A 57,671-nucleotide genomic window follows, 5' to 3' on the forward strand; every position below is an offset into this window, starting at 1 on the left:
TTCTACTGTTATCATGCTCATACCCTTTCTTATGACGACGGTCAGGATAAAAGCAGATGAAGCAAAATGCATCTACCGCACTCTCTACCTATTCCTGACCCGCCCGTAATGACGGCTAACCCCGCACTTCGCATCTATAATTCAGTGGCTCAGACCCATGCACTCACTCTGGCGAGCCGTTTAACAGAGTAGGGGTATCTGGACTTCGCAGTGTTAGCGATATTCAATCCCGGGATGATGCCTGCGGGGTTAAGACGCTCATCATTTACAAAATCTAAGGAAGCCTCATGATCTTTTCTCTTAAAAATCAGGTTGCGCTGGTTACCGGTGCCAGCTCGGGTCTTGGCTATGCCTGCGCAGAAGCACTCGCTAAAGAAGGAGCCAGTGTGGTGGTCAACTACCACAGCCAGGCGGAACCCGCCGAAGAACTGGTTGAAAAAATCTGTGCAGACGGTGGCCGTGCCATCGCAGTGAAAGGAGATGTATCAAAAGAGACTGACGTAGAAAATCTTTTCGCCCGGGCCCTGGCTGAATTTGGCAGACTGGATATCCTGGTAGCGAACTCAGGGCTTCAGAAAGATGCCGCCTCCATCGATATGACGCTGGAGGACTGGAATACCGTTATTAACGTGAATCTGACCGGACAATTCCTCTGCGCGCGTGCTGCGTTGCGTCAGTTCCGCAGTCAGGAGCATCGACCGGAACTCAGCAGAGCCGTGGGTAAGATTATTCATATGAGCTCGGTTCATCAGCTCATCCCGTGGGCCGGACACGTCAACTATGCGGCGTCAAAAGGCGGCGTCGATTTGCTGATGAAAAGTCTGGCTCAGGAGGTGGGTGAAGATCGGATCCGTGTTAATGCTGTGGCACCTGGCGCTATTGCAACTGCCATCAATAAGGAAAGCACCTCGGGCGAGGCAGGCAAAGAGCTGTTAAGGCTCATCCCTTACGGGCGCATCGGTGCGGCTGAAGACGTGGCGAATGCCGTCGTCTGGCTTGCCAGCGATCTCTCTGACTACGTTCATGGCACCACCCTGTTTATTGATGGCGGAATGAGCCTTTACCCAGGGTTTCGTGATAACGGTTGAGTAGGCTTCACTGAAACAGGCTGGTGGCTGATTGATTGATAACTTTTTGGTGGCAACTTTACCCGGAACGGGACGTCCGGATTGCGCATTACCGCAGCGATTAATCAAACGCCAGCAGACCGGACGTTTCAGTCTTTGCCACACAGGCCTGTTTCCGTTGAACGGCAGGAGCCCCCATTCAATCTTTACTGGAGTCCGGACTGAGCAAACGCGCACGGGAGACATCAAGAATTTCGTCTGCCAGTCCGGAGCTTTCCGGACAAGCGCGCGAAAGCATGAGTGCACCAACAAGCTGCGCTATAGTCGTTAAAAGCTCTTCACGCGTGACATTTTCGGATTCGAGGACGGCAATTTGTCGCTCAATCCCGGCCGCAAATGTTTCCCGGATGGATTCAGACTGCCGGGCAGCATCGGTGCCCAGAGCCGACATCACGCAACCCTTTCCCATGTCATCGCGATGCTGCCGGGAAAGGTAATACGCAATAAACGCGTCACGACTCACCCCTTCGGTTTTTTCTGCCGACTGCATAAAACCGCAGGTCATCGCTTCAGCCAGCAAATCCTCTTTCGACCCAAAATGTTTGTAAAACCCGCCATGTGTTAACCCAGCGGCTGACATCAGCTCAGCGACGCCTACGCCATCGTAACCACGCTGACGAAAAAGCGCTGACGCCGTTTCCACGACCCGCACCCGGTTTTCGCGTACCTGCTCTTTAGACACTTTCATTTTATTTCTCCTGCAACAGATCCTGATTATACATTGATGATGATCATAATCAAACCGGTTGACTTTAATGATTATGATCATCATCATTAAAAAGTTGCTTTTATCCGCTCATCCGCTGAGGAATAACCATGACCAATCACTCTTTATTTCAACCTTATGAACTGGGGGCTGTCACGCTTGCGAATCGTATTGTGATGGCACCGCTGACGCGCAACCGCGCCGGAGCAGGCCTTGTCCCCGGTGAACTGGCTGCGACCTATTACGCGCAGCGAGCCACTGCAGGGTTGCTGATTACCGAGGCCACGCAGATCTCAGAACAGGCGCAGGGATATCAGGATACGCCGGGGATCTACACGCAGGATCAGATCGCGGGCTGGCGGAAAGTCACTGACGCGGTGCATGACAGAGGTGGACGCATATTTGTACAACTGTGGCACGTGGGACGAATTTCGCATGTCGATTTACAGCCAGGAGGCGCTGCCCCGGTCGCACCGTCTGCTATCCGTGCCGAGACTAAAACCTTTGTGAACAACGGCTTTGCTGACGTCTCTGAGCCACGTGCGCTCGAACATAATGAAATAAAAGGGATTGTCGACGATTTCAGAAAGGCATCGGCCAATGCCATTGCCGCCGGATTTGATGGTGTTGAGATCCACGGCGCGAATGGGTATCTGCTGGAACAGTTTCTGAAAGATGGCGCAAACCAGCGTACCGATGAATATGGCGGTTCTGTTGAAAATCGTGCTCGTCTGCTGCTGGACGTCGTGGAGGCCGTTAAAGATGAGATTGGGGCAGAACGCACGGGCGTGCGCATTTCACCCGTCTCGCCTGCTAATGCCATTTCATGCAGCGATCCACAGCCACAATATGACTACCTTGCAGACCAGCTTAACGCTTCAGGTATCACCTATCTGCATGTCGTTGAAGGCACGACGGGCGGCCCACGTGATGCATCACCGTTCGATTACGCTTCTCTGCGTCGGCGCTTTAAAAATACGTACATCGGTAACAATGGTTATGACCTGGCGCTGGCGTCAGACCATCTTTCACAGGACAAAGCCGATTTATTTGCCTTCGGTCGCCCCTTCATTTCTAACCCCGATTTAGTCGAAAGACTTAAGACGGGAGCGCCACTGGCCCCGCTTAACCCTGAAACGCTGTATGGCGGGGGTGCGCAGGGTTACACCGATTATCCAGCGCTTAGCGAAAACCCCTGACAACGCCAGGAGCATCGCAGTTGTGCGTGCATCGCTGACGGCAATTTCAATCAATTAAATGAAGAAGATAAAATTATGACTAAAGCTTCGGTTCTCATCACGGGCGCATCAGCAGGCATTGGTGCGGTGTACGCTGAACGTTTTGCGCGTCGTGGACATGATCTTATTCTGGTTGCTCGCGACCAGAACAGATTAGAAGAGCTGGCGGCCCGGCTGCGACAGGAAAACCCTGTTTCCGTCGATGTTCTGCCTGCCGACCTCACCGTAAAGAGTGATTTAGCCGCCGTTGAAGCGCGCCTGCGGGAAGACACGCGGATAGGCATTCTTATCAATAACGCCGGTATCGCCCAGACCGGCGGTTTTACCGGGCAGACGCCTGATTCCATCGAACGCCTCATCGCACTTAACGTCACAGCACTGACGAGGCTGGCCAGTGCTGTGGCTCCCCGTTTTGCAGAGGCCGGAGGTGGCTCAATCGTCAATATCAGTTCCATCGTCGGACTTGCCCCGGAATTTGCTATGACGGTTTACGGCGCAACCAAAGCGTTTGTTCTTTTCCTGTCGCAGGGAATGCACGTTGAGCTGTCATCAAAGGGTATCTATGTTCAGGCGGTGCTCCCGGCGGGGACTTACACCGAAATCTGGGAACGTGCCGGCATCGACATCACTCATGCTTCTAAAATGATGGACGTGGGCGAACTGGTTGACGCCGCTATGACGGGTTTTGACCGCCGCGAGCTCGTGACCATTCCGCCATTACACCAGGCTGAGCGCTGGGATGTTCTTGATGCCTCCCGTCAGGGTCTGCTGTCGGACATCAGACAGGAAGAGGCCGCAGAGCGATACAAAACGCTGTAGTTAATTCTGCTCAGCGGAGCCCTTTTACAGGGTTCTGCTGAGAGATAAACCACGACCCAGGGTGCGCTATACGGCGGGAACGCTGGCTACAACACTGAATTTTGTCCCCCGGTTAGCGCCCGCCTTTATCCTGGATAAGGTCGTGCGGAATAGCCCTCAGCTTGATGCGAGAAATTAATAATGAAAAATCGGACAATGAAAGCTTTTACGTTTAAGCGCTACGGAAAATCCCCTGATCTGGGATTTGAAAATGTGGATTACCCCTCTCCTGCTGAAGATGAAATCCTGGTTAAAGTTTATGCTGTGGGTCTGAACCCCATAGACAACATGATTCCTGGGGGGATGTTCAAACCGGTTTTGCATTTTAAGCTTCCCGCTACCCTCGGCAGTGATTTATCAGGCGTGGTAATTGCGGCAGGGAGTCGTGTAACGCGATTCCGTCCAGGTGATGAAATCTTCGCCAGCATTTTCGACACAGGCACAGGGTCACTGGCCGAGTTTGCACTTGTCCCTGAAAGTCTTGCGGCCCTGAAACCTAAAAACTTAGATTTCGTGCAGGCGGCCTCTCTTCCTATGGTTAGTCTTACTTCATGGCAGGCGTTCACAGAAAGAGCCCATTTACAGCCTGGGCAAAAAGTGTTTATTCCGGCGGGTTCCGGCGGAATAGGCAGTTTTGCGATTCAGCTGGCGAAACATCTGGGCGCAGAGGTTGCAACGACAACCAGTTCAGCCAATGCAGGATGGGTGCGTCAACTGGGTGCAGATGAGGTGGTGGATTATAAAAAGCAGGCATTTGAACACGTGCTGAGTGGCTACGATATCGTCATCGGTACTCTCCGGGGAGATTTGATTGAGAAATCCCTGAATATTCTGAAACCCGGTGGAAAGATAATCTCTCTCATTGGGCCATTAGATGTTGCCTTCGCACGAACCCGACAGCTGAATATCATACTACGGATAATATTTGGCCTGATGAGCCGCAAAATTTTACGGCTTTCAAAAAAGCGCGGACTGGATTATTCCTTTCTCTTTGTTCGCCCTGATGGCGATCAGCTTACCCAAATTGGCAAATTGCTCGAAGCTGAGAAAATCAAACCGGTAATCGACAAGGTTTTTCCCTTTGCAGAAACTCAGGAGGCGCTTGGCTGGCTGCAACGCGGGCATGCGAAGGGAAAAATTGTGGTGAAAATTCATCAGGAATAACCACCCGGGTTCACGTCAGAAGTGGAAAATAATCAATAACGCTGGCGGTAAGGTCCGAAGCAGGGATACGGGTCCTGCCAGGAGCACCGGCTTCGCCTGATCCCCTCCGGTGTCCGCGCTGTGCTAATGTTGACACTAAACAGGTTCCGCTCTGAGGATTACAACATGTCACCCTTTTATCAACTCACTGCCTCCAGCCTGAATGGTCAGCTTGTCCCGATGGCCGACTACGCAGGGAAGGTCGTGCTGGTGGTTAACACCGCCAGTCATTGTGGGTTTACGCCTCAATACGCCGGTCTTGAAACACTTTACAAAAAGTATGCCGATCAGGGACTGGTCGTACTGGGCTTCCCCTGCAATCAGTTCGGGAAGCAGGAACCCGGCGACGCCGACGAGATCGCGCAGACATGCCACATCAATTACGGAGTGAGTTTCCCGATGTTTGGGAAAGTGAACGTCAATGGCTCTTCAACGCACCCGATTTTTCACTACCTGAAAGGTGAATTACCTGGCGTACTGGGTGGTCGTATTAAGTGGAACTTCACGAAGTTTCTGATCGGCCGCGACGGCAAACCGATCAAACGATTTGCCCCGACCACCACGCCGGAAAAAATGGAAGCCGCCATTCTTGCTGCCTTTTGAGGGCATGACAGTGGCTGATAACCATCAACGATGAGGATGAATTAACGATGTTCAGGAGCCAGCATTTATTATTCCTGGTACCCTTCTCGCTCGGGATAGGTTGCCTGCCGGTATCAGCGAATACTCAGTCTGTTCACACTCCGCAACTCGCTGCCTGCGAAGGCCAGAATGGCCGGGATGGGCAAAGTGGTTCCCCTGATGGTCAGAATGGCAGGAATGGCGTAGCCGGCACCGATTGCCTGAATGGCGGAAATGGCGGGAATGGCGCATCAAATGGCGGTAACGGCGGGAATGGTGGGAATGGCGCAGGGGCTACCCCCGGCACTCAACACCATCGTCACAAACATGCTGGCAATACCAACATGGATGCCAACGGAGGCAGTGGCGGGAGAGGTGGCAACGGCAGTAATGGCAGCAGCGCAGGCGCTGGCGGTCTGGGAGGTCGTGGTGGCAGTCATGGAGGCCAGGACGGAATTCCGGGGATGAGCGGTGCTTAGACGTCAGAGTCACTAAGATCTATCCGCTTTGCGCTCAAAGCGGATCATTATCTCTACTTTCAGCGTAACCCGTCAGGCAACTCACGAGCTACACCTTCATACAGGCAGCCTGAGTTTAGCTTCCAGACGCTGCAGCACGAAATTTGCAGCACCTTCAAACGCGTCATTCTGTGCCACCACCTGCAGGCCTTCCAGGATTAGCGTTATCTCTTTCGCCAGCGTCTGTGGATCGGTAATGCCCGCTGCGCCGCAGAGTGAAACCAGCCTGTTAAACTGCTTCTTCTTATGGGCAAAGATCAGCTCCCTGATTTCAGGAAATTGACCTGTGGTTTCTGCCAGGGTGTTTGTGAAAGGACATCCTCGTTGTAGTGTTCCCGCAAGGTTGTCCTTCAGATAACGGGCAAAACCCATAATCTGCGCATCCGGTTGCTGTCCGTATCGTTCCGCCAGCGCCTCCCATACCCGGTTGTAATCCTCAACCAGTAAGGTGATCCAGGCCTGTACCAGAGCCTCTTTGGACGCGAAATGCCGATAAAGGGTCATTTTTGTCGACTCCGCTTTCGCTGCGATTGCATCCACGGTGACCCGGGTAATTCCTTCCTGATAAAACAGACTTTCCGCCGCCTGCAGGATGCGTTCGCGAGGAGGCAGCCGGGGTTGTGATGTTCTGTGCATAGGTTTTCCCCTGTTGTAACGATACCAATTAGTATCGTACGATACCGATCAGTATCAATAGATACTATCCAGTATACTTAAGCGTGCCTTTAAAGCACAAGCAACCCTAAGCGGAAACCATGAAACTGACAGAATATACCTCGTTCGACGGCACCGGCCTGGCTGAACTCATCTCCCAGGGCGAAGTAACAGCGCAGGAAGTCAGAGATGCTGCCATCAACGCCATCGAAGAAGTGAACGATAAAGTGAACGCCGTCATTGAGGTCTGGGATGATGAGCGTGGCCTGCGCTCAGGCGTGCTTCAGGGCGTACCCATGCTGGTTAAGGACCTGGGCATATCGGTAAAAAACCGTCGGAATGAACTGGGGAGCCGGCTGGCAGCCGGTTACGTTTCACCGCAGGATTCCAATCTGACCCGTAAAATTCGAGAAGCAGGACTTGTGCTTCTGGGACGTACGACAACCCCCGAACTGGCTGCAAGCACGACCACGGAGCCACGCTTTAACGGCGGCACGCGCAATCCGTGGAATACAGATCACAGTGCCGGAGGTTCCAGTGGAGGTTCAGCTGCCGCTGTAGCGTCAGGCATGGTGCCAGCTGCGCATGCTACCGATGGTGGCGGGTCAATTCGGGTGCCCGCTTCCGCGAATGGTTTGTTCGGGCTGAAGCCAGGCCGCGGACGAATCAGCATGGGACCTGATGTCGATGAAGTCTGGTCTGGCCTTGCCGTGCATGGATTCGTCAGCCGAACCGTTCGTGACACCGCTGCGCTACTGAACGCCGTTCAGGGTAATCAGGCAGGTGATCCTTTTATCATCGCCGCATCCCATTCAAATCTGAATGACTGCGTATCTCAGAATCCAGGATCATTGAAAATCGGTGTAATGACGCATCCGCTGAACGGTCAGCGCAGCCAGCCAGAAGTCGTCGAAGCGCTCAGTAAAACGATCGGACTGCTTATCACGCTGGGTCATCAGGTGGAGGAGGCGACACCCCAAATCGGCAGTTGGGACAATTTTGTTGAACTGAATACCCGCTTCTGGTCTGCCAATACCGCAGCCTGGATCGATGCGCTAGCGTCAGCAACCAATAATCCCGTTAATGAAGAGATGCTGGAACCGGCAAGCCTCGCACTCTGGAAACTTGGCCACTCTCTTACGGCTACTGACCTGGTCGGTGCAATGCATATGCGAAACGCCGTCACACAAGCAATGGGGCAATTTTATCAGGCTTACGACATTCTGCTGACACCCACTCTCCCCGCCCTGCCCGGTCTGCTCGGTGAGTACAATCAACATCAGCATGACGTGGATGGGCGCGGCTGGATGCATCACGTTTTCAATCAGTCACCGTTTACTGCGCTGGCGAACGTTTGCGGAACGCCCGCTATGTCCGTTCCTATGGGCTTTCATTCTTCCCTGAATCTGCCGATTGGCATGCAGTTCTGTGCAGGCTTTAATCAGGAGAATTTATTGCTGGCGCTGGCGGGGCAGCTTGAAAACGCCTGTCCTTGGCAGACAAGAAAACCGGCGGTATGGGCTGGGCACTAAAGTCCGTTCAGAAGCATCGTCTGATGTTTTTGCCAGAAGGTGAAAGCATCAACGTCCTCCCTGCTATTTTTTGTCTTTAAAATAGCGGGGAAAAGCGACAACCCTATAAAGGCGCCTGGATACCAGCAGCTCACTGCTCAGGGTTGACGTGACACGCCTTTACAGGCATACCCCTTAGCCAGTTTTGCTGTTAGCGACCAGGTAAACAACCGGGAACTTCGGCTATTAAAAGGTCTGAGGTCGTGAGCATGCGCGCACTGGTCGTTATAAGCGGAAAAACATCGATTTCGGTGATTTTAGGCGCTGAAGTCATCACCCAGGGCTGAAAAAGAAGGAGATTAATATGATGCAGTCAGTACACCTCATGGGTGAGGGATATGAACCTCATGTGACACAAGAGGAGGGGAAACTGACCTACTCCTTGCCTGTTGATTCTGGTTTTATCAGCTATAACTTTGCGTTTGAGATCAGCCGGGACGATCTGGATATTCTGCTTTCTGATGATTACAGACGTGCTGTTCTCGAAATTATTGCGCATACCGTCCTTCAGCGTTCGACGCTAAAAGGCTATGACCGTTTTATTCAGAAAGACTTCGATAACCTGGTTGTGAAAACACTTCACTCAACACCTGCTTTCCTGCGGTTATTTATTGCGGAAATAAGCCATGAACATCACATAGTTATCGAGCATTACGTTAAAGAGATCATGGACCGACGTTCCGCCGCACAATGAATACAGCTGGACCAGAACAAATCTAAGGCAGGCAAACATCAGTCTTAGACATGTTCTTAGCGGGGACGGTATGGTGAGAGCGTCTTAATGTGTCAAAACCCTCCCCGCCATACCCCCGCGCTATCCCGCATCGTTCGCCGCTGACGCCTTTAGGCCGTCATACCGCCATCAATCACCAGTTCGGTGCCGCTGACGTAACTGCTTTCATCGGACGCCAGAAAGAGTGCTGCAGCCGCCACTTCATCAGGATTACCCAGCCGGTTTGCCGGTATCCGTGCGCTCAGCGTCTGCCTGATCTCATCGCTGGCCTGGCTAAACATCGGTGTATCGGTGGGGCCAGGGCTGAGTGTGTTAACTCTGATGCCACGTGGCGTCAGTTCGCTGTTCCAGGTGCGGGCAAAGGATCGCACTGCGGCCTTGCTGGCTGAATAGGCAGCATAGCCGGGATTCGCGATGCTTCCCGCAATCGAACCCACCAGCACAATGCTGCTGCCCTCACTCATGAGTCGCACCGCGTGCTGCACCGTCAACACCATGGCACGCACATTCAGATTAAAGATGCGATCAAGGTGCTCTTCGGTGGTCTCTTCCAGGCTCGCAGGTTCAGACAGGCCAGACGAGTTGACCAGGATGTCTAGCCGGCCTGCCCGCGCCTTGAGGGTGTCAAACAGACGCTCAAGGTCGCTTGTGCGGGTAATGTCACCTGCAATCGCCTCGATGTCACCGCCAATCAGCGCCACAGCCTCAGCCAGCTGAGCTTCACGTCGGCCCGTTATAAAAACCCGTGCGCCTTCCTGGACAAAACGACGCGCAACCGCGAGGCCAATACCGCTGCTACCGCCCGTGACCAGGGCAATCTTTCCACGTAATTTCATCATTTCAACTCCGGATAGAGGGTAGACACCCGATAGTATATTTCTTATATTTGGTGTCAATTACGCACCTGATACACACCAGATATCCTCAAGGAAACCTCATGACCACTGATATCACCGCAGTACTGGCCGAGATCAACAGTACGCGCCCTATCCTGGAACAGGTGGCAAACAAGTGGTCAGTTTTGATTCTGACCGTTTTGTGTTCTCAGCCGTCACGCTTTAACGCCATCAAGCGCAGACTCGATCCCATCACCCATAAGTCTCTGACAGAAGCATTACGCCGACTGGAACGCAACGGACTGGTGAGCCGTCGCGTGATTGCCTCCTCCCCTGTGGCGGTCGAGTATGCGATCACGCCGCTGGGCAGGACATTGCAGGATCCTTTTATCGCGCTGGTGAGCTGGGCGAAGCAACATGGGGGAGCGATGGAACTGGCACAGGGGACTTATGATGGGCGGGATAGCGAAGAATCTGCATGAACTTAGCCCGGACGGCCTTCCTGCTTGTCGATAGCGTCGGGTCGATGTGCGAATAAGTTCAGGATAAGCAGGTCCGAAAGCGGAAACCTAACATCTTCTATGGCAACTACTCCTCTACCGACGCGCAAAACTGATATGAACCATCACGGCGTGCTTTGGCCTGATACATCGCCCTGTCTGCGTTTTCGAAAAGCATTTTGGCCGATGCCGTCCCGAAGCGGGCCAGGCTGATGCCAATCGCCGCGCCGATACGCACATCCATATTATTAATGGCGAACGGCTCATGCAGACTGTCAATAATCTGCTGAGCGATGGCGGATGCCGTTTCACGGTTGCTGCACTTCGCTGCCACCACGAACTCATCTCCGCCCAGTCGCGCCACTGAATCGCCCGGACGCATGCAGCGTTGTAGCCGTTCGCTAACCTGTTGCAATAACGCATCGCCCGTTGCATGGCCCATCAGATCATTCACCGCCTTGAAACCGTTCAGGTCGATAAACATCACGGTGGTAAAGACCAGGTCGTCCGCCTGCGACAGCATGCAGCCCACCTTCTCAATGATCCAGGCACGATTATGCAGGCCGGTCAGCGTATCCAGCGTTGCCAGCTTCTCAAGGTCACGCATCCGCTCTTTGTCTCGCGTGATGTCGCGTGAGACCAGCACGGCACCGATGTTTTTTCCTGTACTGGGGTTGATGACGCCACACGCTTTGGTGCCCAGCGTGATGTAATGCCCGTCACGATGCAGTTTGCGAACCTCAACCACATCCGGCAACACGCCCCCGCTAAAAAGGCATTCCAGTGCTTCAGTTGCTAACGCCTTATCGTCGGGATGCAGGAAATCTACCACCAGCTGGCCTATGACCTCTTCGGCGGTAAAGCCCATTATTTCGCCATAGGAAGGCGAAATTGAAACATACCGGCCCTGTGCGTCGCAGTGGGCAATCAGATCGGTACTGTTTTCAATTAACAGACGATATTCTGCCGCGGTGCGCAGTGCATCCTCAAGCGCTTTACGCTGTCCGGTCACGTCAAGAATGAAGCCTTTATATTGCAGAGGAGATGCACCAGGCTGACAATCCGGCAGGCCAGCAAGAAGAACCCGTCGTGTCTTGCCGTCCAGACAGAGGATTGGCACTTCAATATGAAAAGGGGTCAGCAATTCCAGTGCTGCGGTCAATTGCAGCGCGATTTTCGCATCGTCGTCAGCCTGTGCCAGTCTTAGCCATGAACTCAGCGTCACGCCCCTGAGTTCGGGCATAAGACCCGCAGGGCTTTCCTGACTGGCGACGCAGATACCCTGGGCGTCTGTAGACCAGACAGCGGTAAAAGAGGGTTTGATCATTGTGTACATGGCGACCGACTCCGACGTTGCCGACGATATTAATGACGCTCAATACGCGTCATTACTAACCTGATTATAACTATAAATGCCCGCCTGAAGCTGAAGTGGGCTCCGGGGACGGGGCTATTATTGCAGGAATACCCGTCCTGAACGGTAGCTGACGTGGCAGGTTGTCTGGCGTGTTTTCGAAACGTTGCTCACTGCAGAGAGGTAGGTAAAACGTCAATTGCAGGAGGCAGCTTCAGCCGTATGAGCTTATGTTTATCGGTTAATCAGGGTTAAATCTTTAATCACGTCGTGTTTACTCATCAGCGGGCGCTTTAAACGGTCCGATCCTGTCTGACTGGGTAAATGCCTACCCATTGGCAACCTTGACGATATTTATGCTGTTCAGGCAATCAGAATTAGTGGCTCAATGAGGCAGCATAAATGTCAGGCGTTCATGTGCAGGCAATACAGGCCCCCTCATTATTCTTTAATTTTGCTACTCATAAGCATTGCGCTGTCAGCGATATACTTTTCAGTGCGCCTGATAATCCCTGAGCGCATCTGAGAGATGCCTTTCTGCTTACCCGCATAAAAATCCTTTTACCACAAAGTGATAAAACTAAAAGCCCCGAAAGAAATCTTCCGGCATGCATGCCTTATCCCCCTTTGTTTAGCTTTTGCAGAGCAGATCAAAAAAACGTCATCGCATTCCTTCCGCTTAATGTTTCCTTAAGAATATTCTTATAGCCTCACTGTTGTATTAGCCCATGTTGGGCTGTTCCGGAGTCTCACCCATGCAAAATAACAACACAGCTTCTTATTCTCTGAGTAAAGTACCGGCCGTTACCGCGGCTTTCTGGTTAACCAAAATTGCTGCTACTACCCTGGGTGAAACCGGCGGTGATGCGGTGACCATGTCGATGAATCTGGGTTACCTGACCGGAACGCTGATTTTCGCCATCATTTTTCTGATCGCGGTGGTGGTGCAGATTAATCGCCACAGCTTTAATAAATGGATTTACTGGTTCACTGTGGTAGCGACAACCACGGTCGGCACAACGATGGCAGATTTTGCCGATCGCTCCCTCAACATTGGTTATCTGGGCGGTACCCTGCTGCTGAGTACGCTGCTGATCCTCTCGCTCCTCCTGTGGAAAATCACCTGTGGCACGGTCGCGGTGAGCTCCGTCAACAACGCGGTCACAGAGAGTTTTTACTGGGTCACCATTATGTTTTCGCAGACGCTGGGCACGGCATTAGGTGACTGGACGGCAGACACTGAAGGTCTGGGCTACGATGGCGGGATACTGTTGTTTGTTGGCGCGCTGGCGATCATCTGGGCGGCCAGTCGCTTTACGTCACTTTCACGCACGGCACTCTTCTGGGCGGCCTTTATCCTGACCCGTCCGCTGGGTGCCGTCGTCGGCGATTTCCTGGATAAACCCCTTGCTGCAGGTGGACTGGCGCTGAGTCGATACGGTGCCTCACTGACGCTGGCACTGATCATTATCGCCTGCCTGGTCGTTCTGCCACAGCGTCCGGCAATGAAAACCGTCGCTGCAAATTAAAAAGCGTCACCGGCAGATTTACCGGCAACGCTCACATCAAAATGCATCAGGGCCGCCAGCAATGGCGGCTTTTTTATTTTCTGATGCATTACGTCCACAGGCAGTGAAATCAGACTGAGCGTTCAAGAGAGATGTTATGACCATCGGATGCGGCGGAGAGCACTGGCAGACTCTCTGCAGGCCCCTGCATCTTCACCCGAAAGGCTGTATTACTGGCATCAAGAAAAACGGTTCTCAGATGACGATTACAGATAAACCATATTTCATCGCGGTCATTTGAAAGGATGTAGTAAGCATCTGAAGTTTCAGACGGGTTAAAACAGCCCAGCGCGCGATAAGCCGTCTGGGGCGTAAAACCACTTGAAAGCGGCAGCGGCCTGGGGCCATGCGCTAACTCCTCAATCCGAAGGTAAAGTCCCTGCTCAAGCCACAGCATAATGTCACTCCCTGAAGCCAATAAAATCGGGCTGAATGTATCGGGGGCCTACCGCGAATCAGAATGCACGTCACGACAGCATCAGATAGTCGGGTAATTTGTCCGACATTCAGAATAATTATCCTGATCTGAGCATAGCAGCGGTGCGTTCTTATGCTTTTTTATCTTCAGGAATTGGCATACTACTCAAGCCGGCTGGCGATCAGTCGCAGCTGTTCGGCAATCTGCTTTAAATCCCGCTGCTGCTGCCCGGCGCTACCAGTTGAACTGCGCACCACCAGTTTTGCGGGCAGAATCGATGAAGAACGCTGCTCATCCTGCTCACTGGCTAACAACAGTCGTGCAACCGCCTCTTTGCCCTGCAAATCCAGATCCAGTGAGACCGTCGTGAGCGCCGGATAGAAGAAGGCGCTTTCATAAGTGTCGTCGTAGCCAATCACTGAGATTTGCCCCGGCACCGCCACGCCGCGCTGATGCAGCGCGCTCAGCACACCCAGTGCCATCTGGTCATTGCCCACCAGTAGCGCGCTGAATTCCGGCGCTTCCCGCAGCAGTTGCAGCACGCCGTTATAACCACTCTGCGCATCCCAGTTACCGTGGCTGACGCTGACCGGCTTCAGACGATAACTCTCCAGCGTATCCAGCCAGCTCTTTAACCGCAGATTCGCGGAGACCGACTGCTCTGGCCCGGCCAGCAGCGCGAATTCACGGTGCCCCTGCTCATAGAGATATTTAACGCTGGCGCGGGTCCCGTCAGCCGGGTTAAACGAAACGTTAAACACTGAACTGTATGGATCGACATCCAGGAACAGGCAAAGAATGTCTTCATTCTCCTGCACGATCTTCTCGGCATCGATGCTCTCCAGCGGGACGTTAATAATCATCTTATCCACCCGCTGCGACTTCAGCTCATTGATACAATTCTGCAGACTTTGATTGACGTTCTCATCAATCATGGCGATTAGCACCTGATAGTCCGCTGCATTGGCATAACGTTTAACTGCTGCAGCGACCTGTGATGGCGCATGCAAAGCCAGTGAAGTGGTCACCAGGCCCAGCGTCGTACTCTGCTTACCCACCAGCTGTTGCGCCAGTCGGTTAGGCACGTAACGCAGTGTCTCAATTGACTGCTCCACCTTGCGCCGCGTTGATTCCGAGACGTTTGCCGACTTATTCAAAACCCGCGAAACCGTCTGATACGACACGCCAGCATGACGGGCGACATCCTCTAAGGTGGCATTTTTTGATTTCATAATTCGCATCCCTGATAACCGATAACGGAATGGTATCACAGCCGCTGTGCCAGCCAGACTGCCGCAGTCACATTGCGTGATAAAAAAGTAAAAGTAACACCTTCACATAGTAATATTTGGTGATCTGATTCACTAATCCTTACAAATGCCGCCATTTTATTAGCACTGCATCACACATTATCGCGATTTTGTTTGTCACCAACCTGACATAAAGCGTTTACTGCCGCTGTCATGTGAACGTATTACAAATAAAAATTGAGGATAACATGGAAACAAGGTTACGTACTGCTGCTGTGGCGCTTGCTGCGGCCCTGACTTCCCCGACGCTCTATGCGGCTATCGACAACATTGATTTCCATGGCTATCTGCGTGGTGGCGTGGGTGTATCGCAGGATGGCGGTATCGAAGAGTTTCAGAAGAACAAAGTAGGTCGTCTCGGCAACGAAGCTGATACGTATGGCGAGGTTGAGCTGGGCAGCGAGGTCTACAAAAAGGATGATGTCAGTTTCTACGTCGATACCATGGTCAGCATGTTCTCCGACGGCTCTAACGATAACGAAACCACCCTCGGCGACGATGCGCAGTTTGGTTTACGTCAGTTGAACCTGCAGATAAAAGGGCTGGTGCCGGGTGACAAGGATGCCGTGATCTGGGGCGGTAAACGCTATTACCAGCGTCACGATCTGCATATCATTGATACTAAATACTGGAATATCTCCGGCTCGGGTGCCGGTATCGAAAACTATACGCTGGGTCCGGGCGCTATCTCGTTTGCGTGGATTCGTGGCGATGCCAATGACGTAGATTACCGCGTCGATGGCGATAACGACGTGAACATCAATTACCTCGATCTGCGCTATGCCGGCTGGAAACCCTGGAGCGGTGCCTGGACTGAGTTTGGTATTGATTACGCGATGCCGAACACCACCAAAAAACAGAAAGAATATGGTGGCCTGTATGACGCAGATAACGGCGTAATGGTCACCAGTGAAATCAGTCAGGACGTGTGGGGTGGCTATCAGAAACTGGTGTTCCAGTATGCCAATAAAGGTCTGGCGCAGAATATGATTTCGCAGGGCGGTGGCTGGTATGACATGTGGAACGATACTCAAAACTCCACCGGCTACCGCGTCATCAACACCGGCCTGCTGCCGATTACCGACAAGTTCTCACTGAATCAGGTCTTTACCTGGGGTTCAGCGGATGATGTGACCGCGCAGACCAGCAAAAGTACCCTGCTGTCGCTGGTGGGTCGTGGACAGTATCAGTTCACCCAGTATGTCCGTGGCATCGGGGAAGTCGGCAGCTTCTGGCAGAAAGATGAGAACAAAGTGGGCAGCGACTACAAACAGGCGGGTCAGAAATATACGCTGGCGCTGGGCCTGGCAGCCGGTCCCGAATTTATGTCACGTCCGGAACTGCGTCTGTTTGCTTCTTACCTGAATGACTCAGAAGACGGGCACAGCTTTAAAGACAACACCAGTAACAACACCTGGAACTTCGGCGTACAGGTCGAAGCCTGGTGGTAACCGCGCAGTCTCCTCATTGTGATCATTGTTAAGCTCTTATGCAGGGGCTTATTTGGATAACCGGCGACGGTTATCCATTTTTTTTACTTCGTATTTTTTACAGTAGCTTTTTATTCTGGCTGAAAGAAACGGGCTTCCAGCAGCTGACGCAACTGGTCGGATTGCTTACCAAAGATCGCATGAACCTCATGCCCCAGAATCACCACGCCAATCGCCCCCGCCTTCTGCAATCCTGCCGTATCGACAGCCTTCAGCGACGACACCTTCACACGTAGCCGCGTCAGACAGGCGTCCACCTGCTGAATATTTTCACGTCCGCCAAAGCAGTTCACCAGACGCTCCAGCAGCTCGCTGTCTACTTCAAGCTCTTCCACTGTCAGCGGCTGCCGACTGAAATATTGCTTAAATGATTTCAGACTCACCATGTTGTTCTCCTTCAGATAATAAAAAGGCGGGCTGCTGCCCGCCACTCACGACTGATAAACGAAAACGAGGGGATCATGCCCGGGACCGCTTACAGAATATACACGCTTCCTGCCTCTATCCTGCAATTGGCCTCTAAAAACCTGCTCCCAGTCAACAAGGCCGGACCGATCTTTCTACAGACAATGCTCATGCGTAAAAGCGATGGGGCAGATGCACCCTCGACCTGAATAGTCCTACTCTACTGGCCCACTCAGCACCCGACATCCCCACGGCCCCAGCGCGAGCGATTCCCCCACATCTTTGCCATCGATTAAATCCCTCAGCCCGGCAGGCAACGACACCTGCTGCCCCTGCGCCGTAAAGTTCTGAACAAACAGAAACGCCTGCTCACCATCAGTACGGCGCTGAACCACCACGCCAGGCGGCATATCACTTGCCAGCGCACGCGGTAATCCAAGCTGCTTAATCAGCGCACCATAAAAATCCCGATGGAAAGACAGATCATTACGCGACGCGATATACCAGGCCTTTCCCTGACCAACCCGATTCACTGTCACCGCCGGGGTACCGGCATAAAAATCACTCTCGTAACTGGCCAGCGCCGTCGCGCCCTCCAGATGAATATGCTCACAAAGCTCCCGCGCCTGATATGGCCCGCTCAGCCCCAGCTCATTGCCGCGAACCCCACGCACGCCGTTCAACTCCTCGTCAGTCAGACTATCGATCTCTTCTGACCAGATGCCGAGCAGCGGCCGCAATGGACCCGGGAAGCCACCGAGGTAACAAAGATCGCTCTCATTTACGATGCCGCTCCAGTAGCTGGCCACGAAATGCCCGCCCCGCTCAACATGCTCTTCTGCACGCGCCGCGAAACCGTCGCGCACCATATACAGCATTGGCGCAATCACCAGATCGTAACCACTGAAATCGCTGTCGCCATTAATCACATCTACCGCAACGCCCTGCTCCCAGAACGCCCGATAATGCTCGTTCACCGTGCGCTCATAATGCAGACCGAGATTGCGCGGACCCTGCGCGTTATCCATCGCCCAGCGACTCTCCCAGTCGAAAATAATCGCCACACGCGCCTCAACCCGACTGCCCATCACCGGCGTCATCGCGGCCAGCATCCGGCCCAGCTCACTGACTTCGCGACCGGTGCGCGTATCCAGATGGCCGACATGATCGACGACTGCACCGTGAAACTTCTCGACTGAACCCCGGCTCTTGCGCCACTGGAAATACTGCACCGCGTCCGCACCATGCGCCACCGCCTGTAACGACGACAGAATATGCATTCCCGGCTTCTTTAACTTACTGGTCGGCTGCCAGTTCGTCGCGCCTGGCGTCGACTCCATCAGCACAAACGGCTTGCCCTGCTTCAGGGTGCGCATCAAATCGTGGTACATCGCCGTATAACAGGCGAGCGTGCTCTCATCCTTCTCGTTGTGCCACATCGGATAGCTATCCCACGAGATAAAATCGAGCGCCGGTGCCAGCTTCCAGTAATCGTAGTCGTAGAAATACTCCATAAAATTGGTGGTAGCAGGCAGATCGGGATTGGCCTGCTTCAGCGGTTTAATCTCCTCACGACAGAAGTCAGTCACCTGATCGGTCATAAACCGCCGCCAGTCCAGATTCAGGCCATGAATCGACATCTCACCCTGTGGCGCTGGTGATACAATCTGTGACCAGTCGCTGTAAGTGTGACTCCAGAAATCGCTCCACCAGGCGTGATTCAGCTTCTCAAGCGTCTCATAGCGGCGTTGCAACCAGCCACGAAACGCCTGCTGACAACGATCGCAGTGACACTCGCCGCCATACTCATTGGAAATATGCCAGCCAATTACCGCCGGATGATGCGCATAACGCGCCGCCAGCCTGCTGTTCATCGCCTGTACTTTCTGGCGATAGATCGGCGAGGTCATGCAGTGGTTATGACGGCCGCCGTGCAGAGCCGGCACGCGATCGCGTCCCACCCGCAACACCTCCGGATACGCCTGCGACATCCAGGCCGGACGTGCCCCGCTTGGGGTAGCCAGAAACACAGAAATCCCCTGAAGCCACAGCGTGTCGATCACCTCATCCAGCCAGCCAAACTCATAGCGCCCCTCTTCCGGCTCCAGCTTTGCCCAGCTGAAAATACCCACCGACATAACGTTACAGTTCGCCTGCTTCATCATTGCCACGTCATCTTCAATAATGCCCGACTGGTGCGCCCACTGTTCCGGATTGTAGTCAGCACCATGCAGCAGCCGGTTAACCCGGGCGCTGAGCGGGGGAAATTTATTCATACCTGTTCCTCAGAGGAAGACATCAGCGTTAGCGCTAATAGTTAATGAAAAACCTGCAGCGAAGGCAGTGCCTTGCCGTGACAGTCAAACAGCGCCTGGTTTTCACGGGCATTGCCCTGTTTCCATTCGTCGTGGATATATTTCATGCCTGCGGGTGTGGCCCAGGTATTACCGGGCGCGGTTATCCACGCTGGTTCCCAGTAGACTACGCCCTTGCCGCGATGGTCCGGCACCGCCAGCACGGCCTTAATCAGATCATGCAGATAAGCCGCCTGGCCCGCGACCGTGCCAGGATAGCCGCCCGCTTTCTCCTCTTTGGCCTGGAAACTGTTCCCGGCGCTGTCGCAGTTTTCCAGCGTGTAGCCGTAAGCGGCTTCCACCACCATCACGTCTTTGTTATAGCGCCGGGAGATATCCTCCATGTTGGTTTTCAGGGCACTGATGGGGCCGTTCCAGTAGGTGTACATCGACAGGCCAATCACATCGAACGGCACATCGCGCTTCACGATTTCGTCGAACCACCAGCGGAACGTGTCATTTTTCGTGCCCTCGGCCAGATGCAGCATGATCTTCACCTGATGGGGATCGCTGAGATTCTCGCGTAAACCGCTGATGCCCGCCTTCAGCAGACCGGCCAGCCGATCAAACTCGCCGCCATTCTGGCCCCAGCTCTTGCCTTCCGGCCAGAGCATGCCGCCATTAAGTTCGTTGCCAATCTGTACGATATCCGGCATCACTCCTTCTGCTTTAAAACGGGCGATGGCGTCACGCGTATAATCATGCACCTGCGTTTCCAGCTGCGGAAAGGTCAGCGACTGCCAGGCTTTAGGCTTGAACTGCTTGCCGGGATCGGTCCAGAAATCGCTGTAATGAATATCCAGCAGCAACTTGAGTCCCGCCGCTTTTACACGCTTCGCCAGCGCCAGTGTGGTCGCCAGATCGTTACCGCCGCCGCCGTAGGTGTGACCACTGCCGTCGGTGGGATCGACCCACAGCCGTAGCCGGATGGTGTTGATACCACTGGCTTTCAGGATGGCGATGGCATCCTGCTGCTGGTTGTCTGCGTTATAGAATTTCGCACCCTGCTTCTCCAGTTCAGCCAGCGAAGAGATATCTGCGCCCTTGATAAAATCAGCTGGCCATGGCCCGGCGGAAGCGATGACAGGCTGATCGGCGGCGAGCAGCGGTGTCGCCCAGGCCAGCGCCAGGGCGAGAATCAATGTTTTTGGCGTCATGATTTATCCTTTAGTACTGCCTGAGGCCAGGCCGGAAACGAAGTATTTCTGCAGGGCCAGATAGAACACCGCCACCGGCACGGCGATCAGCACGGCACCGGCTGCATAGGTGGTGTAACTGGCACCCATTTTTTGCGACACCAGGTTATAGAGGCCAATCGGCAGCGTGAACTGCTCCGGCGTGCGCAGAATGGTGCTGGAAAGAATGAAATCGCCCAGCGGCCCGGTGAAAGAGAACAACGCCACGACCGCCAGAATCGGTTTCGACAGCGGCATGATGATCTCAACAAAAATGCGGAAGTTGCCTGCACCATCCATGCGCGCCGACTCATCCAGATCTTTGGGAATCGAGTCGAGATAGCCCTTCATCAGGTACGTGTTCATCGGGATCATTCCGCCAACGTAGATCAGCACCAGCGCCAGATGGCTGTTAATCAGCCCCAGCAGTTGCGACAGCACGAAAATCGCAATCAGCGCCGAAAACTGCGGGATCATCTGCAACAGCAGAAACAGCATCAGGCCGTTCTGACGTCCCTTAAACCGAAAACGGGAAAAGGCGTAGGCGGTACAGCTGACGCTGATCAGCGTCAGCACCATGGTCAGGAAACTGATTTTCATCGAGTTCCAGTACCACGTCATATACGGCACCGTGCCGTTGAACAGGTCGCGGTAGTGCTGCAGCGACGCATTCTCCGGAATGATCGAGCTGCTGAGCAGACTGTTGCCTGCATTCAGTGATGCCCCAACCGTCCAGACCAGCGGATAGATAATGATGGTTGAGACAACCAGCACTACCAGCCAGGTCAGCGACAGGCGTATCCACCTTTCGCGTTTAATACTGCCGGACTTCGCCATAACTGTTCCCTTACGCCATCTCATCTTGTTTAAACGACCGGGTCGCGCGGAACTGCCACAGCGCCAGACCTACCACGAAAATCGATAGCAGAATGGTGATGGTGGCGGCGATAGCATATTGCGACGACGACATGGTGAGCTTGTAAATCCACGACACCAGGATATCGGTTCCTCCGGCATTCGATCCCGCCACGGCCGGACCGCCGTTGTTAAACAGATAGATGATGTTGAAATTATTAAAGTTGAAGGTGTATTGCGTGATGATGATCGGCGCAATGGCGTAGAGCACCAGCGGCAGCGTAATGGTTTTCAGCCGTGTCCAGGCGCTGGCACCATCCATAATGGCCGCCTCATAGAGGTCGTCCGGAATCGCCTGCAGCACACCGGTTGTCATCGCAAAGACAAACGGGAAGCCCAGCCAGGTCTGCATCATGATCAGCGCCGTTTTGGTCCAGAACGGATCGGTCATCCAGGCTTTAGGGGCGATGCCAAAGAAGTCGAGAATGGCGTTGTTGATCACCCCAAAGCTGTCGTTGAACATCCCTGCGAAAACCAGAATGGTGACAAAGCCCGGCACCGCCCACGGCAGGATAAAGATGGTGCGGATCAGCGGCTTAAAGCGCAGGTCTTTCTGATTCACCAGAATCGCCAGCATCACGCCCACGGTGCACTGCAGCGTCGTCGCCAGCAATGTCCAGACCACCGTCCATTGCAGCACGTCAAAGAACGTGGAGCGCCAGATCGACAGCGTAAAAATGTTGATGAAGTTTTTGAACCCCACCCAGTCCACCAGCTTCGCCGGGGGCGTGTGATAGAGGTTGTAGTTAGTGAAGGCGATGGCAAAACCAAACAGAATCGGAAACACCACCACGAACACCAGCAGAATAAAGCCCGGCGAAATCATCAGGTAGGGGAAGCCGTCGCGCAGCAGTAACTGATACTGCTGACGCACACTATTAAGCTGCTGGCCCTTGTCGCGCTTAGCGCCATTGACCCACGCGTCGCGCACCGACATACCCCAGACCGCCACGCCGAAGGCGGCAATCAGCACGCTGATAATCCCCTCCGCCAGCAGGAAAATGGAGTTATCGCGCGGCACCGATTCCCCCAGCGTATACAGCCCCCAGAATCCTTCACGCAGAAAATCGTGAAAGACGCCGGTAAAGCTGCTGAGCAGAAGCAAAAAGCACAACCCTTTCGCCCACTGACGGTGGTAAAACTGGCCAAAGCCAGGCAACAGTGCCAGCAGCGCACCGGTCGTCGCATGACGACGTGGTCGCTGAGCCGTCACCAGATGTTCATCGGAAGATATCGCCACACCCTGATCCTTATCCTGTACGGTTATCCCGCGAACCGGCATTACTGGTTGCTGGCCTGCATTGCTTCAATTTGCATGGTGATCTGCTTCACTGCGTTATCCAGCGCCGCTTTTGGCTCCTGCTTGCCGGAAACGCTCAGCTCCAGCGCCGCATTGGCCGGTCCCCACACTTCCTGCATCTCTGGTACCCCTGGCATGGCTAACGCACGTGCCGCCTGCACCGCGACCGCATTGGCCTTCTCATCATCTTTGATAATCGGATCGTTCATCAGCGCAGTCACCGGCGGGATTTCCTGGGTTTTCTGATAACGCTCTTTCACATACTGCGGCTGGTTGATAAAGGTGAGGAACTTCTGCGCCAGCGCCTGATCTTTGCTCCAGGTCGAAACCACATAGCCTTTTACACCCAGGAAGGAGCTCATCGGCTTGCCGTTTGGCAGCAATGGCAGGGGTGCCACGCCGTAGTTGATCCCGGCGGCCTGATAGGGCTGGAACGCCCATGGCCCGTTGATCACCGCCGCCGCTTTCTTCTCGGTAAACAGCGAGTCGATGGCGTTCAGGCCGTTGTCGCCCATGATGCCGCCCGGCAGCAATCCTTCGCTGAAGAAACGCTTAAGATAAGTCACCGCCTCCACGCTGCCCGGCGTGTTAAGCCCGATATCTTTGGTGTTAATCGCGCCTTTGGCGTCTTTGCCAAAGATGTAAGACCCCATCGGTGCCATCACGCCCCAGCTGTAGTAAATCTGGTCAAACTTGGCGAGCAGGCCATACTGTTTCGCCTCACGCTGCTTCTGAGAGAAAGCGCGATACTCATCCAGGGTTTTCAGCGGCGCGGGTAGCAGATCTTTGTTGTAAATCAGCACCAGCGTTTCAACCGCCTTGGGGACGCCGTAGACCACGTCGTTCTGTTTAAAAGCCGCCATCGCCGACGGGGTGTAGGCGTTCTGTTGTGCCGCGTCGATTTTCAGTGGTGCCAGCAAGCCCTGCACGACTGCACTGCCAAGCTGGTCATTGGGGATCACCAGCACATCCGGGCCAATTCCCGCCGGACCATCCAGGCGCAGCTTTTCGATCTGCTGTGCAAACGGCATCTCCTGTACTTTCACTTCAACGCCGAACTGTTTCTGAAAATCGGCGATCGCCGTTTTGATGCCGTCTGATTTTTTAATGTCTTCCCAGACGGTAAGTTGCTGAGCGGCCCAGACGGATTGATTAAGCATCAATGCTGACAGGAGTAGCGTAACGCTGATTTTAATTTTCATTGCTGGCCTCGTGTGAAGGTATGACATTTTTAGCTGTCATTTGCTGTTGTTCTTTTTTCAGATGCACACTGAATATGTATTCATCAGGCATGTGAAGAGTGAATAACGTATCGCATTTGAGCCATACGCTACGCGGAACAGGTGCTGCGCTCCAGCCCGTTTGCACCAATGTGTGATCGGTATTACAGAAATCAAAAACAGCGATAGGGCACGCTCTGACTGAACGTTATAGTCAACGCAGGCACCATCAGGGCTGACGTGAAAAAAGATGAACTGTTATACGTCATACATTTTAGCCGCCAAATTTCCTGCCGTGAGGATTAGCATGTCCAGTATCAGATTGAGAAACGTCACCAAACGCTTTGGTAAAACAGAAACACTTAAAAATATTGCGCTCGATATTGAGGCCGGTGAATTCGCGGTTTTCGTTGGTCCGTCAGGCTGCGGTAAATCCACGCTGCTGCGGCTGATTGCCGGTCTGGAAGAGATCAGTGAAGGCGAGATTTTGATTGGTGATGAGGTGATGAATGATGTCGCGCCATCGCACCGTGGCGTGGCGATGGTATTCCAGAGTTATGCGCTTTATCCTCATATGACAGTGGCGGAGAATATCGGCTATGGCCTGAAGGTGAACGGTCTGCCAAAGGCGCAGATTCAGCATCAGGTGGAGATGGTGGCGAAGACACTACAGCTGGGGCAACTGCTGGATCGTAAACCTAAACAGCTTTCCGGTGGGCAGCGTCAGCGTGTTGCGATTGGCCGCGCGATTGTCCGTAATCCTCGGGTGTTTATGTTTGATGAGCCGCTGTCGAACCTGGATGCAGAGCTGCGTGTCGATATGCGGCTGCACATTGCTAAGCTGCATCAGGAGCTGAAAACCACCATGGTTTATGTCACGCACGATCAGACGGAAGCGATGACGCTGGCCGATAAGATTGTGGTGATGAACTATGGCAAGGTGGAACAGGTCGGCTCTCCGATGGAACTCTACTACAATCCGATCAACCGCTTTGTCGCGGGTTTTATCGGCTCACCTAAGATGAACTTCCTGCCCGCACGCGTGGAGCAGTCTGGTCCAGCGGGTCTGATCGCCGTGATTAACGATGGCGAACACCGGCTGCACCTCCCCTCACCCATCCGCCCGTTGCAGCCAGGAGATGAGATCACCCTGGGCATCCGGCCGGAGCAGTTGCAGATAAATGGCGATGCACTACTGAATATCGACTTCCACTGTGAGGTGGTTGAGCGACTCGGCAACAATACGTATCTGTTTGGTCAGAGCCACGGCCACGACGGCTTCAAGATGCTGCTGCCTGGCGATGTGCATTTCCGTCCTTATCAGACGCTGCGCCCCACCTTCCATCCACACCATTGCATGGTGTTTGATGCCGACGGCGCACGTATCAGCGCGGATATCAAGATGCCGCAGGTGCGCGCGGCATGAAGTGAGTGTCTGGGGGGAGGTATCGAGAGGCCGGAAACGGCCTTTTATGTTTCCAGGCCTTGAAAAAGATTGGGTGCAGAGAAGGCATTACCGGCTGAGCAAACACATGGACACACCCGCAATCCCTTCTCTCACTGACCCGCTATCCCGGCTTATTTACCCAGAATGTTGTTAACCGCTTTCAGGTGGCCAGCTTTATCTTTGTGATTTGAAACCACCTGAATAACGGTGAATTTCTTGTTGGCAGCCGCCAGCAGCGTCGCCTGTTGCACATCATTGCCACCCATTTTGTCGGTGGCTTCAATATGATAGACCGGCAGACCATTGGCATTCTCAGTTTTCTCACTGATCACCGTATAAGTAGGTGAAGCCTGCTTCTGCTTGTCTTTAATAGACTTCCCGCCTTCAAGGAAATCGGCGTCACTGCCACCGCGTGCAATCACCGGGATCTCTTCCTCGCCAATGATCAATACGCGTTTTTCCTGCTTGTTCACATACATGGTGCCTGGTCCGCCGCCCGGAACAGGCTGCTTTTCATAGCCCTGCAGTTTGAACGTCTGTTTGCCATCCAGCAAAGAGATGGTCTGAGTCTGTGTGTTTGCAGCCTGTGCTGTTTTCGCTTCGGCTGCTGATGCGATCATCGGGGTGCTGCCAAGGGCAGCCGTCAGGCAGAGCGCACCCATAATGTTTAATGATTGACGTAATTTCACCGTGAACTCCTTCGTGTAGTGGCTATTTCCATTTCACTGACACCGAATCGGGTGTCGGCGAGGCAGAGGCATTATCGGGTCAGGTCGTAAATACAGATCCCTGAACCGAGCAGTAACAAAATTATCGGCCAGTAAAGAACGGGGATAAAAAAGAAGTTGTGGGTCTTTTCGGGTGCCATCATCGGCTCACTTTTGGTCGCCGTTGCGATGGAGTCCAGCCATTTTTCCTGCCGGAGCGCCCAGACGAAGACCGCACAAAAGAGGGCGGCAACGATAAGCGTTGCGCCTGTCGCCCATAAATGCGCGACAAAAAAACCATCGTAGTAATAAAAATCCAGCACCCATTTACACAGCAGATAAGCAGCACAAATTAATAGCGCGACAAAAAACCCGACTCCGCTCCAGGCGATCATTTTTATATCCTTTACAGGGGTGAAGACCGAGAAATTATTTTCTGAAAATTAACATATTTTTATCATTGTGGCGATATTTTCTTTGGTGCTAATATTCTCTCTGCCCCGCTCAGGGCGTTTCGGCCTGATTCATTATAAAAGGCCTGATGCCGCCAGGGTTATTTTCTGAGGTTGTTGCTCATCCCGAATCCAGTGTGCCGTTAATAGTGCACGCCGGGTGCGGCAGCGCTATTCGTTGCATTGCGATATTATTTTAGTGTGAATGAATCACGGCTGTGATATCGCTTTTTTTGACATTCACATTGGCTGTTTTGGTGGAAGAAATTTATGCCGTTTTCATCCAGATGAAACAGTAAGGTGATCGGCATATTATGTGTAAAGCATGGAGGTTCACATGGAACAACTCACTGAAAATAATGGCAAAGAGAACAGAACTAAAGAATATAGTGCGAAGTGGCAAGCCCGCTTTGATTTTTTTGACCGTTATGGTGCTCCCAGTACACCCGGCTTCAGACAGGCGTTGAAGCACCTGCCTTTCAGGCAAAAACTGAGAGTGAACATGAATTTAATTGCCTTCCTTTTCGGTCCGATTTATCTGTTTGTACTCGGCCTGTGGAAGAAGAATATCATGCTGATTTTAATTATGATGGCTGTTTATACTATTTTGATCATCGCCTTAGCGATAGCAGGCATGGAGTTCCCACGGTATCTTCAGGTCGGCCTGGGCTATGGCTTTAATGCACTGTACGGCATGAGTACGAATTACAATTATTACCTGAAAGAGAAAAAAGGCGATAACGGCTGGAATCCCTTTAAAGGTATGCGCTGGTAATTTTTTCAGCGCAACTGGAAAAATATAAAATCTGGTATACCGTCAGTAGTCAGGCAGCTTTTAAACCTCATGTCGGAGGCTGATCAAAATAAATAATGTATATTAACTCAAATTATTGCTGTCGCGCGCAACAAGAGGGACCGGTCAGGAGAATAACCTGCTGGCAACCTGATAAGCCCATTAACTCTTTCTCTGTGCTTTTTAAGAACAGGCGCTGACTGGCTCATAGCAGTTTGCATCAATTATCATATCGCTGAAGCTCGCAAACACCCCCGGGAAATATAATCGGGTCAAGGTCATTCTTTTAGGAATTTCCTGAAAAGCAGCTTCCCCTTTCACTGACATACAGGATGTTATTATTTTGAAATCATTAACGGAATTGAAAAAGGGTTATCTGAAGGTATTTCTCTGGCTGCTGTTCACACTGTTTCTCGTTCCCGTTATTACTCTGGTTTTTGCTGAATACGGCAATGCGCAACTCGACCAGCAGTACACCCAGTTCTTCATGAACGATGCGCAGGAGCAACATCAGGATACCGGCAAACTGCAGACATTTTTGCAGCAGAACCCGCCGTCCAGCGTCTGCGGTCCGGTCGATGAAAATCTGCAGGATTACAAAAATGCCGTCTGCGCACCGCAATCCGAGCTGTGGCAGTTCTACATGATGGATAAGGTGGCAATCTGGACGCTGATCGGCAGCGGCGTTGTCCTGCTGATGGTATTGCTGTTCAGCGCCCTCGCCTTTAAAAGCCGCCGGGGACAGGTCATCAGCCTGGCTTTGGCGCGCAAATTCCTGATGCTGGCCTGTTCACTGGAAGTCATGGTGCAGGGCGGCATGCTGGTCTGGCTCTCATTCTGGGGTACCGCGTTCTTTACGCAAACCTACTATCCAAAGCTGGTGATGGCAGTAGGCCTGCTGGTGCTGGCCGGCATGTATTACATGATCAAAGGCATCTTCAAAAAGCTTCCGCCGGAAGAGAGCATCGAAGGTGAAGTGGTGACACGTGAAGCCGCTCCGGCACTCTGGTCACAGATTGATATGCTGGCCGCCAGAGTAGGCACCACGCCACCCGATCATATCGTTGCGGGCATCGATACCAACTTTTACGTGACGGAAGCCCCGCTGAGCGTAAATGGGCACCCGCTCACCGGTCGTAAACTCTATGTCAGTATTCCGCTGCTGCGTCAGCTCACCGTTGCGCAGGCTGATGGGGTGATGGTCCATGAGCTGACACATCTTCATGAAGGCGACACCGCTTCCGGCGCACTGCTGGGGCCGAAGCTGCATCGCTTTGACCTCTACATGCAGCTGATGGGTCAGAATCTGGCAACACTGATCGTCTATTATCCACTCTATCTCTATCGCATGTTGTTTGAGCTGGCGTGGCAGCGCAACAGCCGTGAACGTGAGTTTGTGGCGGATCGCAATGCGTCAACGCTGGTCTCCCCCGCCGCGATTATCGAATCGCTGATCAAAGTATCGGCCTATGCCAGTTACCGCAGTGAAGTTGAGCGAAACTTCTTTAATAACCGGACGCTGCATGAAAATGAACTGGGGATCAGTAAAGCAATTGCTGCCGGTCTGCCTGAGCATGTCGCCTCTCCGGACTTTATCAGTATTGTCCGCGAACAGAATGTGCCGCATCCGTTTGATTCACACCCGCCGTTGACCGAAAGGATGCGCAACGTCGGATACAACATCGACGAAGCCGACTATGCATCGGTCGCCGCCGATTCCCCGGCCCAGAGCTGGGTTGATCTGATGCCGGTTGCCAACGAGATCGAACAGCAGTTGTGGCAGAAGTATGAGCACGACTTCTCTTCCGTGCATGAGGAGAGCCTGGCCTGGCGTTATCAGCCTGAAGGTGAAATGGAAACCGCGCTGGTACTGAAGCATTTCCCCAATGCGCCTTACACGCTGAAAGATGGCTCGCAGATCGTCATCACCTGGCAGGGGATCGTGTCACCGAAAACCGGCGAACTGCTGGATTGGGATAACGTTAAAAACATCAACGTCATTCGTAATTTCGGCCGGGATAAGCTCTACGTGCAGCATGAGCAGCCGAACGCTAAAGGTAAAAAGCGCAGTGAGATCCCCTTACCGGGCCTGAAGAAAGAGATTGACGCTTTTAAAAATACCCTTGGCCTTTACTGGCATCGCCATCAAACAGTCAGGGCGTTACTGAAAGAAGAATCGGCCGAAGCGTCGCAAAGCGCATAAGCCGTTTATCATCGGCTCCCTTATCGCCGCTGATAAGGGAGTCAATGCGAACATCCCTTTCCAGTCTGTCTTTCTGACCACCTAAATAAAGGAACGATTGTGTTTAAAAGAGCAAGCAGGGCTGTATTACCCGGGATGCTGGTGACCGCGCTCGTACTGCCTCTGGCCGCATGCGATAACAGTGACAAAGCGGATGCAAAACCGGCTCCGCAAAGCCAGCCTCAGGCCGTTGCACAGGACAGTACCGCGCAACTCACCACAAAATTAAATGCCTACGTGGGATGCTTTAACACCGCCGATGGATCGGTTCGCGACAGTGCCCTGCGCTATGTGAGCTGGATTGCGAATGTTGAAAAGGGACCCACCGGCAAAGAGCGCAGCGTGAACGTGCTGGGGGATGTCACACCTTACGAACTGGAAAAATGTACTAAAGCTATCAATGAGTCATCAAAGGCCAGCCCCAGCATGCCGGCGCTGGACGCGGCAGCCACCCAGTATCTGGCGGATTTAACGACGCTGCAGCCACTGGTTTCTGAGGCTCACCTTTACTACAGTCAGGAAGATTATAAAGATGATGGCTTCGCGAAAGGCAAACAGATGCATCAGCCGCTCATGAAGGCGTTTGACCGCTTCATGAAAGACAGCGACCAGTTTGGTGCCGAAGTTGAAAAAGAGAACAATGCGCTCACTTCCGCGCAGCTGGTTGAGATTGAAAAGTCGGAGGGCCGCCATAGCCGCTACTACCGTCTCGCGTTAGTTACCCAGGCTAAACAGCTGGCGACAGAGCTTACCGTACCCGCGCCCGATGTGGCTGAGGTGACAAAAGCGATAGAGGCTTACAGTGCGCTTCTGGCTGACGCAGGAAAAGCAACAGCCAGTGAAGCGGGCAAGCCATTAACCTGGTCCATCTTCCAGGAAAATGCCGGAACCTTCCTGAAAGACTGCAAAGATCGCATGCGTCGGGTCCGCGATAAAACACCTTACAGCACGGGAGATCAGATGCTGCTGAAAGGAAGTGGCAGTTCGGGTTGGATGGTATCGGGCTCTCCGATGCGCGTTTTAAAATCTTATAACGAACTGGTCGAGGCCAGTAACCGCATGTAAGCCGACAGCCCGCCCCACAGGTTCCGGGGCGGGCGGGTGAAGCCCGAAAAGCGCTCATCGTGTTTTTTGACCGTCAATTTTATCCTGAGAGGAGTGAGCGTGCAGGCAAACGTCGGCGATATCTACAGCGTGTTTTCACCGCAGTTGCAGCAGTACGTCGCCTGCCAGGTCACACACCTCCGGCAGCCCACGAATTCTAAAGACAAACTTCTGGCAGCCATACTCCAGCTCGACTGGGCGGGTGATCATCTGCCTGACAGAGCGGAAGCCAGCCGTATGCAGCCTTTGCGTTGCAGCTACTATTTTCTCAAAGAGCGTCTCGATCAGGGTTATGTTCCCGCCTGCGTGCCACCGGGGCATGTGTTGATTGCTAACCTGCCCCCACTGGAAGAGAACGAAGTCAGCACCTATAAATTCGGCTGGGACGTGGGAGACAGCCTGGTTCGTCAGCGCAGCTGGGAGAAGATCGACCCGGTCAGACGTGCACAGTTTAAAGCCGCCTCTGGCGCGCGCAACGTCATAGTTGGCGGTCAGACACTGCGCGAGAATACCACCCGTATTAATGACAGCGTCCTGCAAAGCCTGACTGACCTCTCAGAGCTGGATCGGCTGCCTTGCCTGATGACCCTAGAAACCTCGCAGGGCACGCCCGAGCTGATGGCCTATATCCAGCAACATCCCTTTATTAACGAACTGCACTGGCAGTCCGCTGTGGTCAGCGAGATCGATGTTGAAGCCACCCGCCTGTCGCGCTTTATTCTCCATCCAGAAGGCGTGAGTCGTGTGCGGCTGAATCCTGATCTCTCCCTGCTGTCACTCACCGCAATGCCCTCGTCAGGGTTTCAGGTTGATGCGCATCAGGAAGGACGTAATCTCTGCCTGCAATGCTCACAGTGTTTGCCGATACTCCAGGGTCTCGATCGGCTCGGGGCGTTGTCACTGACGGGCGTTAAAGAGATCGATCTGGCCCCTGTGGTTGAGCGTTTTCCTTGTCTGACTGAGCTGCGCATCTGGGGAAATCCTGGCCTGGTCACTCATGTGCAGCGTATTGCCGCTCTGCCACAGTTGCAGATGCTGACCTTCTCTGACATTTTTGGTTTTACCGCGAGCGATTTCCCTTCACCAGAACAGTTGCCGAACCTCTCCAGCCTGTGGATGACCAGCGTTCCGTTCGATGTCGTCAGTTCCCTCAGAACCGCCTATAAGCGGGCGACAACACGGGGGTTGGATCTCTCATTGAGTAAAGCCCGCAAGCCGGAGTGGCTGGCTGAGAACCTGCATAATCCGTTCCGGGACTGGGATGGTCGTGAGCATATTTCAGGCACGTATGCCCGGAAAGCGGCGCTGGCTTACAAAAATCTGCGGGCTGCGACGCATAATATTGATAGCAGCATGGATGTGGCAGCCCTGTTGACCGTCGCCGTAACCGCCTACACCGAAGCCTTTAACCTCATCGACCGGCGTTCAAAGGCGATTGAGACGGTGGAGCGTGAAGAGATCTACAGTGTGCTGTTCAATGACCTGAATTCGCTGGAACAGACGCTGGGTAAGCAAGGCGCTTCACTTGTGAATCAGCCGCGTCTTTACCAGCTTTTCGACCAGTTACGCGAGTTCTGAGCAATAACGATAGTGCCGCCAGATCAGAATGCCGCTTACTGACCCTGCCCTTTTCGCACGCCTTTCAGCAGTGCCTGCGTCACGTCAGAAGCCTTCCCGGAGGCCGAACAGACCAGCCCGAACTCACGGTGTATCGCAGGAGTTACCGGCACCACAGACAGTCCGGGAGAAGAGATATCCCGTTTTGTCACGGGTTATCAGGCCAGGCAATGATTCACCCTGATTAAACCGAACCCTCTTTTTCAATCACCAGCACGCGGGCGATACCGTGTGGACGGGCAATGTGCTCTGTCCCTTCACTGGCGTAAAAGATATCACCCGCTTTGAGTACCCGACTTTTAACTTCGCCCTGTTCCTTATATTGCATTTCAACGCATCCATCCATCACAGCAAAAACTTCCTGTCCGTCGTTGATGTGCCACTTATAAGGCTGATCGGTCCAGTGAAGTTTCACGCTGACATTGTCGAAGCTGGCAATATGCTGTGAGTCCCAGGCTCTTGAGCCGGTAAATTCTTTACTGCTATAAAAATCCATCTTTTCAACCTCAATAGACGTGCTTTAGCGTCATCAATATCAAAGAGTGGGGATGGATTCTATACGTCCGCCTTCTGTTGTCCTGATCTGTCCCCGCGTTGTCCGTTTAAGGGCAGATGGTCACTTAAGGATTAATCGAATAGCGTAAAATACCGGCCAGAAATAAGATGGAATAAGCCTGTATTCATACCCATTCCTAAAGGTCTGTCATGTCATCGATGAGTCTGCAAAACCTCTATCGCTCAACAAACGAAAACACTGCCTCCATCTGGGCGGAAAATGCAGGAATCGGGGATATTAAACAGGGAAGTTATTACGATCCTGTCAGACTTGCTCTTGCGTCGGGTATACAGCCCTCTATTTCCCTTGAAGTCTCGCGTCTTATTGGTGGATTACAGCAGCTCACGAAAGATGACCCCCTTGCCGATGTTCTTCCCATCGAGGGTTTCCATTTTACCTTCCTGCCCCTGACTCTGCCGTTCATAAACGAAAACGAGCCACTACCAGAAAAAGTGGCAGAATTAACGAAGATCTGGACCGAATTTGATGCAAAGAGAATCGTTATACGAGATCTTCGGCTGGTTGCGTTGCCCAGCCAGTTGTTGCTTGCGGGAACTCCTGACAGTACTGCAATTGCCATGCGCCAGTCATTTTGCGAACAGGTTCTGAATTCGCGCTGGAAAGATGAGTTGCGGATGCGTCACACCGGCAGCCCGTTACCGGCACCCTTCTGGCACAGCACTGTTCTGCGCTATAGCGCTGATTTTTTACCCGCGCCTCTGCGTCAGTATATTTCTGAACACCAGGCCGTTAATTTTGGCGAGGTTGCAGGACAATTAAAACTGGCGAGGGTCAACTATAACTGGACGATGTGCTACCCGCTGACGATTTAACGGAGGCGATTTCTCGCGTCCACCAGCCTGATGACGTTCAGCCAATGCCGTCTTATTTACATCATGTCACTTTTACTTGAGGAAAATTTCAGGGAAATTTAAAAATCTGTCGAGAGCTGCCGATAACCTCAGGTATCGAAACTCTGTACGCAGGAAACAACATCCATGTCACCATCCGACATTCATAGTAATCATCAGGAAATTGGCGAAATTACGGCGCGTGCTGGCTACATCCTGCGGCAGCTTCGCGACAGTCTGCAACAGCTGGGGCTTGATAAAACCATTGCCGATGTGGCGGGAAGCATCCCAAACGCCCGTGAAAGACTGGGTTATGTCATCACAATGACCCGCGAAGCAGCAGAAGGCGTAATCAACAGCGTGGAAATCACGCAGCCTCTGCAAAGCGAGCTGGCCGAAAAAGCAGAAAAACTCACGCAACGCTGGGATGCCACTTCCGGGATACCATTAGACAAACATCAAACTCAGGCATTAGCGGCAGATACTGCAGCTTTGCTGGAAGAAGTTCCCCGTATTACGGGTATGACACAACAGCAGTTGCACGCAATTATGATGTCGCAGGGGTTCCAGGATCTTACAGGACAGATTGTGCAGGCTATGATGGCCGTGCTGAATCAGGCGGAGCAGCAGCTGATACAGGTCATTCGTGATAACACAGGCTCACATAGCAGCGCCGAGCGCAATGCGCCGTCTAAACCCGCTTCCGCATCAGAAACGCCTGCCAGTCAGGATGATGTGGATGATCTGCTGGCCAGTCTGGGCATGTAAGTCGACAGAAAGCGACCTGGCGAACACTCACGATTAACAAGAAGAGGGTTTGCACCAGGGCAACCCGTCGGTCTTAATATGAGCAGGTATATCAGGAATGAAAGCCTGCTTTGTGCCAGAAGCGAACATTAACTACTGGCTTAGATATTTAAACTTTAAACCGCGCAGGTGTGGTGCCAAACACCCTGCGAAACAACGCAATAAAGGCACTTACATTGTCATACCCAAGCTCCAGTGCAACTGTCGTCACTTGCTTACCCGTAGCCAGAAGTTCAAGAGCCTTGAGTAACCGTATGCGCTGTCGCCATTCATTAAAGCTAAAACCGGTTTCAGCACTGAATCGACGTGTAAGTGTGCGTGATGACACTCCCGCCCAGTATGCCCATTCCTCCAGTCTCCGACCGTCGTCTGGGTTATCTGACAGCGCCTGTGCAACTCTGAGGAGCCGAATATCCTGCGGCATTGGCAGCCCAAGATTAACCTTAGGAAGAGTTCCTATTTCATCGAGGATAACGCCAGATAAGCGTTTTTGAGGCGCATTAAGCTCTGCATTCTTCCATGAGGCTGCTCGTGTTATCGCCTCACGCAGCAGATTTGTGACTGAGAGGACAGCAGGCTTATCAGGTAATTCGCCACAGGCCGCGGCAGATATATAAACACTCCATCCTGAATAGGGGCCGTGCGAGAGAAGACCATGCGGAACATTTGGAGGTATCCATACGGCATGCGTTGCCGGTACGACCCAGCGATAATTTTCGGCATCGATCGTAAGCAGCCCATGTTCAGCGCCGAGTAACTGTCCGCGAATGTGGTGGTGCCTTGATGTTTCCCTAATTGCATCAGACTTGCGAGCCGCGACAATCAAAGTGGGTCCATCTGAAGAAAGAGCCTGGGCTAATGGAATCAATGAATCAGTCATATTGGCATATTTGAGGTATTTGTTGTCTTTTATACCGTACCGAAGCCATTGAGTCGATTGTAGAGTACTCATAACTTTTACTGAGGACTGACCATGACAATGATTTCTATTACTACCGTATTGGATGAGATTATCAACAAACAGGAGATGGCACTGGAGGTGATACTCAATCGCCATTTTAGTCCCGGTTATCGGCAGCGCACTGATAACAAGTGGGAGGGCTTAGATAGCTTTGCCCGCCATGCACGTAAACTTCGGGAAATTCTGGCTTCCGGTAAAATTGAGGTGCACGACGAACTACGTAATGGGAATCTCTATGCAACCCGCCATCGTGTTCTGTTAAATAAGCGCAATGGTGAAAAAGTAGATATGGAGGTTTACATGTTTGCTGAAACAGATGATTCAGGGCGATTTATTCGTATCGAAGAAGCGACACTTATGCTTAAAGGTCTGGAAAGTGACCGTGACTTAGGTAGCGCCAGGTAATCAAGTAATAAAGATTTTAATGTCCGCTTTTCGCTCATAGCAGACTACGCATTTGCAGACCTGCTTTATGCCAGTCGCGTGATTACCTGTATTCGGTTAGCGCAATAAGGCACCCGCTTTGACAACCAGGATTTCTCACGGTCAGCGTAAAGAGAGGGTGTGCGCGTTTAAACATCACTCCGCGCTTCAGCAACCGTAAACACACTGCGACTGAGCAGTGCCAGCGTTATTGGCGTGCCGCAGACCTTTTGCCCTCATCGCTGTGGGGGACCCGTGTGGCGCAGCCGGCTGACGATGATTTCCTAACACGAGGCATACATTGAGACGCATGAATGAAGACCCGTCATGCGTAACTTGCTGAGTCTGGCAGCCTTAAACGCTTCAAAGATTAGTTGGCTTCGACGTTCAGCCGGTGACGATAATGTTTCAGGACAACGAGTGTCACGATCTGACTGTAAATAAATCCGCCCACCCCACCTGATATTACGGCGCCGACTATGCCGCCAACGTACGCTCCCACGCCAGCGAGGACTCCGCCGAGAACGAGACTACCCCAGGTCTGCCAGTGCCGGAAAGCCGATTTATACGCGCTACGCCAACGCCTTCCACGCTCCCGCCTGGATAAGTCTTTCAGTTCGGGGATACTTTTGTAGGTCCAGTAGATTTTCATGGCGGAGTTCTCGTTCAGATGGTTAAGCGAAGGAAAACATAAAACGACGGCACAGGAAAGGTGCAGTCAACATCTGCTTTTCGCTCATAGCGGACTTTAGCCTGCCGAACGTCCGCTTTGTGCCAGAAGCGTACATTACAAATAATGAGGTAGGTTGATACATAATGCTGGCCTGAAGTTATGACAAGCGATAGCGGTTGTTCTGTGTTGTCAGCAGCATTAAGGGAGGTCAGAGCCAGCTCCTCGTGTCGTTGCCATAAACGCTTGAGTAGACGTCGTGTCTTACCTGGCTTGAGGCTTTGACCCTGATTACCACAAGAAAATCATCAGTTAATTAGCCACGCCCTTGCTATAGACGCTATCCTTCACCGCTAAATTTCACCCTTCAGGAAACCCCTATGTCAGAAACAGCAATTTTGAGACGTTCCCCCTCGGTATTTTGGGGAGCGACCATCATTTGCGGCACGGTGGTTGGCGCTGGCATGTTCATCCTGCCAGTTGTGATGGCGGGAGCATGGTTTGGCTGGTCGTTACTGATACTGGCTTTCAGCTGGATCTGTATGTTGATTAGTGGCCTGATGTTTCACCGCGTGAGCCAGCATTTCCCTCTGGAAACCGGTTACGACAAAATCGTACGTGATTTATTAGGCCGCAGCTGGGCTGAAGTGAATGGCCTGAGCCTTATTTTTGTACTGGGCATTTTGACGTATGCTTATATATCAGCGATCGGACCCGTTTATGACCACTCTCTGAGCAAGCTGACCGGCAAAACGGTGTCATCTTCCGAAGCCAAAGTTATTTTAAGCGTGACGGTGGCCGCGATCGTCTGGTCAGGTACCAGCAGCATCGGCCGGATAATGTCTGTTCTGCTTGTCACAAAAATTATTTTGTTGCTGACTTTGTTTGGTGGATTATTAACCACCGTGAATGTGGACTACCTGTCAGACAGTCAAAATTCTTCGGGATCGTACTGGCCCTATATGCTCGGCATCGTGCCATTCTGCCTCGCGTCATTCGGCTATCATGGAAACATTTCCGGGCTGATTAGCTATTACAGTGGCAATCACCAGCGTGTCAAAAGATGCCTGTGCACAGGCACAGCTATGGCGCTTGTTATCTACCTCTTCTGGATAATATGCACCATGGGTAACCTTCCCCGCTCAGCCTTTCCGGAGATTGCCAGTCAGGGTGGCGACATTGCCGCGCTGATGCACGCGTTTAGTCTGCGTGGTTATACGCCCGGGATGTCACTGCTGTTCTCGACGTTCTCACATTTTGCCGTTATCTGTTCATTTGTGGGTGTCACGGCGGGCCTTGTGGACTACATCAGCGACCGCTTCGGTATTGCCACGACCCGAACAGGACGCCTCAAAGCCATAGCGATCACCTTCCTGCCGCCCTTGAGTTTATCTTTGCTTTTTCCCGCTGGGTTTGTCGCGGCAATTGGGTATGCCGGGTTACTCGCAACAATATGGGCAGTCATTGTGCCGGGGCTGCTACATCTGAAAATGAAATCCCGCCTTTCTTCCGGCTATCAAAGCAGCCAATGGGATGGGCTACAGTTGGGCATGATAATGACATTCGCAGCCCTGAATACCCTGTCATGGACACTTAGTGAATTTGATTTACTGCCTGTGTTTTGACGTCATCAGAATGCATTACTGGCATCATCAATTCGCATATAGAGTAGCCGGGGATGCTGTTTAATATGAACCCTCTGAACAGCCGGTCAGGTCGCGTGTAGTCCTCACCTGCTGCTCCTGGTATAATGATATTTTTGGCGAGGTTTACTGTATGTCTTTATCTGCCCTCATGGCGTTTGCCCTGATAATGTCTGCCGGTATCGTAACTCCCGGCCCTACCGTACTGCTGGCTCTCAATAATGCGGCTCGTTTTGGCATCAGGCGGGCCTGCTGGGGCATTATTGGCGCTGCAGCAGCGGATATCCTTCTGGTTGCGCTGGTCGGACTGGGGCTTGGTGTTGTTTTAGCGGCTTCGGAAACGCTTTTTGTCACTCTGAAGTGGGTCGGTGCTGCATGGCTTGCTTATATCGGCCTGCGGATGTTGCTTTCTTCGGAAACGGCTTTGCCAGACGGTTCGGAAGCCACGGCTCCGACGCGAAGACTGCTTTTTTTTAAAAGCTTTTTTGTCGCTATGAGCAACCCTAAATATTACATCTTCATGACTGCACTGCTTCCTCAGTTCGTCAGTACGGCACAGCCAGCGTTGCCGCAGTATGCAAGCCTGGCGGCAGTGATCGTTTCAATTGATGTGGCAGTAATGTTGGGTTATGCCATGCTGGGTAAGAAATCCCTTCATCTTCTGAAAGCCCGTGGCATCAGATGGATGAACCGCATTAGCGGGTCGTTTCTGTTAGTCCTCGCCGGGTCTGTTGCTTTGTATCGTAAAAGCGGCACCTAAGCTTCTGTCGAGATAAAAGCCGCCATCAGGCGGCTTTTTCGCCCTGTGTCGGCTTACCACTTTTAGCGCAGATAACCCTGCGTGTCTGTCAGCGGTTTGCCAGAAGCTGATGTGGTAAACGCGGTCAGATCTGATGCGAGCTTTGCACATCAACAATTCGGTTTCTGTTTAATTAAAGAGCACACTTCCGGGACCAGACCAGTCAATGTGCTATTAAACCGACTAGCGCAATAATGATCGTTAAAGGCGCGAGGAGGCATCCAGCCGGACCTGCAGACGGCTTATGTTTTCAGTTATCTCAGCGGTTCTGTCCGCCAGTTCGCGAATTTCACTGGCAATGACGGAAAAGCCCCGCCCCTGTACCCCTGCTCTTGCGGCTTCAATGCTGGCGTTCAATGAGATGAGTTTGATTTGAGCAGCGATATTTGCATTTTCGGAGACCAAATCAGCAATTTCACTGACAGAGGCCGCAGCCTCATGCCTTCGCTGACGTTCATGCTCAGCCTGGGCTTCCCGGTCTTTCAGTGTCTGGATATCAATCAGGGCCCCGACCGCCCGCAAAGGTACGCCGTCTTTGTCGCGTCGGGTCTGACCGCGGGCCCGGAACCATCGATAATTGCCGTTTTTGAGTTTAACGCGGTAGTCAACGTCATAACCTGTTGCGCCTGAATGATCGTTAAGGTGTTTTATAAAGGCATCCAGCGTGTGATGGCTGTCGTCCGGGTGTAGACGCGAAGCCCAGCTGTCTATCACATCAGGAAACTCTTCAACAGTTTCGAATCCGAGCAGTTTCCTGAACTGTGGAGACCACCAGAACACATTTTTCGGATGTAAGGGGTCACCATTAATAATCTGAAGATCCCAGAGGCCGTCATTCAGCATTTCACGTGACAGGTTGAAACGGGTCATGGCAATGTCGTATTCACTTTCGTGCGCAACATCATCGTTAATGTTCAGCAACATTCCTGTCAGTCTTTGACTCTGGCTGTCCGGGTTGCGCTCACGTTTTACAGCCACCTGAAACCACTCATAACTTCCGCCCGCTGTCTTAAAACGGCATTTTTGCTTTACGTCGCGAGAAACAGGGGCCTGCGTGTTTCGTAAAAGATGCCTGAAATGGCTTTTATCTTCTTCATGAACAAGGGAACAGAGCGCTGAGAGCGTCGTGGTATTACTGCTTCCACGTGACAAACCTAACGACGCTGCCGATGAAATCCATAGCGGCGTGCTCTCGTTAATGTCTTTACCCTCACATATCCATAACACTTCTGGCAGCAGGGCCAAAAAGCTGTCCAGACGTTCGGGTAGCTGACTACGTGGCTGGAACTCTTCAATTAACACTTCAGGCACTGTGGATGAAATGACCTCTGCGGCGGAGGGTGATTTTTTGAATAATTTACCTAACATGACGGCTCCCGGTGAGAAAAAATAAATAACAGTCATGTTATCGGCCATATCACAGCTTATATAAGCGAGATAAATCGTTAAATTTTCTATTGTTTGTTTTAGCGGCATGGGCTGCAGATGATTTAATGCAAGGCCCGGCGCTGCACGCGGTTATGGGAAGCCGGTCTCTTTTAAAACAGAGAACAGAAGCATTCCAGGGCTACACGATGTGATGTGATGATAAAAAAACAGAACGGAATGCCTGTTTAATAAGTGGCTTACGAGAGTCAGAGCGGCTGATTGCTGCAGAAAAATATAATGACGGGATACGCAATGGTATCCCGTCGGCACTTCAGCATTTCTGTGGTTTTTGCTTACCGGCCAACTTATGTTATGGCTTCAGGATAACCTTCGTCCATCCTTCATCGCGGTCGTCAAAATGCTTATATCCCGCAGGCGCTTCTGCAAGCGAAAGACGGTGTGAGATTATGTCTCCCGGGCTGGCTTTACCTTGATGAATCAGACGTGACAACTGACGATTATAGGCTTTGACATTAGCCTGACCGGTGCGGATTGCCTGTCCTTTAAACCAGAAACTCCCGAAATCAAAGGGCATCTTACCTTCTTTGGCAAGGTCCGAAGAAGCTCCCGGATCCTGAGGGACAAATACGCCAACGACACCAATTCCCCCGGTTGCTTTCGTTGACGTAACGAGACTGTTCATGGTGACTGAATTGTCTTCATGGCCATGTTTGTTACAGCACTGATAACCTACACATTCACAGCCACAGTCGGTGCCACGCCCGTCCGTCAGGTCGAGAATTTTTTGTACGGCTTCATCACCAACGGCATTGATGGCCGTTGCCCCCAGTTTCTCTGCCAGCGCTAAACGGTCTTTATGTGTATCCACAACAAATACCTGTGAAGCCCCTTTTATGATGGCTGAGTGTGCAGCCATCAAACCCACCGGCCCCGCGCCATAAATGGCAACGCTTTCGCCAGGCTTTAATCCGGCAAGTTCTGTTGCATGCCAGCCGGTAGGGAAAATGTCCGAGAGCATCACATAGTCATCTTCTTTTTCTGCTGCGTCAGGCGGTAGCACGAGGCAGTTAAAGTCTGCAAAAGGAACCCGAAGCAGTTCCGCCTGGCCGCCTTCCCAGGAGCCCATTTCAGCAAACCCATAGGCCGCTCCCGCGGTACCTGGATTGGCGGTAAGGCAATATCCCGTCAGACCTTTTTCACAATTCTCGCAAAAACCGCATCCGATATTGAACGGCAGACAGACATAGTCACCGACCTTAATACGCTCAACACCCGAGCCAATTTCAACCACCTCACCCATGTTTTCGTGCCCCAGAATACGTCCCTGCTCAAAGCTGGTCCGGCCCTCATACATGTGCAGGTCAGACCCACAGATGTTAGTGGTGGTAATGCGGACAAGGACATCTGTAGGACGAACAATTTTCGCATCAGGTACGTCTTTAACTTTTACGTCATAGGGACCGTTGTAGATTACTGCTTTCATGATCTTCTCCTGCTTGCGTCCGGAAGTGGACTCTCTTCCGGCCGGGTGATTGTCAACTAAGCTTAGCTGCCATGGCTGATAACGCGATCGGCAGCACAGTAATCGGGATATTTCCTGGCTGGCTGTGTTGAAGCATGCTGATGCAGGGATGACGGACAAAGGCAGTCTGAGAAAGATGACGCTTCTGAATCCTGGTGGAGTCGGTGATTACCGGGAGTCCGAACAGTGTGAGTGCAGGTAAAAAAAAAGGTGAAATGAAAGTATTCAGTTCACCTTTTCCTGATGATTTCATTTCTAGTCAAATCTTATAAGCGCTGACCACCCTTTTACTGCGAATGGGAACACCAGTTTCTTAACGGATTAATACCGCCATCAGGTGATGTAAATCCAGAGCAACCTAAAATGCTGTCAAATAGCTTTTCATGAAATACCGGTGTTTTATTGTCCTGCAGTTGTCTTAATTTTTCAAAAGAGGCGTTATTATCTTTATCCTCTAGGAATTTGTCAGAGGCCCAGACCATCACAGGAATAGTGCGCTGGGCTAAGGGTGCGTGATCGCGCGGTGTACCATGAAAATGCATATTCTCAGAAATCGACTCACCGTGGTCTGATGCGTAGAAAACGATAGCATTTTTATCTCTCAGGGTATCGAGTGTCTGTTTAATAAAGTAGTCCATATATAGCAGACTATTATCATAGGAATTCACCATCTCCTGTGTACTGCAGGCATCATCGATCCCCTGACATTCAGGTTTAAAACGTGCAAATTCGCGCGGATAACGCTCTGTATACATGTAGTGTGAGCCTTTCGTATGCAGGATGACGATATGTTTTCCTTTAGGATGCTGCTGTATTGAATCCTTTAATTCACTCACCAGAGCCATATCATCCACCGGCTGACCGGTGTGACGTTTCTCGGCCTGAATAGATTCCCTGAGCGAGTAACTGTCCGCCATAACCTTGTTATAAAACCATGCCTCACTTTGCATAGAGTATAAGTCTTCAGTGAAACCTTGCTTTTTCATTACCGTAAATACGTTCATCTCTTTTAAGGTGCGCTGTGGTGCTTCGGATGCGCCTCCCATTCTGACAAACATGCAGCGGAGCGAGAGCTTGGTCGAGGTATCACATGAGTAACCCTGCAGGTGAACCAGATTTTTTTCACGATCGAGATAAGGCGTATTATCGCGGGCATAACCGTATAACCCCATATGATCACGCCGTGCGCTCTCACCAATAATGAACACAATATATAAGTCATCTGATTTTTTGGGTGCAACATATCGGAAATGTTCGGAAGGATCGAAAAGATTATGATTATCTTCAGCCTGACTGATCGAGCTGTATGCCAGCAATCCGATGCCTGACAACCAGTTAGAGGGAGAATAAGTACCTGCAACAATGCCGCCATAACTCGCCATCATTCGATTAGTTTTTTTATCCTGTTCGTTCTGAAGTTTTCCCATGACATTTAAGGGCAGCCAGAAGCATAAAGCGGCGATGAAAAATACAGCACTTCTGCAATACCAGTTGCGCTTTTTTGTATTTTTTGAAGCAGAAAGCGTACGCGATCCGCGCCAGACTGCCCACAGGGGCGGGATGCTAACTAAGATTAACCAGATAATAAAATGCCATCCAACAGACTCTTTTGAAAGATCTAAGGAGTCAGTTGCTAAAACGGCAGCAATAATGCCATAACCAATATCAACGTTATAAAATATCATGTAGTAACTGGCAGCACTTGAAAAAATAACAAGTAACGTCAGGAGTACGCGTGTCAGAATTTTTCCTGTCAGGGAAATCAGCAGCGTTAATGACATAACAAAAAAGAAGGCGGCTATAACTTCGAAAGTTAACGCAAGTTTATTATCAAAATGCAGTTGATTATAACGGCGGATAAAAACAGGCGTGTTTAATAAGACACCAATATAAAAAGAAATGAATGCTGGCATGTAAAATTGCTTTAGCCACTGCCTTTGAAACATTATGATGCACCTCGTCCTTAAATTCTTAAAATCAGTCAGTTACCCACTGGTCCTGAGACGACAGATTAAAGAAAGGGTTCAAATATGCGACATTTTTAGTTACGTTATAATGTAACAATAAATAATAGCCATCAAGATCACAGTTCAACTCAATGAAAAATAACGTTATTTCCAGAATGGCAATTGCAGGCATTACCCTTTTGAAAATTTCTGAACGAACGCCGTTTTCAAAATTTTTCATCTTCATACGCTGATAAGCGGGGGGATAAATAACGAAGGAAGCATCATTAACAGGAGAAATTGAGATGACTAAATGCACGATCAGCAAACGACCACTTTTCTGATGCCATCAGGTTCACGGATGGCCGTAGTGCGATCGCAATTGCAACTTACTCTGTTTCGGCCAGCGCACAGGATTCGCCCGTGAAGATTAACGCCGCAAAGCATCAGAGAAACGTTTGAAGGGTAAAAGGAGTAGCGGACTGCCACACCTTTGACAAAACGGCCGGGAAATATCTGTCGGTGTTAAAATCGGGCTGCTGCATCCGGCTCTTTAACAGAAGATGATGCAATTAAGGGACACAGCCCGGGTTAGGAAGATCGTTTATTTAAGCGGTTCCGCCAGTGTTATTATCCACAACTCGCTGTCCACCTCAGGTTTATTCAGCGGCTTCAGGCCAATAGTCGTTGGGACTGGCTTATCATCTATCGTCAGTGTTCCGTGATCCGTCACCCGATAATCCTTGCGCTTCTTACCTTCAACCGGATTTTGAATGACTGCTTTCACACCAAAGTCGTTATCATTGGTGACCGCCAGCATTTTATTGTCGATCAATGCCAGTCCTTCGGCCTTTTCCTGCTGCCAGCCGAGTTGACGTAAATCGACCACCAGCGATTTCGCTGCGAGCTTAATACCGCGCTTCGCCAGCGTTTTCTCGTCGTCAAACTCCGGATACTCGCCAGGCTTATCAAATGCGGAAAGCTCGGTAGCCTCGCTCAGATTCACCTTATAGATAAGGTTGCGCATCGCGTCGTTTTTGTCGGTGCCCTGCTCTATCAGCAGGAGGTGATGATTGTCGAGCGCCACGATATCGCCAATTTTTGCGTCACTGTTTTTACTGTAAGCCTCGCTGTCGACAGGATAGCCATACATCGCGGTTTTTCCGGTCGCTGGATTGAAGCTAACCAGCCGTGTAAAACGCGCCTGCTTTTTACTTTTACCGTCGATATCCAGTGTGCTCTGCACCGCAGCGATGATACGCCCATCCGGCATGCGGGTGATCCCCTCAAAGCCACGATTAGGCTGACGCCATTTAAGTATGTTCGGCAGACCGCCCGCGATAGATTTTTCACCGTCGGCTGCCTGAGGCCCATGCATCGCCAGAATTTTACCGTGCTCATCAACGTTAATCAGGAACGGGCCATACTCATCGCACAGCCAGTATCCGCCCTTCCCATCCGGCGCAATGCCTTCTGTATCCAGACCGCGGTTATCACCCTGCAGGACTTTCAGCGTATCGCTTAATGCGATTTCATTGGTTGCTCCGATGACGCCATCCTGCAACGGCAATCCGTTAATGTTGCCCTTATCGTCATGCAACGGTCGGGCATCCGTAGCCTCGGCTTTGCCGTTCTGCACCCGAATATTCATCAACAGTGGCGCGAAATCTGGCGTGACGAAGGTTTTTGACTCCTGTTTACCAACGCCAGGCGAGTCGGCATTCGGTCCGCGATCGGTGATGGTCCCGAAGGTCAGCGCATCTCCCTGCCTGCCGGTAAACAGCAAACCCGAGCCAATCCCCACTGGCAAACCCTGGGGAAACGCGCTGGCGAAGGCACCGTTGTAGCTTACGTGCGTTCCTTCTGGAAAACTGACGATATAGTGTTCGACCTTTGGCTGTGCCGCTAATGCTGATGAAGAGAGCGCGCAACCAATAACCAGAGAAATAGTTTTTATTTTCATATTTTTATATCCATAAAGAGAAGCTACGAGCGTAAAGAATAAAAATGACAGAAAAATGAAATCTTTGGGAAACATGGGCTGCTATGAGATGGATTAATTCGCCATGACTGAAGCAGGGTGAAACAGTCTGTTCAGACACAACGGTCCGGATTCTTACATCGGTAAACGCAGATGTTTCTGGTCAGCGATACTCATGATCATAAGCATGCAATGGATCTCGCAGAGTTCCCCCTCTCCTTTGATTTACGCTGTTATATCCCGGAAAAGATGGTTACATTTGTGCAGCAAACTTATCTGCTGCTCAGCAGAGCAACTCATGGATTGATCACAGGGAAAAGCAGTGGTTAACGTCATCATCAAAGTCACACCGCAAACAGAGGCAGGGAAAGTATGAGGGAGATTGCACCCGATGGCATAACCGGAATGCCGTCACGGACGGCAGCGTATCTTTGCCGACAGATCGCTGACCTGGTGAAAGCAGGAAGCCTTACGCCGGAGACCTGCCAGCGTATCTATACTTTCTGTGGTATCAGGCCGTCAGATAATCAGTGGCGTCAGTTTCTTATCCCGGTGCTTTGCTTTCTGGGCTTACTGTCACTGGTTGCTGGCGCGGTGTTCTTTATTGCCTGGAACTGGATCTGGCTGCCGAAGATGGCGAAATTTGCCCTGGCCGAACTGCTGATCGTCGCGCTCTCGGTGTTGGTCTGGTGGCGATGGTATAGCACGCTGGCTCGCAGCGCATTGCTGGCGGCAGGTTTAGGGTTCGGCGCCCTGTTTGCACTCTACGGGCAGATTTACCAGACCGGAGCTGACAGCTGGGAGCTCTTCAGGGCCTGGTTATGCGTTCTTTTGCCGCTGGCGCTGATTGCCCGGCAAAACAGCCTGTGGTTTTGCAGCTGGCTGGTCGCTAACCTGGGGTTTCAGCTCTATTACACCACGTTACCCACGTCACTGCTGGATCTCGCTGTCTTTGACAACGTTATCCGGATCCCGACGGCTGTGCTTCACAGCTATCTGGCGCTGCTGGCAGCCTGCCTGATTGTCCGGGAAGCGCTGGCCTGGCGGGCGATTACGCATCATCCTGAGAGCTGGCTGGCAAGCCGCTGGTTCTCACGCGTCATGGCAGGATTTTTACTGTTGCTGATGACCACCATCGTGGCCGGAAATCTTTCTGACTGGGAAGGGGCTAACCACGTTACGTCTGTTACAGTCAGTTGGATGATCACCCTGCTGGCAGGCTATTACCTGTACCGTTATCGCTACGTGGACCTTTGCATGCTGACGCTGGGTGTTGCCAGTCTGACCGTTGTGGGCTGCGCGCTGATCATGCAGCTATTCCTGCTGGCCTATGACACGGGTGACCTGTTTCTGACCGGTGCACTGATGATTTTCTGGGTACTGGTAAATGGTTCTATCCTGCTGAACTGGCAACGCAAACTGGCTGAAAAGGGGCCAATTGATCTGGTTCCTGCCAGGCTGACCTTACTGACAAGCACCTTGCGTCAGCAGGGTTTGCTGAGCGCCTCGCAGATTGAGGAAATTAAGCAACGCGGTCACGCATCGGATCTGCCCTGGTATCTGAGGCTTGCGCTGAGTGTCGGAGGCTGGATCGCAGCCATCATCATTCTGTTGCTGATGGCGCTGGTGCTTTATGCCGCTGACTTACTCGACGATCCGAATTCTGCCACCCTTATTCTTCCTTCACTGCTGCTCGCCGTCATTGCGCGAGGCCTGTTACGCAATGAGCGTGATGGTAAACATCACCTCGGGCTGGCGTGGGCTATTGCAGCAACGTGCGGGCTGATCTTCGGCGTTCTGCTGCAAATCCAGAGCAGTGACTTCAGCTTTATGATGCTTGGTTCACTGTGTGCCTTGCCGATTCTTGCCGTGATGGCCGTGTCGATGCCGGACCGCACCTACCGTTTTATGGCCATCACGGCCATGACCTTTTTTCTGGTTCTGGCGGGCTATTCACTGGCCCGGCTGACCCTGTCGCCGACGGCGGGTCACTTTGCTGTTTCCATACTGGTGGCGGCGGTCATATTTTTGTGGCTAGGGATTGTCAGCCATCAACTGAGGTTACAGGCTGGGCAATATGCTGACGCGGTACATCCCCTGCTGTATGGCATTCCGGCTGGTCTGATGATGCTGAGTTTCCTGGGAATAAACGCGGCGTTTATCACGGATTTGTTCTGGTCCGCTGCGCAGTTTGCTACGCTTCAGTCTGCTATGGGCACAGGGATCGCGGCAGGTTTAATGCTGAGTGTGCTCAGTCAGAGAAGGAACGGCCAGCCGCTGTTTTCGATAATCACACTGCCCGCGGCCCTGATCTGCGGTGCTGCTGCTCTTTTCGCACCGGGTATCGGGCTGGGCTTGTGGCTGATTCTGATGGCGCGTTATCAGGGAAGTCCGGGATTGCTGGTGGTCAGTAGCGGTTTCATGGTGCTGTACGTCATTGGCTGGTATTACTTCCTGGAAGTGACGCTGTTGCAGAAATCCCTGCTGCTGCTGGCGGGCGGTCTGGTTTTACTGGGCCTGGCATGGGGAGTCAAAAAAGTGTTGCCTGCACAGATTGGAGGTGCCCGTGAGAATGCCTGAACAGAGCCGATGGCTGGCAGCCGCGGTAATAGTGCTGGCGCTGATAGCCGTCAATGTCAGCATCTGGCAAAAAGAGCAGTTGCTGAAACAGGGCGCGGTCATGATTTTACCTCTTGCCCCGGTTGACCCACGATCCCTGATGCAGGGCGACTACATGGCACTGAATTATGCCCTTACCCGCCCTCTGGAGTTGACGTTGTATCAACAGGCTGAGGCCTGCGGTGCGACACTGTCAGCGCCATGCCTGCCCACCAGCGGAACCCTGATTGTTGATCTCGATGCACAGCGTCATGCGACTCAGGCCCGATTTGATCAGGGTGAGCCTCTGCAACCAAATCAGCTGCGGGTAAAATATCATCAACATTATGGTTCCCTGACCGTCGGCACTAACGCGTATTTCTTTCAGGAAGGTCATGGCGAGCGTTTTGCGCAGGCCCGTTTCGGAGCATTCCGGGTGGGGAGCGATGGCACGGCACTCCTGACGGATCTGCTTGATGAGCAGGGTAAGGTGATTCAGCCTTAAGGGTACGGGATGCTTACGGGTCTGACTGAATATTAGCTCTGTTTCGCGCGCGGTATTTAAAACCCTGTACGTCGCTGGCAATTCATTAACCAGAAGTCCAGACCCCCGACTCTCTTCGCTGCGAACTGAATACCGGAATGACTGGCGTGCCATCCGGTTTTTCCCAAAGCTGAATTGATATATTCTCACCCGCCTTCAGTTCGATTTTACCCTCACCCACTTCCCGTCCGGAAGTACAAGGGAGGTAAAGCGATGACGCCAAAAGTACCCGGTAAAATTCAGGTCGTTCTGCTGGATGATCAGCCGCCAGTTTTAAAGCGGTCTCCAGTTTGGTTTACTTTTCGTCAGACATCAAAGCCACCTTTCACAGGATTAATAGAAGCAATCTAAAGAGGCGCTATGAGCATAATCGAGACGCGTATTGCTCACCAGACTCCTGCGTGTGCTGGAGGTTTCCTTTAACACCGCGTTACTTCAAATGAAGGCGTGGATTTGAATAGATAAACCAGAGACAGACACTTGCGGGATTTTTTCCGTTTTATTGACGCTTCCCTTAAACTACACCGTACTGATCTCAATCCATGCGCTTACACGGCCTCAGCGAACGACGTAAGCTCAGCTTTATCAGGTAAAAACATGCTTTTGGCAAGTACCCGCTATATAAACTCCCCGACTCCCGTGTCATCGGGATCATGAGTCGTCAGCTTTTTGTGACTCTGGATGGGCCCAAGGGAACCGGTAAAACCACCCTGCTGGAGTCCATTACGCAAGTGCTAAGAGCAGATAACAGGAAGGTGGTCCGGCTTAGCGAGCAAAAAAGCGATCCCTTCAGGGCGGAATCCATGGCGCTGGTCAACCGACTTGCCAGAGATCCCTCCGTCGATCTGGAACGGGAGATTTGTGAACGCTTTGCTTTAAGCCGTGCCTGGATTTCACAGAACGTACTCACTAAGCAGCCCGAGAACTGCATTATTCTGATGGATCGCTGGTATCCGTCGGATGCCGCATTTCGACGAATGGTGCCTTTCGCGGAGATAGTGCAGCTAAATATAGAGCACAACGTGCGAGCACCAGACCTGCATGTCGGGGTGGTCACGGCACCAGAGGTTTCATGGGAAAGAGCCGCAGTACGTTCGCGGGGGCTGGGAAGTACGGTGATCCACCGCCTGGAAGAACATGTCGCCTGTACCCGTGCTTTTGAGCAGGAAGTTGTCAGCCATGGCTGGTTTTTATGTCGCAATGAAGGAAGTATCGAAGAAGCAACAATGCAGATAGTCGCTGAAATCAACAGAATGCTTTGACGCCCTGCAAAGATCTTTACGCGTCCACCCCTCTTTACCTGTTGAGTAATAATTCTCCACCAGAATTATACTTGTCTGAAATCAACAATGGTCAGATTAGCGCTGGTACAGCCATCCTGCTTTCATTTATAAAATGGCTTTATTTTTCAGATAAGGCACAGGGAATTGCGCTACGCATCATTACCATTCAATCAAAATCAACTGGGCTGGCCTGCGGGTGAGCGGTGTTTTCCGCCGCAGCCCATGTTGCGGGGGGATATCACTGCCGACTGGGTCATTGTCGGTGCGGGATTTGCCGGTGTCGCCTTTGCCCGCCGCCTGGCTGAAATTAATCCCACCCTGAAAATCATCATTGTTGAGGCGCACTGCACGCGGGAAAGCGCATCGGCACGGAATTCTGGTTTCGTTATCGGCCTGCCTCATAACATTGGCAGCTCTACCGCTGAATTAAAAAAGGCTAACGCCTACCGGAATTTGCTACAGGAAGGCATTCGTCAGCTGGAGCAGATTATTTCACAGCATGATCTTCAGTGCGACTGGGAACAGGTCGGTAAATATCACTGTCAGGCCGCGAATAGCAACGATCGTGTTTTGAAAGCGTACGCCAGCCATCTCGATTTAATGAATGAGTCGTGGCAGATGTTAAGCAGCGAAGAGCTGTATCCTAAACTCGGCACGCGCTTTTACAGCAAAGGAATATTCACGCCAGGTTGCGTGTTGATTAATCCGGCGCAGCTGATTGCCGGCCTGAACCATTATTTACCTGAAAATGTTCAACGTTACGATAATACGCCAGTACTGGGTATTCGTTATGGCAGCGTGGCTGAAGTGCTGACGCCATTTGGCGTGATCAAAACACCAAAAGTGATGCTGGCTACCAATGCACTCTCGCCAGAGCTGCGTCCGGGACTCTCGCGTCAGGCCGCTATGGCCACGTTTGCCAGCATTACCGATCCACTGACAGATGAACAACTCGCGACCCTTCCTCCTATGCAGAGTTGGGGGCTGACGCCCGTCAATGCCATTGCCGGAGCAACCTTCCGTTTCACAACAGATCGCCGCTTCCTGATTCGTCAGCATGTAATACCCGCGCTTAAAGGTCAGGTGAGTACCGCCGAGACTTACCAGGCGACTCAACTGCATCAGCGTTTATTTAATAAAGTCTATCCGACCCTGAGCAGTGTCAAGCTATCTCACACGTGGTCCGGTACCATCAGCGTTACGCGGAACGGCGCGCCTGAATGGGGCATGCTGAACAAATTTGTTTGCACAGCGGGTGGCTGTAACGGTGCTGGCGTTTCTAAACAGACCGTAGCGGGCAGTCTGCTGGCAGATTTCATTATGAAGCAGGATAACCCGCATATTGCAGATATGCTGTCGCTGGGAAAAGCCAGTTTTATGCCACCCTCACCGGCGCTGGATATCGGCATTGCGTTTTCTCTGATGAAAGAGCGTTTTTCTGGACGAAAAGAGGTGTAACTGTTCCTGGTAAAAACGGACGGGGAAACCCGTTCGCTTTCTATCCGGATTGAGCCTTTTCTGATGAAGCCGATTGCGTATGACGCAGGGCTGATATTACAGAGGATAGACTGAACGGGCGCTGACTCTTTTTATTTTATAAATTCCTGTCAGATACCAGACGTTCAGCGTCTCTCAAATTGTTGTGCAATCCCACAGCCACACTAATCAATCTCAGGACCTCAGTTTAATTAATGAGATACAGATCACAAAAACCCAACATATACCGCACAAACTGTAGCAATAAGTTCATTTTAGCTTCACATTAGCTAATGTGAATACGCAAACTTTCAGGCACCCGCCATGCTCAAATTTTCATTAAGCGAATGTTTTTCTTTGGCTATTTCAGTATTTACTGTGCTGAGCTTCATCTATCTGTGGTATACGGCACATAGTTTTTATTAATTTTTACTAATCAATTTTAAAAACAATCTTTTTGGATTCGCTTCTTCAAGGTTACGGAATACCTTTATGGCACGCTTCAGAATGAGTCAGCCTGTATTGCCCCGCATTACATTCATCCTGTTATTCTCACTCTATATTTCTGTTTTTCTCAATTTCGCCTTTTACCGCCAGGCTTACTCGCTTATAGAGATGAACGGGCTTAGCAAATATCTTTTTTTCCTCTCCATGCCAATCGTCGCTTTCTGCGTCATTAATATTGTGCTGACGCTTGCCTCATTTTTGTGGCTGGACAGGATAACCATTGCACTGTTTGTCATTGTCTCCGCTGCGGCTCAGTACTTTATTCAGCACTATGGCATCGTCCTTGATCGCTCAATGATCACCAATATGGTGGATACCACGCCAGCAGAAAGTATGGCGCTGCTGACACCAAAGATGATTGCGGTGATATTTTTTACCGGTATTTTTATGGCTGCTCTGGCCTTCTGGCCTGCGTTTAAAAAGTCGGTTCCGGTATGGAAAAGCGTGATTCAGCGCGCGGTGAATCTGGTGATTTCTGTTGCACTGATAGCCATCATAGCCATGTTGTTTTATAAGGATTACGCCTCACTGTTTCGTAACAATCACGAGCTGGTGAAATCCCTGAGTCCGTCGAATTTCATTGCCGCCTCGCTCTCTTACTACAATCACCGCGAGCGGGCCAATCTTCCGCTGGTGAAAATAGGCGAAGATGCCCATCAACTTCCGATCATGCTTAATGGCCCCAAAAAGAATCTGACCATTCTGGTGGTGGGTGAAACATCTCGTGCCGCCAATTTTTCTCTGGGCGGTTATCCACGACCGACCAACCCCTTACTGGCAGAAGAAGACGTTGTCTATTTTCATGACGTCTCCTCCTGTGGTACCTCTACGGCTGTCTCTGTTCCCTGCATGTTCTCAAACATGCCGCGCAGACATTATGATGATGCGCTGGCCAGCCATCAGGAAGGATTGCTGGATGTGATTCAGCGGGCAGGTCTGAGCGTTTTGTGGCATGAAAATGATGCGGGATGCAAAGGGGCCTGTGATCGGGTACCTAATCAGGATATGACTGCCCTGAATCTTCCGGGAATGTGCATTAAGGGCGAGTGCTATGACGAAGTGCTTTTCCATGGCCTGGAGGCGTATATCAACCAGCTTCAGGGCAATGGCGTTATCGTGCTGCACACAATTGGCAGTCACGGCCCGACCTACAATCATCGGTATCCGCCGACATTCGGCAAATATACGCCCACCTGTGAAACCAATCAGATTCAGGAGTGTTCGCAGGACCAGCTGATTAATACCTATGACAATACTATCCTGTATGCGGATTACATCGTCGATAAAGCGATTGAGTTACTCAAAGCCCATCAGGAGAGGTTTACCACCAGCCTGGTTTACCTTTCGGATCATGGTGAGTCACTTGGCGAGAAAGGTATTTATCTGCATGGCCTGCCCTATACTATCGCACCAGAATTCCAGACCCGTGTGCCGCTGCTGATCTGGCTGTCGCCCGACTACCAACAGCGTTATGCGGTGGACTATGGATGTCTGAACCAGCAAGCAACCACGCAAAAATATTCTCAGGACAATCTGTTTTCAACCCTGCTGGGTATCACCGGCGTTCAGACCCGGGAATATGTTGCGTCGGACGATATACTGGCGACATGCAGGAATAAGCCTGGTCAAAAATAAGCGTGATAAAACCCACAGTGGCTAAATACCGGCAACGCCTGTCAGAGTCTGAACGTTAAGCACAGACATTGCGCTAAGCGATCCACGATCTGTTGCCGTTTAATTTGCCTTAACGCTATAAAAGAATCGATCAGTGTATCAGGCAGACCATCACAATCGAGCCTGAAAGCCACACCAGTCAGGTGAAATAGTGTGTTGAGGCAGGCAGAACAAAAGGGGTCCGGTCAGCAGGGTTGGGTGTTAACCGGACAACCTCTTCATTTAACAACTGGCGAACCGCCTTACATCGCCATATGTTCGGCAGACTTAAGGTGCTGCTCTACAACAGGGGTGTGCGCTTCAGCCAGCGCCCTGACATCCGGATCTTTGATTTTCATTGCGTCACTCTTCAAAGTCGATAGCACCATTTTATGGTCCATGACGCCGGCGTTTTCCATATACATCCGGTCAAAAGCGCCGCCGCTCTGTTTTTCAAGTTTAGTGGCCATGGCTTTGTGTTTGGTGTCCGGCTCGGTAGGGAGCGTCACGCCTTTTTGCTTAGCGACTGCCTTAACTTTGGTCAAAGCGTCACCATGGTCTCCGGCCATTTTTTGTGCAAACGTTTTGACTTCAGCGCTCTGAGCCTTATTTAACGCAATTTTAGCGGCAGCAATTTCATTGATATTAGCCTGAGCCATATCTTTCAGCGCTTTTTCGTCGCCCGCGCTGAGCTTATTATTCGCTATGGTCTGCTCTGCGTTACCGCCCTGTGGGGCGCTTGTCTGGGTCTGGGTCTGGGCCTGTACGCTGAAAGTGCTAAATACAGTGACAACGGCTGACAGAGCCAGCAGCCCTTTCAAGGTTTTATTCATTTGCATTTTGTACTCCTGAATGTCATGGAAAAGGCGCATATCAGAGAAAACCTGACCGGCCTCAGATAGAACTCAGAAACGAAATAATCTATTTGATCACTCAACGTATTGAACCAGCCACTCAGATTGCAATACCAAAAAAGGTGGCAGGGATTGGGGTAACAAAGAAATGAAAATTGCAGGCGCCACATATTGGGCAGCGCAATTTTCAATTAAACATGATGCCGTTCATGAATAACGGGTTTCACACATACCCTTCGTGCACTTTGCCTCCGCTACGGCCTGATACGCTTTTAGGACCGGCTTAAACCTGTCTTTCTGGATTATTTGTGAAATTCACGCTTCTGCACTTCCCTCCTTTACTTCACGCTACTTTCCGCTTGCGCAGCACGTCATGGGTTTTCCGCAAAATTACCCGTTCCGCCTTGATGACGGGTCATGTTTTAAAGCTTGTTTAACGCATCCTTACATTACAGATAAGCGTCGTAGCAATGTCAGATAATCGCAAATATAAACAATAAACTGCAGCTGCACACCAATAATGACCCAAACCTTTCGGCTCGTTTAATGAGCAATTTTTTTCTTTGATAAGCAAAGAGTTGAGGGCGAAATTTATGCAGAATATGAAAATATCGTACAGCTTGCCTTTGCACCCTTTTAAGATTATTCTTAATAAGGTTGTGTTTTTCGACCGCTAAATTTTTTGTAATGCGTTTATCTACAGTAAACTCATACAACAAAGTTCAGCCCAGGTTTTTCTTCGCAGTTGGATGAACACGACTGGAATCCGCTACAGCGTGCGTGCAGTAGCGCTTCAGAGCTTTCATTAACGTTCTGTGGACCGCGATATCGCTAAAGTGGCTTACTGTATCAAAGTTATTCAAATGAATGATTATGTCTATGAAGAAATGAGAATTTAATCAATGCAATGCTGCTTAACTCCGCGTTCATTCCGTGGCAACAAAAGTATAAGATTACACTTCCCTACTGCTACAGAAACAGTAGAGTGGAAGCACAGTTAACATAGTGACGATCTTTTTATCTAAAAAAGACAAAACTGTTAATATCGCCGCCTCGTTTTTTATTTCATACACGCACTGAAAAAAACTAAGGAAAGAGATCATGCTTAAACCTCTTGTTTTAAAATCAGCAATCGCGTTGGTTATAGCTTTTACAATTTTTGCTGAGCCAGTTTATGCAACCCCTGGAAACGGCAACGGTAATGGCGGCCAGGGCAATGGCAATGGCAATGGCAATGGCAATCAGGGTAATAGCGGTAAAAACAGAGAGCATGGAAATAAAGGACAGGGTAATCCCGGCGCAAAAGACAAACACGGAAATCGTAAGCACGATGGGCAACCCGATCACGTTGAGTCAGATATCAACTTCTCTCTTGCGCGTAATCTTGCCGTCAATCATGGACTGGTTGGCTATCAGTCCCTTCCGCCAGGAATAGCAAAAAAAGTTGCTCGTGGTAAACCTTTGCCTCCGGGTATTGCCAAAAAAACGTTGCCTCCATCAATGATAAATGAACTGCCCTATTATCCTGGCTACGAGTGGCGAGCCGTAGGAGATGACCTGGTGCTTATTGCTCTAAGCACCGCTATCGTAACCGCCGTCATCAATGGTGTCTTCGACTAACCACATTTTAGTGATTCAGTGTAATTAAGCCTGAACCTGACTGAATGTCCTGTTCCTGTTATTTAGCTGCCATGGGTAGTCACGATTACAACTCTGTTATTTACCGGGATTGCCTGTCGCATTCAGTTGCGCAGAAATTATAAATCACTCGACATTTAATGGGTTAGTCCATGAGGCGTCGTTATTGAGCGTAAATGAATAGCGCAGCTAAAAGTAAGCAACAGGCTTTCTCTGAAACCGTTACGGGCGGATCACCGTCAGCTTAAAGGGACCGCTATTTTCAGCGGCATGCGTGATGGCGCGATTAATATCACTCAGTGCAAATTCCGTTACCGCGTAATGGCTGAGATCCAGTAATCCTGCCCGGATCAGCCCCACGAGCGTGTACACAGCCTGAGGTTCATACATCCACTGTCCTTTAATCGTGATGAGATTGCGCATGATCCACGGATAAGGCAGCGCCAGATCATCCCCACCCAGCATGCCGACGCCCCCCATCAGCACCGCGCGACCATAGGGCCTCACCGACATAATGGCATTGCGCGCCGCGGATGCCGGAGCTGAAGGCGGGAGCAAGTCCAGCATGGCGTCAATGGGACCCTCCGCAGCACTTTTCATTGCAGGAATATCTTCATCAGCGACACCGCTGAGCGTGACGGTTTCAATCCGCGAGCCAAACCGTTTCCTGAGCTCCTGCAAAACCCGCGGGTTGCGTCCGGGCGCGATGACTTTATTGACTCCCATGGCGAGGGCAGCCAGCACGGCTGAACTGCCAAAATTACCGGTGGCCCCACTAACCAGTAAGTTCTCACCGGCTTTAAGTTCCATTGCCAGCAAACCACCATAGGCCACCAGTAGCGTATTGATGGCGCACCATGCAGCGGCTTGAGCAGGATCGATATTACCCATTGCCACAGCATTTTCAGTGGGCACACGAATCTGTTCAGCGAAGCTGCCATTCAGATGGTATTGCTGGATTTTTTGTCCGCCTTCACCCCGTGCACTCCAGCCCTGCAACACGATTTCAGGCGACTGCGCGTTATCTCTTGATCGGACGGTGGGATCGCAAAAAACCCAGTCACCCGGTTTAAGCCATGCAGCATCGGGCCCTGTTTCGCGCACCCGGCCAATGGCCCCACACCCAGGAATAAC

52 protein-coding genes and 1 pseudogene (2 of these 53 cut by a window edge) are annotated in these 57,671 nt (G+C 51.6%); 28 read left to right on the forward strand and 25 right to left on the reverse strand.

All coding sequences use genetic code 11. The annotated features are described in order from the left end of the window. On the reverse strand, window positions 1–72 hold the 5' portion of the coding sequence (locus tag HZZ01_RS13265) for a GNAT family N-acetyltransferase (RefSeq protein WP_255434231.1). 471 nt of this gene lie to the left of the window's left edge; the window shows 72 of its 543 coding nt (coding positions 1–72); its start codon is at window positions 70–72; its stop codon lies beyond the left edge, outside the window. Window positions 73–287: 215 nt separating this feature from the next. Between HZZ01_RS13265 and HZZ01_RS13270 the strand changes: the two genes are divergently transcribed. Continuing rightward, window positions 288–1,088, forward strand: a complete 801-nt coding sequence (locus tag HZZ01_RS13270) for an SDR family oxidoreductase (RefSeq protein ID WP_179898022.1) — start codon at window positions 288–290, stop codon at window positions 1,086–1,088. Window positions 1,089–1,266: 178 nt separating this feature from the next. Here HZZ01_RS13270 and HZZ01_RS13275 read toward each other — a convergent pair whose 3' ends face one another. Beyond that, window positions 1,267–1,815: a TetR/AcrR family transcriptional regulator gene (locus HZZ01_RS13275; RefSeq protein WP_179898024.1), complete on the reverse strand. Its 549-nt coding sequence runs from the start codon at window positions 1,813–1,815 to the stop codon at window positions 1,267–1,269. Between the two features lie 128 nt (window positions 1,816–1,943). Here HZZ01_RS13275 and HZZ01_RS13280 point away from each other — a divergent pair, with 128 nt between their 5' ends. From HZZ01_RS13280 to HZZ01_RS13300, 5 genes are all read left to right on the forward strand, one after another. After that, complete coding sequence (locus tag HZZ01_RS13280) at window positions 1,944–3,032, forward strand: alkene reductase (RefSeq protein WP_179898026.1); 1,089 nt, start codon at window positions 1,944–1,946, stop codon at window positions 3,030–3,032. A 75-nt stretch (window positions 3,033–3,107) separates the two neighbouring features. Continuing rightward, window positions 3,108–3,890, forward strand: a complete 783-nt coding sequence (locus HZZ01_RS13285; protein ID WP_179898028.1) for an SDR family oxidoreductase — start codon at window positions 3,108–3,110, stop codon at window positions 3,888–3,890. Window positions 3,891–4,070: 180 nt separating this feature from the next. Continuing rightward, window positions 4,071–5,093, forward strand: coding sequence for an NADP-dependent oxidoreductase (locus HZZ01_RS13290; protein WP_179898031.1), 1,023 nt, complete (start codon window positions 4,071–4,073; stop codon window positions 5,091–5,093). A gap of 165 nt (window positions 5,094–5,258) precedes the next feature. After that, window positions 5,259–5,735 (forward strand): glutathione peroxidase, encoded by a 477-nt coding sequence (locus HZZ01_RS13295; RefSeq protein WP_179898033.1) that lies wholly within the window; start codon window positions 5,259–5,261, stop codon window positions 5,733–5,735. Window positions 5,736–5,996: 261 nt separating this feature from the next. Continuing rightward, on the forward strand, window positions 5,997–6,221 hold the full coding sequence (locus tag HZZ01_RS13300; protein WP_179898035.1) for a hypothetical protein: 225 nt from the start codon (window positions 5,997–5,999) through the stop codon (window positions 6,219–6,221). Between the two features lie 107 nt (window positions 6,222–6,328). On the opposite strand, the gene HZZ01_RS13305 is transcribed toward HZZ01_RS13300, so the two are convergent. Then, complete coding sequence (locus tag HZZ01_RS13305; RefSeq protein ID WP_179898037.1) at window positions 6,329–6,907, reverse strand: TetR/AcrR family transcriptional regulator; 579 nt, start codon at window positions 6,905–6,907, stop codon at window positions 6,329–6,331. Window positions 6,908–7,026: 119 nt separating this feature from the next. Between HZZ01_RS13305 and HZZ01_RS13310 the strand changes: the two genes are divergently transcribed. Both HZZ01_RS13310 and HZZ01_RS13315 read left to right on the forward strand, forming a co-directional pair. Then, window positions 7,027–8,457 (forward strand): amidase, encoded by a 1,431-nt coding sequence (locus tag HZZ01_RS13310; RefSeq protein ID WP_179898039.1) that lies wholly within the window; start codon window positions 7,027–7,029, stop codon window positions 8,455–8,457. A gap of 346 nt (window positions 8,458–8,803) precedes the next feature. Further along, window positions 8,804–9,190 carry a hypothetical protein gene (locus tag HZZ01_RS13315; protein ID WP_179898375.1) on the forward strand — a complete coding sequence of 129 codons (387 nt, stop codon included), beginning with the start codon at window positions 8,804–8,806 and terminating at the stop codon, window positions 9,188–9,190. 149 nt (window positions 9,191–9,339) lie between these two features. On the opposite strand, the gene HZZ01_RS13320 is transcribed toward HZZ01_RS13315, so the two are convergent. Further along, window positions 9,340–10,068, reverse strand: coding sequence for an SDR family NAD(P)-dependent oxidoreductase (locus HZZ01_RS13320; RefSeq protein ID WP_179898041.1), 729 nt, complete (start codon window positions 10,066–10,068; stop codon window positions 9,340–9,342). A 98-nt stretch (window positions 10,069–10,166) separates the two neighbouring features. Between HZZ01_RS13320 and HZZ01_RS13325 the strand changes: the two genes are divergently transcribed. After that, entirely contained in the window at window positions 10,167–10,547 is a 381-nt protein-coding gene (locus HZZ01_RS13325) for a helix-turn-helix domain-containing protein (protein ID WP_179898044.1), read from the forward strand. Window positions 10,548–10,653: 106 nt separating this feature from the next. On the opposite strand, the gene HZZ01_RS13330 is transcribed toward HZZ01_RS13325, so the two are convergent. Then, window positions 10,654–11,901 carry a sensor domain-containing diguanylate cyclase gene (locus HZZ01_RS13330; RefSeq protein ID WP_179898052.1) on the reverse strand — a complete coding sequence of 416 codons (1,248 nt, stop codon included), beginning with the start codon at window positions 11,899–11,901 and terminating at the stop codon, window positions 10,654–10,656. A 773-nt stretch (window positions 11,902–12,674) separates the two neighbouring features. Between HZZ01_RS13330 and HZZ01_RS13335 the strand changes: the two genes are divergently transcribed. Next, window positions 12,675–13,448 (forward strand): hypothetical protein, encoded by a 774-nt coding sequence (locus HZZ01_RS13335; RefSeq protein WP_179898054.1) that lies wholly within the window; start codon window positions 12,675–12,677, stop codon window positions 13,446–13,448. A gap of 109 nt (window positions 13,449–13,557) precedes the next feature. On the opposite strand, the gene HZZ01_RS13340 is transcribed toward HZZ01_RS13335, so the two are convergent. Together HZZ01_RS13340 and HZZ01_RS13345 are read right to left on the reverse strand one after the other, a co-directional pair. Then, window positions 13,558–13,884: a hypothetical protein gene (locus HZZ01_RS13340; RefSeq protein ID WP_179898056.1), complete on the reverse strand. Its 327-nt coding sequence runs from the start codon at window positions 13,882–13,884 to the stop codon at window positions 13,558–13,560. Window positions 13,885–14,066: 182 nt separating this feature from the next. Further along, window positions 14,067–15,137 carry a LacI family DNA-binding transcriptional regulator gene (locus HZZ01_RS13345; RefSeq protein ID WP_179898058.1) on the reverse strand — a complete coding sequence of 357 codons (1,071 nt, stop codon included), beginning with the start codon at window positions 15,135–15,137 and terminating at the stop codon, window positions 14,067–14,069. A gap of 266 nt (window positions 15,138–15,403) precedes the next feature. Between HZZ01_RS13345 and HZZ01_RS13350 the strand changes: the two genes are divergently transcribed. Beyond that, a complete protein-coding gene (locus tag HZZ01_RS13350; protein WP_179898060.1) occupies window positions 15,404–16,666 on the forward strand; it encodes a maltoporin in 1,263 nt (420 codons plus the stop codon). 110 nt (window positions 16,667–16,776) lie between these two features. Here the strand turns inward: HZZ01_RS13350 and HZZ01_RS13355 are convergent, their stop codons facing one another. From HZZ01_RS13355 to HZZ01_RS13380, 6 genes are all read right to left on the reverse strand, one after another. Continuing rightward, a complete protein-coding gene (locus HZZ01_RS13355; protein WP_136198973.1) occupies window positions 16,777–17,091 on the reverse strand; it encodes a glucose PTS transporter subunit EIIB in 315 nt (104 codons plus the stop codon). Window positions 17,092–17,325: 234 nt separating this feature from the next. Beyond that, entirely contained in the window at window positions 17,326–19,386 is a 2,061-nt protein-coding gene (locus HZZ01_RS13360; RefSeq protein WP_179898063.1) for a beta-galactosidase, read from the reverse strand. Window positions 19,387–19,427: 41 nt separating this feature from the next. Beyond that, a complete protein-coding gene (locus HZZ01_RS13365; RefSeq protein WP_179898065.1) occupies window positions 19,428–20,621 on the reverse strand; it encodes a glycosyl hydrolase 53 family protein in 1,194 nt (397 codons plus the stop codon). 3 nt (window positions 20,622–20,624) lie between these two features. Next, window positions 20,625–21,476: a sugar ABC transporter permease gene (locus HZZ01_RS13370; RefSeq protein WP_140033818.1), complete on the reverse strand. Its 852-nt coding sequence runs from the start codon at window positions 21,474–21,476 to the stop codon at window positions 20,625–20,627. A gap of 10 nt (window positions 21,477–21,486) precedes the next feature. After that, a complete protein-coding gene (locus HZZ01_RS13375) occupies window positions 21,487–22,836 on the reverse strand; it encodes a carbohydrate ABC transporter permease (protein WP_218928193.1) in 1,350 nt (449 codons plus the stop codon). Continuing rightward, the gene (locus tag HZZ01_RS13380; protein ID WP_179898069.1) at window positions 22,836–24,056 is read right to left on the reverse strand and encodes an extracellular solute-binding protein; all 1,221 of its coding nucleotides are present in this window, start codon (window positions 24,054–24,056) and stop codon (window positions 22,836–22,838) included. The genes HZZ01_RS13375 and HZZ01_RS13380 overlap by 1 nt, the downstream gene beginning before the upstream one ends. Before the next feature lie 325 nt (window positions 24,057–24,381). Between HZZ01_RS13380 and HZZ01_RS13385 the strand changes: the two genes are divergently transcribed. Next, complete coding sequence (locus HZZ01_RS13385; RefSeq protein ID WP_179898070.1) at window positions 24,382–25,500, forward strand: ABC transporter ATP-binding protein; 1,119 nt, start codon at window positions 24,382–24,384, stop codon at window positions 25,498–25,500. 152 nt (window positions 25,501–25,652) lie between these two features. On the opposite strand, the gene HZZ01_RS13390 is transcribed toward HZZ01_RS13385, so the two are convergent. Both HZZ01_RS13390 and HZZ01_RS13395 read right to left on the reverse strand, forming a co-directional pair. Next, window positions 25,653–26,210: a hypothetical protein gene (locus tag HZZ01_RS13390; protein ID WP_179898072.1), complete on the reverse strand. Its 558-nt coding sequence runs from the start codon at window positions 26,208–26,210 to the stop codon at window positions 25,653–25,655. 71 nt (window positions 26,211–26,281) lie between these two features. After that, window positions 26,282–26,623 carry a hypothetical protein gene (locus HZZ01_RS13395; protein ID WP_179898074.1) on the reverse strand — a complete coding sequence of 114 codons (342 nt, stop codon included), beginning with the start codon at window positions 26,621–26,623 and terminating at the stop codon, window positions 26,282–26,284. A 394-nt stretch (window positions 26,624–27,017) separates the two neighbouring features. Between HZZ01_RS13395 and HZZ01_RS13400 the strand changes: the two genes are divergently transcribed. From HZZ01_RS13400 to HZZ01_RS13415, 4 genes are all read left to right on the forward strand, one after another. After that, a complete protein-coding gene (locus tag HZZ01_RS13400; protein ID WP_179898076.1) occupies window positions 27,018–27,455 on the forward strand; it encodes a DUF2628 domain-containing protein in 438 nt (145 codons plus the stop codon). A 343-nt stretch (window positions 27,456–27,798) separates the two neighbouring features. Continuing rightward, window positions 27,799–29,676, forward strand: coding sequence for a M48 family metallopeptidase (locus HZZ01_RS13405; protein WP_179898376.1), 1,878 nt, complete (start codon window positions 27,799–27,801; stop codon window positions 29,674–29,676). 99 nt (window positions 29,677–29,775) lie between these two features. Further along, window positions 29,776–30,780, forward strand: a complete 1,005-nt coding sequence (locus HZZ01_RS13410; RefSeq protein ID WP_370463474.1) for a YiiG family protein — start codon at window positions 29,776–29,778, stop codon at window positions 30,778–30,780. A gap of 99 nt (window positions 30,781–30,879) precedes the next feature. Further along, entirely contained in the window at window positions 30,880–32,397 is a 1,518-nt protein-coding gene (locus HZZ01_RS13415) for a hypothetical protein (protein WP_179898078.1), read from the forward strand. 35 nt (window positions 32,398–32,432) lie between these two features. Here HZZ01_RS13415 and HZZ01_RS13420 read toward each other — a convergent pair. Next, window positions 32,433–32,558, reverse strand: a pseudogene (locus tag HZZ01_RS13420) (LysR family transcriptional regulator); the annotation flags it as partial. Between the two features lie 62 nt (window positions 32,559–32,620). Continuing rightward, entirely contained in the window at window positions 32,621–32,932 is a 312-nt protein-coding gene (locus HZZ01_RS13425) for a cupin (protein ID WP_179898079.1), read from the reverse strand. A gap of 209 nt (window positions 32,933–33,141) precedes the next feature. On the opposite strand from HZZ01_RS13425, the gene HZZ01_RS13430 reads away from it, so the two are divergent. Next, window positions 33,142–33,825, forward strand: coding sequence for a hypothetical protein (locus HZZ01_RS13430; protein ID WP_179898081.1), 684 nt, complete (start codon window positions 33,142–33,144; stop codon window positions 33,823–33,825). Between the two features lie 165 nt (window positions 33,826–33,990). Further along, complete coding sequence (locus HZZ01_RS13435; protein ID WP_179898083.1) at window positions 33,991–34,611, forward strand: protein phosphatase CheZ; 621 nt, start codon at window positions 33,991–33,993, stop codon at window positions 34,609–34,611. Between the two features lie 148 nt (window positions 34,612–34,759). Here the strand turns inward: HZZ01_RS13435 and HZZ01_RS21200 are convergent, their stop codons facing one another. Then, complete coding sequence (locus HZZ01_RS21200; protein ID WP_370463475.1) at window positions 34,760–35,707, reverse strand: helix-turn-helix domain-containing protein; 948 nt, start codon at window positions 35,705–35,707, stop codon at window positions 34,760–34,762. On the opposite strand from HZZ01_RS21200, the gene HZZ01_RS13445 reads away from it, so the two are divergent. The 3 genes from HZZ01_RS13445 to HZZ01_RS13455 all read left to right on the forward strand — a co-directional run bounded on the left by HZZ01_RS13445 (window position 35,630) and on the right by HZZ01_RS13455 (window position 39,107). Next, entirely contained in the window at window positions 35,630–36,016 is a 387-nt protein-coding gene (locus HZZ01_RS13445) for a nuclear transport factor 2 family protein (RefSeq protein WP_179898378.1), read from the forward strand. The two genes, HZZ01_RS21200 and HZZ01_RS13445, sit on opposite strands and share 78 nt — an antisense overlap. A gap of 1,068 nt (window positions 36,017–37,084) precedes the next feature. Further along, entirely contained in the window at window positions 37,085–38,329 is a 1,245-nt protein-coding gene (locus HZZ01_RS13450; protein WP_179898087.1) for an aromatic amino acid transporter, read from the forward strand. Between the two features lie 151 nt (window positions 38,330–38,480). Next, window positions 38,481–39,107 (forward strand): LysE family translocator, encoded by a 627-nt coding sequence (locus HZZ01_RS13455; RefSeq protein ID WP_179898089.1) that lies wholly within the window; start codon window positions 38,481–38,483, stop codon window positions 39,105–39,107. A 240-nt stretch (window positions 39,108–39,347) separates the two neighbouring features. Here HZZ01_RS13455 and HZZ01_RS21100 read toward each other — a convergent pair whose 3' ends face one another. From HZZ01_RS21100 to HZZ01_RS13475, 4 genes are all read right to left on the reverse strand, one after another. Further along, window positions 39,348–40,514: a PAS domain-containing protein gene (locus HZZ01_RS21100; RefSeq protein WP_179898091.1), complete on the reverse strand. Its 1,167-nt coding sequence runs from the start codon at window positions 40,512–40,514 to the stop codon at window positions 39,348–39,350. A 370-nt stretch (window positions 40,515–40,884) separates the two neighbouring features. Next, window positions 40,885–42,018 carry a glutathione-independent formaldehyde dehydrogenase gene (locus HZZ01_RS13465; protein WP_179898093.1) on the reverse strand — a complete coding sequence of 378 codons (1,134 nt, stop codon included), beginning with the start codon at window positions 42,016–42,018 and terminating at the stop codon, window positions 40,885–40,887. Between the two features lie 326 nt (window positions 42,019–42,344). Beyond that, on the reverse strand, window positions 42,345–44,003 hold the full coding sequence (eptB, locus tag HZZ01_RS13470; protein WP_179898095.1) for a kdo(2)-lipid A phosphoethanolamine 7''-transferase: 1,659 nt from the start codon (window positions 44,001–44,003) through the stop codon (window positions 42,345–42,347). 604 nt (window positions 44,004–44,607) lie between these two features. Next, window positions 44,608–45,966: an esterase-like activity of phytase family protein gene (locus HZZ01_RS13475; RefSeq protein ID WP_179898097.1), complete on the reverse strand. Its 1,359-nt coding sequence runs from the start codon at window positions 45,964–45,966 to the stop codon at window positions 44,608–44,610. A gap of 390 nt (window positions 45,967–46,356) precedes the next feature. Here HZZ01_RS13475 and HZZ01_RS13480 point away from each other — a divergent pair, with 390 nt between their 5' ends. Both HZZ01_RS13480 and HZZ01_RS13485 read left to right on the forward strand, forming a co-directional pair. Next, window positions 46,357–48,564: a DUF4401 domain-containing protein gene (locus HZZ01_RS13480; RefSeq protein ID WP_179898099.1), complete on the forward strand. Its 2,208-nt coding sequence runs from the start codon at window positions 46,357–46,359 to the stop codon at window positions 48,562–48,564. Then, window positions 48,557–49,087 (forward strand): GDYXXLXY domain-containing protein, encoded by a 531-nt coding sequence (locus HZZ01_RS13485; protein WP_179898101.1) that lies wholly within the window; start codon window positions 48,557–48,559, stop codon window positions 49,085–49,087. The genes HZZ01_RS13480 and HZZ01_RS13485 overlap by 8 nt, the downstream gene beginning before the upstream one ends. Window positions 49,088–49,172: 85 nt before the next feature. Here the strand turns inward: HZZ01_RS13485 and HZZ01_RS13490 are convergent, their stop codons facing one another. Further along, on the reverse strand, window positions 49,173–49,415 hold the full coding sequence (locus tag HZZ01_RS13490) for an SseB family protein (RefSeq protein WP_255434247.1): 243 nt from the start codon (window positions 49,413–49,415) through the stop codon (window positions 49,173–49,175). A gap of 364 nt (window positions 49,416–49,779) precedes the next feature. On the opposite strand from HZZ01_RS13490, the gene HZZ01_RS13495 reads away from it, so the two are divergent. From HZZ01_RS13495 to eptA, 4 genes are all read left to right on the forward strand, one after another. Continuing rightward, a complete protein-coding gene (locus HZZ01_RS13495) occupies window positions 49,780–50,388 on the forward strand; it encodes a dTMP kinase (protein WP_179898103.1) in 609 nt (202 codons plus the stop codon). 71 nt (window positions 50,389–50,459) lie between these two features. Beyond that, window positions 50,460–50,609, forward strand: coding sequence for a hypothetical protein (locus HZZ01_RS13500; protein WP_179897859.1), 150 nt, complete (start codon window positions 50,460–50,462; stop codon window positions 50,607–50,609). After that, window positions 50,554–51,867, forward strand: a complete 1,314-nt coding sequence (locus tag HZZ01_RS13505) for an FAD-binding oxidoreductase (RefSeq protein ID WP_179898105.1) — start codon at window positions 50,554–50,556, stop codon at window positions 51,865–51,867. The genes HZZ01_RS13500 and HZZ01_RS13505 overlap by 56 nt, the downstream gene beginning before the upstream one ends. A 510-nt stretch (window positions 51,868–52,377) precedes the next feature. Continuing rightward, complete coding sequence (gene eptA, locus HZZ01_RS13510) at window positions 52,378–54,027, forward strand: phosphoethanolamine transferase EptA (protein WP_179898107.1); 1,650 nt, start codon at window positions 52,378–52,380, stop codon at window positions 54,025–54,027. Between the two features lie 281 nt (window positions 54,028–54,308). Here the strand turns inward: eptA and HZZ01_RS13515 are convergent, their stop codons facing one another. Further along, entirely contained in the window at window positions 54,309–54,884 is a 576-nt protein-coding gene (locus HZZ01_RS13515) for a DUF4142 domain-containing protein (RefSeq protein ID WP_179898109.1), read from the reverse strand. A gap of 1,116 nt (window positions 54,885–56,000) precedes the next feature. Between HZZ01_RS13515 and HZZ01_RS13520 the strand changes: the two genes are divergently transcribed. Continuing rightward, a complete protein-coding gene (locus HZZ01_RS13520; protein WP_179898111.1) occupies window positions 56,001–56,519 on the forward strand; it encodes an anti-virulence regulator CigR family protein in 519 nt (172 codons plus the stop codon). A 240-nt stretch (window positions 56,520–56,759) separates the two neighbouring features. On the opposite strand, the gene HZZ01_RS13525 is transcribed toward HZZ01_RS13520, so the two are convergent. Continuing rightward, window positions 56,760–57,671: the 3' portion of an alcohol dehydrogenase catalytic domain-containing protein gene (locus tag HZZ01_RS13525; RefSeq protein WP_179898113.1), read on the reverse strand. Its footprint extends 168 nt past the window's final position; only the last 912 of its 1,080 coding nucleotides appear in the window; the start codon falls outside the window, past its right edge; it ends in the stop codon at window positions 56,760–56,762.

This window comes from Pantoea sp. WMus005, from assembly GCF_013415305.1.
Lineage (GTDB): Bacteria > Pseudomonadota > Gammaproteobacteria > Enterobacterales > Enterobacteriaceae > Pantoea > Pantoea rara.

What these genes read in the sequence shown, in the direction of transcription:
- HZZ01_RS13270 (WP_179898022.1), top strand. Translation starts at nt 288, where the DNA reads ATGATCTTTTCTCTTAAAAATCAGGTTGCGCTGGTTACCGGTGCCAGC.
- HZZ01_RS13275 (WP_179898024.1), bottom strand. Translation starts at nt 1,815, where the DNA reads ATGAAAGTGTCTAAAGAGCAGGTACGCGAAAACCGGGTGCGGGTCGTG.
- HZZ01_RS13280 (WP_179898026.1), top strand. Translation starts at nt 1,944, where the DNA reads ATGACCAATCACTCTTTATTTCAACCTTATGAACTGGGGGCTGTCACG.
- HZZ01_RS13285 (WP_179898028.1), top strand. Translation starts at nt 3,108, where the DNA reads ATGACTAAAGCTTCGGTTCTCATCACGGGCGCATCAGCAGGCATTGGT.
- HZZ01_RS13290 (WP_179898031.1), top strand. Translation starts at nt 4,071, where the DNA reads ATGAAAAATCGGACAATGAAAGCTTTTACGTTTAAGCGCTACGGAAAA.
- HZZ01_RS13295 (WP_179898033.1), top strand. Translation starts at nt 5,259, where the DNA reads ATGTCACCCTTTTATCAACTCACTGCCTCCAGCCTGAATGGTCAGCTT.
- HZZ01_RS13300 (WP_179898035.1), top strand. Translation starts at nt 5,997, where the DNA reads ATGGCGCATCAAATGGCGGTAACGGCGGGAATGGTGGGAATGGCGCAG.
- HZZ01_RS13305 (WP_179898037.1), bottom strand. Translation starts at nt 6,907, where the DNA reads ATGCACAGAACATCACAACCCCGGCTGCCTCCTCGCGAACGCATCCTG.
- HZZ01_RS13310 (WP_179898039.1), top strand. Translation starts at nt 7,027, where the DNA reads ATGAAACTGACAGAATATACCTCGTTCGACGGCACCGGCCTGGCTGAA.
- HZZ01_RS13315 (WP_179898375.1), top strand. Translation starts at nt 8,804, where the DNA reads ATGCAGTCAGTACACCTCATGGGTGAGGGATATGAACCTCATGTGACA.
- HZZ01_RS13320 (WP_179898041.1), bottom strand. Translation starts at nt 10,068, where the DNA reads ATGATGAAATTACGTGGAAAGATTGCCCTGGTCACGGGCGGTAGCAGC.
- HZZ01_RS13325 (WP_179898044.1), top strand. Translation starts at nt 10,167, where the DNA reads ATGACCACTGATATCACCGCAGTACTGGCCGAGATCAACAGTACGCGC.
- HZZ01_RS13330 (WP_179898052.1), bottom strand. Translation starts at nt 11,901, where the DNA reads ATGTACACAATGATCAAACCCTCTTTTACCGCTGTCTGGTCTACAGAC.
- HZZ01_RS13335 (WP_179898054.1), top strand. Translation starts at nt 12,675, where the DNA reads ATGCAAAATAACAACACAGCTTCTTATTCTCTGAGTAAAGTACCGGCC.
- HZZ01_RS13340 (WP_179898056.1), bottom strand. Translation starts at nt 13,884, where the DNA reads ATGCTGTGGCTTGAGCAGGGACTTTACCTTCGGATTGAGGAGTTAGCG.
- HZZ01_RS13345 (WP_179898058.1), bottom strand. Translation starts at nt 15,137, where the DNA reads ATGAAATCAAAAAATGCCACCTTAGAGGATGTCGCCCGTCATGCTGGC.
- HZZ01_RS13350 (WP_179898060.1), top strand. Translation starts at nt 15,404, where the DNA reads ATGGAAACAAGGTTACGTACTGCTGCTGTGGCGCTTGCTGCGGCCCTG.
- HZZ01_RS13355 (WP_136198973.1), bottom strand. Translation starts at nt 17,091, where the DNA reads ATGGTGAGTCTGAAATCATTTAAGCAATATTTCAGTCGGCAGCCGCTG.
- HZZ01_RS13360 (WP_179898063.1), bottom strand. Translation starts at nt 19,386, where the DNA reads ATGAATAAATTTCCCCCGCTCAGCGCCCGGGTTAACCGGCTGCTGCAT.
- HZZ01_RS13365 (WP_179898065.1), bottom strand. Translation starts at nt 20,621, where the DNA reads ATGACGCCAAAAACATTGATTCTCGCCCTGGCGCTGGCCTGGGCGACA.
- HZZ01_RS13370 (WP_140033818.1), bottom strand. Translation starts at nt 21,476, where the DNA reads ATGGCGAAGTCCGGCAGTATTAAACGCGAAAGGTGGATACGCCTGTCG.
- HZZ01_RS13375 (WP_218928193.1), bottom strand. Translation starts at nt 22,836, where the DNA reads ATGCCGGTTCGCGGGATAACCGTACAGGATAAGGATCAGGGTGTGGCG.
- HZZ01_RS13380 (WP_179898069.1), bottom strand. Translation starts at nt 24,056, where the DNA reads ATGAAAATTAAAATCAGCGTTACGCTACTCCTGTCAGCATTGATGCTT.
- HZZ01_RS13385 (WP_179898070.1), top strand. Translation starts at nt 24,382, where the DNA reads ATGTCCAGTATCAGATTGAGAAACGTCACCAAACGCTTTGGTAAAACA.
- HZZ01_RS13395 (WP_179898074.1), bottom strand. Translation starts at nt 26,623, where the DNA reads ATGATCGCCTGGAGCGGAGTCGGGTTTTTTGTCGCGCTATTAATTTGT.
- HZZ01_RS13400 (WP_179898076.1), top strand. Translation starts at nt 27,018, where the DNA reads ATGGAACAACTCACTGAAAATAATGGCAAAGAGAACAGAACTAAAGAA.
- HZZ01_RS13425 (WP_179898079.1), bottom strand. Translation starts at nt 32,932, where the DNA reads ATGGATTTTTATAGCAGTAAAGAATTTACCGGCTCAAGAGCCTGGGAC.
- HZZ01_RS13430 (WP_179898081.1), top strand. Translation starts at nt 33,142, where the DNA reads ATGTCATCGATGAGTCTGCAAAACCTCTATCGCTCAACAAACGAAAAC.
- HZZ01_RS13435 (WP_179898083.1), top strand. Translation starts at nt 33,991, where the DNA reads ATGTCACCATCCGACATTCATAGTAATCATCAGGAAATTGGCGAAATT.
- HZZ01_RS13445 (WP_179898378.1), top strand. Translation starts at nt 35,630, where the DNA reads ATGATTTCTATTACTACCGTATTGGATGAGATTATCAACAAACAGGAG.
- HZZ01_RS21200 (WP_370463475.1), bottom strand. Translation starts at nt 35,707, where the DNA reads ATGGCGATTGAGTATCACCTCCAGTGCCATCTCCTGTTTGTTGATAAT.
- HZZ01_RS13450 (WP_179898087.1), top strand. Translation starts at nt 37,085, where the DNA reads ATGTCAGAAACAGCAATTTTGAGACGTTCCCCCTCGGTATTTTGGGGA.
- HZZ01_RS13455 (WP_179898089.1), top strand. Translation starts at nt 38,481, where the DNA reads ATGTCTTTATCTGCCCTCATGGCGTTTGCCCTGATAATGTCTGCCGGT.
- HZZ01_RS21100 (WP_179898091.1), bottom strand. Translation starts at nt 40,514, where the DNA reads ATGTTAGGTAAATTATTCAAAAAATCACCCTCCGCCGCAGAGGTCATT.
- HZZ01_RS13465 (WP_179898093.1), bottom strand. Translation starts at nt 42,018, where the DNA reads ATGAAAGCAGTAATCTACAACGGTCCCTATGACGTAAAAGTTAAAGAC.
- eptB (WP_179898095.1), bottom strand. Translation starts at nt 44,003, where the DNA reads ATGTTTCAAAGGCAGTGGCTAAAGCAATTTTACATGCCAGCATTCATT.
- HZZ01_RS13475 (WP_179898097.1), bottom strand. Translation starts at nt 45,966, where the DNA reads ATGAAAATAAAAACTATTTCTCTGGTTATTGGTTGCGCGCTCTCTTCA.
- HZZ01_RS13480 (WP_179898099.1), top strand. Translation starts at nt 46,357, where the DNA reads ATGAGGGAGATTGCACCCGATGGCATAACCGGAATGCCGTCACGGACG.
- HZZ01_RS13485 (WP_179898101.1), top strand. Translation starts at nt 48,557, where the DNA reads ATGCCTGAACAGAGCCGATGGCTGGCAGCCGCGGTAATAGTGCTGGCG.
- HZZ01_RS13495 (WP_179898103.1), top strand. Translation starts at nt 49,780, where the DNA reads ATGAGTCGTCAGCTTTTTGTGACTCTGGATGGGCCCAAGGGAACCGGT.
- eptA (WP_179898107.1), top strand. Translation starts at nt 52,378, where the DNA reads ATGGCACGCTTCAGAATGAGTCAGCCTGTATTGCCCCGCATTACATTC.
- HZZ01_RS13515 (WP_179898109.1), bottom strand. Translation starts at nt 54,884, where the DNA reads ATGCAAATGAATAAAACCTTGAAAGGGCTGCTGGCTCTGTCAGCCGTT.
- HZZ01_RS13520 (WP_179898111.1), top strand. Translation starts at nt 56,001, where the DNA reads ATGCTTAAACCTCTTGTTTTAAAATCAGCAATCGCGTTGGTTATAGCT.